This window comes from Methylophaga sp., from assembly GCF_030651745.1.
This window is the reverse complement of the sequence record NZ_JAUSCC010000061.1, coordinates 1-57671: the sequence shown is the minus strand read 5'-3', so window position 1 is coordinate 57671 and position 57671 is coordinate 1. Positions and strand designations below refer to the sequence as shown.

Below are 57671 nucleotides of genomic sequence, written 5' to 3'. Positions count from 1 at the left end.
CCTGACCAATCGCCGGAACGGGTTGGCCTCTAATCGTAATATCAAATAAGACTGGTGGACTGGCAACATCATAACCCCAGCTATCATGGGGTACCTGTTGATAATGCCAACGATAATGACCGCTACTGGCATCCAACGCTAACAAGGAACTGCTATAAAGATTATCGCCAGGTCGAGATGAGCCTTCCATCTGTGGTGACGGGTTGCCAGTTCCGAAATGCAGAATGCCCGTATGGGGGTCAATAACCGGAGTACTCCATGCTGAGGCACCGCCATAACGCCAGGCATCTTGATATTTTTTTAAAGCCGCTTTTTCTTTAGCAATATCGCGAGGCAGGGTAATACCATCAGCCGTTTTAGTAACAAAATCGCCTTCCCATCCCTCAGACTTAATCGTGTCAAATTGCCATGTCTGCTCACCAGTATGTATATCATAACCAGCCATAAAGCCACGGCGACCATATTCTCCTGCTATCCCCACTACCGTACCCAATGATGAGTCATTGTCTGTAGCATCCAGATGTAAGCCATAACCGACACCAGTGATACCGATAATAACCGTATCCTGATAGATCATCGGTGCCATATTAATGCCGGCACCGGAGGTACCCGACACGCTGCCCAACTCGGTATCATCCAGTTTGCTGACATCTTCACTGATACCAGTGTTCTCACCAATAACTCGATGATCCCAGCGTTTCTTTCCCGTTTTTGCGTCCAATGCAATCAATCGCGCATCAATCGTACCGGTGAAAACCATGCCATGGGCAACTGCCACCCCACGATTGGCCGGGCCACAGCAAATGGGATAATCCTTATCCAGATCATGTTGATAGCGCCATAACTGTTTGCCGCTCGCGGCATCCAAGGCAAGTACATCATTAAATGGCAGAGAAACATACATCACACCATCCTGTACTACCGGCGTAGCCTGAAAAGTGTCATTAACACCGGTATCAAATTCCCACGCTTCGACCAGTCCGCTGACATTGCTTTTATTGATTTGTGTCAACGTGCTATGTCGCTGATGCAAGTTATCACCACCATAAACCGGCCAATCATTTTCTGCAGCTGACAGTGGCTGCGATATGACAGCCAACAAGCCGCTTAACCAGATAAAGTCTTTTACATGCATTGTTTTCTCTCTCTCATTATTTTTTTAGTCATGATAGCAATTAATATCTGAGTGATATGCCTCATCATGCTGTTTGCATCTATTGATCCAGATCAATTACGTACCCGATAACACTACTGCAAACAATTACTCCACTTACAATCAACTCAACAACAATTTTGTTAAGCAGTTAATTTGAGGTGGAAAATGCATAAAACACTCCTGTTGGGTCTTGTTACCCTGTTGAATGTTTCCCCTGTCATGGCTAATCGTTTAGCAAATGAACCGATTAAACCTATTCAGCCGTTCATTATCACCGAACCGGATAAAGTTGAACTCGGGAAAAAACTGTTTTTCGATCCTCGCTTGTCACGTTCCGGTTTTATCTCCTGTAATTCCTGCCACAACCTTAGTATGGGGGGTAGCGATAACCTGCCGACCTCGATTGGTCATAACTGGCAACAGGGTCCTATCAACTCGCCAACCGTACTGAATTCCAGTATGAATCTGGCGCAATTCTGGGATGGTCGTGCTGCCGATTTGCAGGAACAGGCCGCCGGTCCAATTGCCAATCCAATGGAGATGGCTTTCAGCCATTCTTTAGCCATTGATGTACTGCGTTCGATTCCTCAGTACGTTGCTGAGTTCAATAAAATTTACGGCAGTGAAGAAATCACGCTGGATCAGGTCACCAATGCCATTGCTGCCTTTGAAGAAACGCTGGTCACCCCCAATTCCCGTTTTGATTTATGGTTGCAAGGCAATGACAATGCCCTGACCGACACTGAAATTGCCGGTTATCAGAAGTTCAAGCAAATCGGCTGTGTCGCCTGTCATAACGGTGAAGCCGTGGGTGGCAGCTCATTCCAAAGAATGGGTATTGTGGAGCCGTACCAAACTGATAATCCTGCTGAAGGTCGTATTGGCGTGACCGGTAAAGATGCCGATCGTTTCTCATTTAAAGTGCCAACTTTACGTAATGTTGAACTGACCTATCCTTACTTTCATGATGGTGCTTACTGGAAACTTGAAGATGCCGTGGATGTAATGGCAAGACTGCAATTGGGCCAACAACTTGAAGAAGATGACATCAAAAATATTACTGCATTTTTGAAAACGCTGACGGGTGATCAACCACAATTTGCCATTCCGCAGTTGCCACCTTCAACATCTAATACACCAATTCCTGTACCTTTCGAAAACTAATCCAATCAAAAAGCCCGGTGGAGCGAAATTTCCCCCGGGCTTTTTTCTTTAGCAGTTAATCAGGTAAATCTGCCACCCTATCCACCACTACAGCATATAAATCACGGGTAGAGGCAATTGCCGCATCCTGAACCTGTTGTGCCGTTACCAGTTTGCCCTTGCTCGCTTCCAGTGGTCGTGTCGCTGTCGCACTCGCCACCACTGTCGGTTTATATCCCAAATTAAATCCACCATGCGCAGTGGAGTTGACACACATATGGGTCATAAATCCTGCTAACACGATTTGCTCAATATTCAACGATCTCAGCCGTTCATCCAGTTCAGTTTGGATAAAAGAATTAGGAAAGTTTTTAGTGATTACAAATTCGCCATCCTGCGGTGCAACTTCACTGGAGATCTGTCCGATATCAGCCGTTAAATCATACGGCGAACCGGGGCCACCATCGTGCTGAATATGAAAGATAGGAATATTGGCAGCCCTTGCCCGTTTGAGTAATGCTTTTGCTTCAATAATCGCCTCTTCCACACCACTGAGCTGCATAACACCTCGACGGTAGGTATTCTGACAATCAATCAAAATCAAAGCCGAATCACTTAAATTTGCAGGTTGATGGCCTAAACCGACTATATCTCGCAATGTATTTGATGCTTGTGCCATAACAATCCTCATTGAATATGTTTACGCTATATAAATGTATTTTTTTAATGGAAGTGGTATTGAACTCACCTAATCCATACGATGTTGAAAACTTACCGCATAAGCTCCAGGTCTGGCCAATAAAATCGGATCCGCAGACGGCTCAATTCCTTCAGGCAAAGCCAATGGATTAAACATAGTAGCTTTTTCATAAGCTGCGGCATCCGCTTTCGCCGCATAAAGAACAATCGTTCCTAATTCGACAATTTGACGATCTTCAGGCCAAATAACAGTCGCGTCATTTACCTCATCATCTGGTGCGGCAACTTGTAAAGATAAGCGAAATTCAGCTGGTTTCTGGGGTAACCTTTCGCGAATTTCATTCATCAGATAATTTTCGTTTTGTGCTTCAGCATCAGCTTTTTCCAATGTTTTCACACCATCTAAAGGTGTCACAATATAGCGACCATAAACCGACTCACCATCAGCGTTGGTAAATTTAAATGCATTAATTCCGTGGTAAGACAGATTGGCAAAACTGGCTGGAAAGGGTTTGGGATATTCGACAAAGTGTTTGGCTTTAGGATTATCAGCTAAAAATTGTTGAATTGGTTTGGTTTCAGCTTCGGAAGTGGCAGAATCTCTTACTGCTGTGAGCATTTCTAAAAACCCTTCTGGAGTTGCCACAGGAAAACGCGGTACCGAGCTCAACACCATATCGGTATATTCCTCGTCGCCCAGATCAATACGCATAGCCATTCCTTTAGCCAATCCTCTGGGATCGTTGTCCGCTATGTCGGGAAACCCTGTTGCATTGGAAAAACGTACTACTATCGGAGAGGACTGCTGTTGCAAATGAGCAGCAGAAGTAATTTGCCGTGCCGAATCAGCAGGATGAAACTCGCCAGTTAGCACCACCCCTTTTGTATGATTAGAACGCAATCCCTCTCTTGGTCCTTTGAATAAATCGTGTTGCACATCAACAATCTTTTCGACCGTCGATTTTTCTCTTTCTTCAGCTAAAACCGGATTTATGCTGAAACCTAACAACAATGCCAGTGGCAGATAGTTTAGTGCTTTAGTGACCATTATCGATTTCCTTTTTCTGAACTCGCTGCCAGCTTTGGGCATGAAAATTTATGGTAAACCTTTATGAGCTTTTTAATGAAACTAAGTTCATGCTGAGGTAAACACCATCGCACAAAATTAATTTATCCTGAGTTGGCATAGCTTGAGTTTACTAGACGACTGGTCTAATATTAGACAACACAACTAGACGACCGGTCTAATATGACACGAAATGAAACCAGACAATTATTGATTCAAGTGGGCACTGAGGTGATTGGCAGCCATGGCTTTAATCCTACGGGATTAAATACCGTATTAAAAACCGCCGACGTACCCAAGGGGTCTTTCTATTATTATTTCGCCAGCAAAGAAGATTTTGGCCTTGCCATCATTGACGAATTCGCCATTGCCTATGCCGATAAAATCACACATTTCCTGACTAATGAAAATGTCAGTCCGCTGCAGCGGATCCGTGACTATCTGGACAATGGACTTGCCACTATCCGTGACAATAAATGTAAACGAGGTTGTTTAATCGGTACACTGGGACAAGAACTCTCCAGCCAGAATGAAACTTTCCGAGTCAGGCTGGATCAGGTCTTTGAGGGCTGGAAACAACAGTTCGGGCAATGTCTTCCAGCCGCAATCGATTGCGGTGAATTACCTGAAACATCGAACACCGAACAACTGTCCGAATTCTTATTGTCGGGATGGCAAGGTGCGATATTACGCGCCAAAATGCATTCCAGCATCACTCCCCTTCAGGCTTTTATTGATACCCTTTTTGACCGCGTATTAATTGCCCGCTAAATCTTATTATCATATTCCCGGAGGTACTTTATGAGCAAAGTCGCTCGTTTCCATCAAACAGGTGGACCAGAAGTTATTCAATTGGATGATATGGATCTGTCCGCCCCAAAAGCAGATGAAGTGCTTATCAAGGTGAACACCATTGGCCTCAATCGCGCCGAAGTCATGTTTCGCAGTGGTCAATATCTCGAAACACCCGAGCTTCCTGCCCGTTTGGGTTATGAGGCCTCAGGCGTCATTGAACAACTGGGCAGCAATGTCAGTCAGTTCAACATCGGTGACAAGGTCAATGCGATCCCGGCTTTTTCGATGAATCAATATGGCACTTATGCTGAACAAGCCGTTCTGCCGGTTCATGCCATCGTTAAACAGCCAGCTAACCTTTCAGATGTAGAAGCAGCCGCTATCTGGATGCAATATCTCACCGCCTGGGGTGCATTAATTGATATCGGTCATCTATCAGCCGGACAGACCTTGTTGATTCCTGCTGCCTCAAGCAGTGTCGGGCTTGCTGCTATTCAGATCGCCAATCTGGTTGGCGCCATTCCTGTCGCTATTACACGAACTGCCGCTAAAAAAGCATCATTAGAACAACATGGTGCAAAGCATGTCATTGTCAGTGAAACCGACAAAATAGCCAAACAGGTTCAGCTTATAACCGACGGCAAAGGTGCAGATATGGTGTTTGACCCGGTCGCCGGTCCGGCGTTAACTGAATTGGCAGATGCCTGCGGCCGCTTTGCTCAATTGTTTATCTATGGTGTACTGGATACTGAAATGACACCTTTCCCGCTACTGGCCGCTTTAAGCAAAGGCCTGACAGTTCGTGGCTACACACTGTTTGAAATAACTCAGGATGCCAAACGACTACAGCACGGAATTGAATTTATCGAACAAGGTATCGCTGCAGGTCAGCTGAAACCGGTTATCGCTAAAACCTTTACTCTGGATGACATAGTCGCTGCCCATCAGTACATGGAATCCAATCAACAAATCGGCAAAATCGTTGTTACCACGAAAAACGCCTAATCGTTTACCCAATGGAGAATTCTGACATGAAGTTTACCCTCAAAACTCTTAGCACTTTAACGCTTGCTTCATTAGGTTTAATCAGCGGTGCCAGCTTTGCCGGTGCTGCCGATGTTGAACAAAATCTGCATAAACTCAATGTACCGGAGGGCTTTAAAGTAGAAGTGTATGCCGAAGTGCCGGGCGCACGCCAAATGGCACTCGGACAATCCACCGGCACGGTATTTGTCGGTACCCGTGGTTCTAAAGTCTATGCAGTGGTAGATCGCAATAAAGACCGTAAAGCGGATGAAGTGGTCACCATTCTCGATGATCTTAAAGTCGGTAACGGCGTCGCCATGTATCAGGGTAATTTATATGTGGCCGAGCAAAACCGCATCGCCCGCTATGCTGCCCCCGGATTTGATCTGACACTGCCTTTTAAAGAAATGCGCGAAGTGATTTATGAAGATCTGCCCGACAAAGCCCATCACGGCTGGCGTTATATTGATTTCGGACCGGATGGCAAACTTTATGTCACCGTCGGTGCACCATGTAATATCTGTGACGTAGAAGGCATTGAGGCCACCATTATCAGAATGAATCCGGATGGTACTGATGCCGAAATTTATGCCGAAGGCATTCGTAACTCGGTCGGCATGGACTTCCAGCCGGAAACCGGTGTGCTGTATTTCACTGATAACGGTGGCGATATGCTGGGTGATGATATTCCACCTGAAGAGCTTAATGCAGCGCCGGAAAAAGGTTTGCATTTCGGCTTTCCTTATTACGTTGGTGGCGATACCCAACATGACGACTGGAAAGACAAAACACCACCTAAAGATGTCACCTTCCCGGTGGCAGAATTCCAGGCACACACCGCCGGACTTGGTATGAAGTTTTACACCGGCAACATGTTCCCGGAAGACTTTAAAGGCGATGTGATTATTGCCCAACATGGATCATGGAACCGCACGGAGCCTGTTGGCTACCAACTGGTTCGAGTCACATTTGATGACAATCATCAGGTCAGCGGCCAGGAAACCTTTATTGACGGTTGGCTTGTTGATGGTGAAGCCTGGGGTCGTCCAACTGATGTATTGCAGTTACCAGATGGCTCAGTTCTGGTCTCGGATGATTTTAATGGTGTGATTTACCGTGTCAGTTATGGTGAAGAAGCTGCTACAACCAAAACAGCGACGCATTCCACCAAAACAGTCGAAGGGCTGGTGATGCCAGAATCAGCAATTGCCCATCCGGATGGCAGAGTGTTTGTCACAGAAATCGGCGAATTTGGTAAACAAGGCGATGGCAAAGTGACTGTGGTAAACACCGATGGCAGCACTGAAACACTGGTCGATGGCCTTAATGATCCAAAAGGCATCGATATGTTTAACAACACATTGTATGTTGCCGATGTCGATCAGTTAGTTAAAATCAGCCTTGATGGCCAAAGCGAAGTGATGGTCAAAGCTGATGGTTTCCCCGGTAAACCCGTGTTTCTCAATGATGTTGAAATCGATGGTCACGGCAATATCTATGTATCTGACAGTGGTGACGATGACGGTAAACATGCTGGTATCTATCTAATCACTGCCGATGGCAAAGTCAGCGAAATCATCAATGCCAAATCAGGCATTAAACGCCCCAATGGTCTGTTGATGGATGGTTACAACAAAATGCTGGTGGCTGATTTTGGTACCGGTGATTTATTCCAGCTGGATATCGCCAAAGGCAAAGCCACTAAAGTAAACAGCGGCTTTGGCGGCGCTGATGGTCTGGTTCGAGATACTGATGGTTTCTTGTATATCAGTGACTGGGCTAACGGTAAGGTATGGCAATTGAATGAACCTAAAGCCACCCCGCAACTTATCACCGACGAATATGAATCCGCTGCCGATATTGCCTTATCTGCAGATGGTAAACATATTCTGATGCCCGATATGAAAGCCGGAAAACTGTATTTCCTGCCGATTAAATAAGTCTTATCCAAACTCTCAAAAGCCGGGATTCGTCCCGGCTTTTTTGTATTTCAAACAACGCCATCCTAGTTTTGTGAAACAGGAAAAAATCCTTCAGCTTGAATTAAGATTTTGCTGCTAAATTTGCCTCCACGCTGTTAAAGACTGCGTATTAACGTTTAACAATATGCTTGTTTATCGTGGGGTTCGATATGAGAAAGAAACGTCCTGTTAACCAATTTCTAAAACTGAGCTTTCATGGTTTTTTAGCGATGGCGCTGCTGATCCAGATGGCCTTTCAATGGTTATTCCCATTTGGCAAACTGATGCGAAGCCTGCAACGCATAAAGCTCATTCCAAAGTTTTTTAATCACCATCAAAAAATAAAAATCTGATGGCATTAACCCAGCAGTTGATAGAGCAAAATAAGATTCAACACCACGCTCAAAATAGCAAACATTTGCCAGAATCGTAATGGGTGGCGCTCAATCAACGGGACATATTCATCCTGTAAAAATGCCGGGTTGGGTTTTGCCAGATCAGTTTGCAGCTCGGATAAGACCTCATAACGACGTTGTGGATTTAGCTGAACCGATTTCTGAATAGCCTTATCAACCCAGATCGGGATATCGGCTTGCAGTTGTATTAACGATTGATAGTTCAACCGACTCAAGTCCTGTCGATTGGTGGCTTTCTCAAATTGTTTGCCGTACGGCAAGTGGCCACTGAGCAGATTATAAATAATCGATCCCAAGGCGAACTGATCGGCCTGCACACCCGCCTGTTCACCCAGCAGATATTCCGGTGCTGTATATTCTCTGGTGCCCAGTAACGTCTTACGTTTTATCGGTGAAACTACATCAGCAATACCGGCGATGCGGGTGGAGCCAAAATCAATAATTTTTACCACGCCTTCATCACTAAGCATGATATTGCCGGGCTTGAGATCCTGGTGCAGCATATCCAACCGATGAAATGCCCGCAGTCCGGAGATAAGCTGCGGCACTATCTGCCGGACTTCACCCAGACTCAATGGTCCTTCATCATCCAGTTTCTGTTGCAGGGTTTTGCCCGCGACATATTCCATTACATAATACAAAAAGCGTCGTGGACGCTGCTGTTCGACAATCCTCACTACATGGGCATTATCAATTCGCCTGCCTATCCACTCTTCCAATTGGAAGCGTTCCAGATACGCCGGATCATCTTCAAAATTCACTGATGGTGTTTTTAATACAACTTTTTGACCGCTATCAGTATCAATGGCCAGATATAGCTGGCTGGTGGAGCTGGCATGCAATTCGCGCAATACCCGGTATCCATCGAGAATCACACCTTCATATAATTCCGGAGGGAACGGTAAAGCCGTTAACTTTGCATAGACTTCATCCGGTTTTGGCTCCGCTAACTGGTCGATACAAAACAGTTGGCAACTGACATTATCGCCACTGCCGTTTTGCAACGCTAAAGTGCACAGTGCTTTGGCACACTGTTCAGGGTCTCTATTTTCACTAACCAGTTTTTTAATGATGTTATCGGTGACAAATTCATAAACCCCATCGGTCATTAATATAAAAACGTCACCCTGCTCAACACTGAGGTTTTTGTAATCGATTTCCAGTGCGTAATCGACACCAAGTGCCCGGCCCAAATACTCCTTACCTTCATCAAGTTTGATACGGTGGTCTTGAGTGAGTTGCTCTAACGTATTGTTGCGAAACAAATAGATCCGGGCATCGCCGACATGAAATAAATGAGCCGTAATCGATTTGATAATCACCGCCGAAAAGGTGGTGGCAAAGCCGCGCGACATTTCCCGAAATTGATGGCTCTGCCCGCATAGCCAGACATTAATCGCGGTTAAGACTTTGCCACCTGATTGTTTAACAGACCAGGTATCAGGGGTACTGAAATAATCGGCAATAAAGCCAGTGATGGCAGCATGACTGGCTTCACGTGCCTGTTCGCTGCTGCTGATACCATCGGCAATGGCGCAGATGGCACCTTTACTCTCCAGCAGCAAGCTATTCTCAGGGGCATAAAAACCGATGGCATCCTGATTTTCAGCTTTGATGCCAGCCTGAGAATATTGTCCGCAACGGACTTTCAGCATGATCTTATCCCGTTATCAATGCACGTCGATCATTTGCACGGTGCCATCAGGCAACACTTCTGCCATCTGGCCGCGTGGCTCATCCATAAATTGCACGATAATCAAAGTTACTACCGCAGTTGCGGCAATCACCCAGAAAAATAATTGGGCAGAAACCACTGACAGAACAGTTAAAAATAACAATGCACCAACATTACCATACGCTCCCGCCATACCGGCAATTTGTCCGGTCAAACGACGTTGTACTAAAGGCACAACCGCAAATACCGCACCCTCACCGGCTTGTACGAAGAAAGAACAGCACATGGTGGCCAATACAGCTAATACAATAAACCATTCCGGGGTTATCAGCCCCATCACAAAATAGCCGACTGCCAGGCCTGCCAGACATATTGTTAACGTCAGTTTGCGGCCCAATTTATCACTGAAGTAACCACCGGTTGGCCGTGACACCAGATTCATAAAAGCAAAACCAGAGGCCAGTAAACCAGCCTGTACTACAGTGATATTAAAGGTTTCACTGAAAAACAATGGCAACATTGATACTACCGCCAACTCAGAACCAAACGTCGCCAGATAGGCCATATTTAACACTGCCACCTGCTTGAATTTATAGCGATGAATTTCCGGAACCGGGGTGTGGAATATGGATTTGTTAACCTGATAAATGTGATAAAGCTGGTACAAAAACAATACCACCAAACCAGCATAAATCATCACTGTGATCGATTCGGAGAGTAAGGCAACGCCATTGGGAGACAGTTTCCATGCCAGCAATCCCAAAGCGCCATACATTGGAATGGTCATCAAGATTAACAACAAAAAGTCACCTTTACTGGTCACTTCCATCGCACCGGATTTTTTCGGTTTGAAATAAGTCGACCCTTTAGGGGTATCAGAAACGCTGTTGTAATAGATAAACGCATAAATCAATGCGATAAAACCGGTCAAAGCCACCGCATAGCGCCAGCCTTCATCACCACCAAACATCAACGCAATAGTCGGCAGACTCATCGCTGCTGCTGCAGAACCGAAATTACCCCAGCCACCATAGATGCCTTCAGCAAGACCAACTTGTTTAGCGGGAAACCATTCCGAAATCATCCGGATACCGATAACAAAACCGGCACCGACAAAACCCAGTAAAAACCGAGCTAAGGCCATTTGCTCGAAGGTATCGGCCAACGCAAAAAAGAAACACAGCATGCTGGAAATGCCCAGCAGCAATGAATACATGATTTTGGGACCGTATTTATCGACCAGCATCCCAACAACAATACGAGCTGGAATAGTCAACGCGACATTGAGGATCAATAAGGTTTTGATTTGCTGATCAGTGAGACCAAGGGTTTCTTTAATGGAAACTAATAGCGGTGCATGGTTAAACCAGACCACAAAACTGATAAAAAAAGCCATCCAGCTGAGATGTAAGATGCGGCTGTTACCGCTGAAGGATAAAAACTTTAGAGTAGATGCAGACATGGAGTTCTCGCTTCAGAACGTTTGACCAACATTGGTCAACCTCTTAAGCGGGAAGCGTGCCAACTTATAAGCTATTGATTTAACTTATATTGAACACTTTAAACAAGTATCTAATGCACTTATTTAAATCAAACTGGCGCTTAGCGCACCATGGCTGTGCAATGTTCAGGTGACAAATGCCACGGCATTTTTACCGGATTGTTTCACCCGATACATCGCTTCATCAGCCGCTTTCAATAAAGCATCTATGTCTTCACCATCCTCAGGATAGCGGGCAATACCAATACTGGCACCCACCTGACACGGGCAGTCTTCAATCATCATCGGTTCGGACAGCGTGGCAATGATTTTCTCTCCCACTGCCTGTATATGTTGGTTTTGTGATACGTCACTGAGCAGCACCACAAACTCATCCCCACCAATCCGAAAGACAGTATCACACGCTCGCAGCCGTTGACTGATACGCTGCGCCACCTCAATCAGCAACGCATCACCGATATGATGCCCGTATAAATCATTCACTGATTTAAAGTCATCCAAGTCAATAAACATCATCGCCAGTGAACTGCCTTTCCGTTGTGCCTGCAAAATAGCCTGATGCGCCAATAGACTGAACTGTGCCCGATTGGCAAGACCGGTCAGGCTGTCTTTATGGGCCATATCGGTCAGCGCCAGTTCCAGCTGTTTACGTTCGGTGATATCACGAATATCAGCGCTGAGTTCAATAGTGCGACCATCTTCACTTCGATTCAGCTGCAGCAGCATTTCGGCATCAATTAACTCGTTATCCGCTCTGACCAGCTGTACTTCACACCGGCTATAAGGCAGAGGACGAAACCGCTTGGCCAGCAACAATAAATGTGAAATGCGCGAGGCGGACTCCTGACTGAATAATCGATGATAGGGCTGCCCCAGATAATACATTTCATCGTTTTGCAGCAATAATTTGACCGAGGCACTGATAAAGGTAATACGACTGGTGGCGGAATTAATACCAATAACAATATCCGAGCTTTTCTCCATTAACTTGCTGAAATATTGCTCACGCCGAATCAAACGGTTAATCGCCATGGCAAACGACAACAGGATCAGAATCACGATTATGGTCTGCAATCCACGTAACAGATAGGTCTGACGTTTGGCTGATGCTTCAAGTTGATTGGTCAATTTATTCATTAAAGCAAGCAGTTGCAGGTTATCTGCCACCATGGCATCAACCAGTTTGTCCAATGTGGAATCGCTAAGCTGCATCTGTTGGATCGAGCGATAGAGAGGTTCCCACAAGGCCAGTGATTGCATCAGCGTTTTCTGAATAACCGTCTCTTTAAGCTGCCCAACCTCGATCAAATGGCCATCAGCACTAAGCGTTTCTCCGCCAAAACTCATCGCTTTCAGGGTTTGATCAAACAGTGCCATGGCATCCATCACTTCATGATAGGCCGCTTGGGTATCTAAACCTTGTTCTTGCTGATAATGCATCAGCAATAGCGATTTCGTCATTTTCTGGGACAGCATGCGTTGCCGACCGGAAATATTGATATTAATGGACGAGGCTTCCAATTGAGCAGAAATACCATAGTTCATTGCCAGTAAGGTGATATCAAATATCACAACCAAACTGAGCGGCAATAGAAAATGCCGGTACTTTTTAATAACCTCGAACATGCTCCCCCCTGACGTAGCATTGCTCATTTTATGGTGTTAGTACTTTAAAGTATTAATCGTCCTGCCAGTCCAGATCACAACAAAACACATACAGCTTGTTATGCACTACTACTGTCTGAGAAACCGTAATGCACATTCTCGAGTCTGCAACGGATAGATACGGCCGACTGACCTGCATTTCACCTGGGTGTTCAATTGCCCGAAAGTGATAATGTTTATGGGACCAATTGGCATTATCTCCAGACAACAAGGGGGTAAAACGGGCGTCCATTTTTTGTTGATAATGTGGGGAATAAACATTGCGCGCCATCTGAAATCCGACTTCGTCCAGCAGATAGCAGCGCACAGCACGTTTTTCTATAAACAGAATATTGGTGCTGGTATCAAACGCATTGGTAATGGAGAACTCACTGACTGCCTGACGAAACAGGGATTCGATTTTTTTGAAATCCTGATTCATCTGGTGACTGTTTTTAAAGCGCTGTCGCTGTTGAATTTTCAGCAGATGGTCAATCATTTCAGCAAATTTCAGATTGTGGGTAATACGCGGTTGCGGTTTGGCGAAATAGAACCCCTGAACCATATCGGCGTTTGCGGCGATAGCAACTAAAGCTTCACGCTCAGTTTCAACCCCTTCAATGATGACCAGACTGCCCGCTTCATGAATCAACGACACCACACCGGTCAAAATTCGTTCCACACGACTTGAAGTCCCGGCACCATGAATCATACTGCGATCGATTTTGACGATATCCGGTTCCAGCTCCCAAATACGATCAAAATTCGAATGACCCGCTCCAAAATCATCAATGGCAATCAGGCAACCTAAATCCCGAAAGTGCCGAATCAAACTGCGAAGGTATTGCCTGTCATCAATCTCACTTTCCAGAATTTCTATCACAACTCTTTGCGGTGGAATACCAGTCTGCTCAAACAGGTTATTCATAAAACCGGCATCGGGTCGCTCAGAGACCAGACATTGTGAATTCAGATTTAAAAATAACCAGGCTTCCCCGTTCGGCTGCCGGGCAAAATTATGCATATGCAGACGGCGGCAAAGACGATCTAAAGACAGGTTTTCCACACCGGTCTGTGGAATAGCCAGTAACTCTACAGGTGAATGCGGATGTTTTTGCGGATCAACGGCGCGGATCAAACCTTCATAACCGACCGGACGACGATGCGAAATGCTGAAAATGGGCTGAAAATGGCTGCTTAACGTTAAATCATGATAATCAGCCGTCACATAGAGACTGGTGTGTTCAGCTTTTTGCATCTGCTGCATAGGCCTGCCTTTAATTTCAAAATTGGATACAACTGTGTTCAACATATATTACTTCTATTGTTATCGGCCCAATCACCGAGAAGTTTTGTTAAATATTAAACCTGCCCTATCGGGCAGGTTTAATTCACATTTGCATCCATGCCTACGCGTTATTAACGTATCTTGTTAACGCATCAGGCAACTTTCCTGGCATGCCTTTGATGCAAAAATTTAATTACTTCCGAGCGATAGTGGTTGTAATCGGGATTGTCCGCCAGTGCCAGACGTTGTCTTGGTCGTGGCAGATCCACCTGCAGAACTTCACCGATTGTAGCGGCCGGTCCGTTGGTCATCATGACAATTTTATCGGAAAGTAAAACTGCCTCATCCACATCATGGGTAATCATAATAACGGTGTTGTTCAGATCTGCCTGAATTTCCATCAATGAATCCTGCAAATGCGCACGAGTTAAGGCATCCAATGCACCAAATGGCTCATCCATTAACAATACTTTTGGCTCCATTGCCAAAGCCCGTGCAATGCCGATTCGTTGTTTCATACCACCGGAAATCTCGGCCGGCAGTTTGTCCTTGGCATGGGTCATATGCACCAACTCAAGGTTGTGCAAGGTCCAGTCACGAATTTGCTGACGATTCCGGGTTTTACCAAACACTGATTTCACCGCCAATTCGACATTTTGATAACAAGTAAGCCACGGAAACAAGGCATGATTCTGGAACACGATGGCCCGATCCGGACCTGGTTCATTGACTTCTTTACCCTGCAAAATAACGCCGCCCTCAGTTGCCTGATACAGACCGCCAACAATATTCATCACTGTGGATTTGCCACAACCCGAATGGCCAATAATACTGACAAATTCACCTTTGTTGATTTGTATATTCACCTTGTCCAACGCGCGGAACGGGCCATTGGCAGTAGGGAAATCAATGCTGACATGATCGATATTTAAATAACTTTCCATTTCGTATTCTCCTACCGAATATTTGCGGTTTTGTCATATGAGAAAAATTTCTGCAGCGTGAGCATGATGCGATCCAATACAAAGCCAATCAGACCGATTGCCAATACTGCCACCATGATGCGACTCAGAGAATTGGAACTGCCATTTTGGAACTCATCCCAGACAAACTTTCCGAGTCCCGGATTCTGTGCCAGCATTTCAGCTGCTATCAACACCATCCAGCCAATACCAAGGGAAATTCTCAAACCGGTAAAAATCATTGGAATCGATGAAGGAATCACAATTTTCCACACCGTGGTGAAATAGCTCAGCCGTAATACCTTGCCGACGTTAAGCAAATCCCGGTCGATGGATGACACCCCGACCGCTGTATTAATCAAGGTCGGCCACAATGAACACAACATCACGGTGATGGCTGATGTAATAAATGATTTGGAAAACATCGGATCAGCCGAGACATACACCGCACTGACCACCATTGTCACAATCGGTAACCAGGCTAATGGAGAAACCGGTTTAAAAATCTGAATCAACGGGTTGATTGCGTTATACAGATTTTGACTCAGACCGCTGACAATACCAATGGGGATCGCTATCAGACTGGCTAATAGAAAACCGACAAACACGGTAAACAGACTGGTCCAGATTTGATCGACAAATGTGGCCCTGCCGGTATAGTCGCGCACCCGAATTTCAGCATCCGGATTTTTTGCCAGCGTTTCAGCATTGCGTTCTGCCTGACGTTGATAAAAGTCGCTGGCCCTTTGACGTTCTGCCTGATGCTCAGCATTCAGAACTTTGACCTGTTCCCACACCTGAACCGGCCCTGGTAATTGGCCAAGGCTAGTATCGACCTTCGCAGCGCCTATGTGCCAGAACATCAAAAAGGCCAGCATTGCCAGCAGCGGTAAACCAATCATTTTGGTGAGTTGTTGAAACTGGAATCCTGCTGGCTCCCCACTGGCGATTTTCGCCAGTGGTACAAACCAGTTCAGTCCTGTCAGCTCAAGAAAGTAGATAACTTTATCTTTCATATGAATTCATCTTCGTCCGTTAATGAAAAGCAGGTGGTTAATCCACCTGCTCCTCGCCTTTCAGGCCAATAGCAAATTTTTCCAGGTAAGCATTTGGTGCTGTACCGTCATATTCAATGCCGTCGATAAACTCATTTTGTGGTGGTTTAAATCCTGTTTCAGTTGAAAAATCAGGAAAATCCGCTGCGCTTAATTTGCCCTCTTCAATCAACTCCATTGCTGCCATTTGATAAATGTCTGGACGATAAACCTTCTTGGCCATATCGGTGTACCAGCTATCAGGCTTGGCTTCGGATATTTGTCCCCAACGACGCATCTGTGTCAGATACCAGATAGCATCACTGTAAAAAGGATAGGTTGCGTGGTGACGGAAAAACACGTTGAAATCCGGGGTTTCACGTTTATCACCTTTTTCATATTCAAAGGTGCCGGTCATACTGTTGGCAATCACATCGTAATCCGCACCAACATAATAACTTTGTGAGAGGATTTTCACGGCTTCAGGGCGGTTGGCATTGTTCTCAGCATCCAGCCAATGTGCTGCACGAATCAAGGCTTTAACTAAAGCAATATGGGTGTTGGGATGTTTATCCGCCCATTGCTGACTGACACCGAAGACTTTTTCCGGATTGTTTTTCCAGATGTCATAGTTGGCAATAACTGGCACACCAATGCCCATAAATACGGCTTGCTGATTCCATGGTTCGCCAACGCAATAACCATCAATTGTTCCAGCTTCCATCGTAGAGGGCATTTGAGGTGGCGGTGTGACGGAAAGCATGGCTTCTGCTTGTAGCTGACCACTACTATCACCTTTGTGTGGCGCGTAATAGCCAGGATGAATACCACCAGCGGCCAGCCAATAACGTAATTCGTAGTTATGGGTAGACACCGGGAATACCATACCCATATTGAATGATTTGCCTTGCTGCTTAAACGAGTCAATGACCGGTTTAAGTGATTCAGCACTGATCGGATGTTGTGGTGTTCCATCTTCACGCGTCGGAATATGCGGTTTCATTTGCTCCCATACCCGATTGGAAACCGTGATGGCATTACCATTCAGATCCATACTGAAAGCAGTAATGATATCGGCCTGGGTACCATATCCAATGGTGGCACCAAGCGGTTGACCGGCCAACATATGCGCGCCATCCAGTGCACCGTTTATTACACCATCCAGCAGTACTTTCCAGTTGGCCTGAGCTTCCAGTGTGACGTACAAACCTTCATCTTCAAAAAAACCTTTTTCCTTGGCAATTGCCAGTGGCGCCATATCGGTAAGCTTAATAAAACCAAGGCGAAGGTCTTCTTTCTCCAGTTCGCCGGGAGCAGCGACTAAAGATGTTGAAAAGCTGATAACAGAGAGTAAGCCGATGGCAGACAGCCAACGACGCAAAGGATTTGAATTTACTTTGGGTAAAGACATGGTTAACTCCAACAGTTAGGACGGAAAACGGCGGCGTTGCCCGGTACCGGGGAAATTATTTCCTGAACGGTTTTCAATCCTGCGTTGGATTGGTTTGGAGACCAATCTGCAGTTAACATGCCAATTACATACCTATTTAAAACTATATGATTTTCAGTCACTTAAAATATCGCACAAACAAAAAGTCTTCTCAACTTGCGTCGCTTTGGGGCTGATTCAAGCGGCCGGCACTTTGTTGGTGCAGCAACCGACCGCTTGATTTTGATCAAGGATGAGAATGTGTTTCTAACAAGTTGGCAGTAGCAAGCACCTGTTTTGCCAACATTGCTAAACGCATATTCTGGTTCATTGCCGTGGTGCGTAACAGGCGATAAGCTTCGTCCTCACTGCATTGACGTTGTTGCATCAACACACCCTTGGCACGATCGATAATCTTGCGTTCGGCCAGTTTGGTTTCCAGTGATTGAACCTGTTCACGCATCGTTTGTTGTTGCAAAAAGCGATTGCGTGCCGTACTCAGTAACGGCAACACACGGTGTGGTTGCAAACCGTCGACCACGTATGCACTGACCCCAAGCTGAATCGCTTGTTTTTCGACCTGTGCGTCATAGGCATCGGTAAAAATCACCACCGGCATCGGTTGTTGCCTGAGTAACATATCGATAAGTGCCATCATGTCACTATCGCAGTTTCGCACTGCCAGAATGAACATTCCGGTAAATTCGAGTTGCTTCATAGCAAGTTTAGGAAGAGAAGCCGACTGATTGGTCACCTCAAACATGGTGCCGCTCAATTGTTCGACTAATTGCTGTGCAACATCAGAACGGTCGCACACCAATGTGGAATTAAAACTTTGTGTCATGATGTCAGTTGAGTTTCGCATGATTATCCGCAGCATAGTTAATGATAAGAGAAAATACGTTAAGTACCGTATCAATGGCACGGGTGGCCGTTTTAAAATAATCATCCGCTGATAAAGTGATGCCACCCTCAATCAGCACTTGTTGATCAATGGTCTGTAACAATAAATCGGTATCACGTTCAATTTGGTCATTCTGTCCAGCCAAAATCGCAATCAAATATTTATTGCGAATACCGCTAATTTCCCTGAGCAACTCAGCGATCCGGCCGTTAGCGGTTAAACGTTGAAATGACAGCATCATGGTTTCAGCACCACCACCATTACCACGAGCGCATAGGGTTGATCCCACAGCACGCATTTGCCCCAGGGTTTCAGCAGCACGAAGTGTGTCCAGGCAGAGTTCGGATAAGCGAGTGATGTTATCCAGCATAAAATGATGCAGATTGTATAAACGGCTGAGATCATCAAACAACGATAATTGACCTTCAATCATGGCATTGTGTTGACGAATAACCTGATGAGAAGTGAGTTTGCGATCCTGTACCTGTTTTTTCAGGCGAGGCCAGTGATCTACAAACGACAACCATTGCGGGAGTGTTTGCATATCGGTGTTTTCACTGGCGAGGATAAATCGGTCGATTTCCTGTTGCAGGAAAGTTAGTTTACCGATGAGAGATGCGTTACCAGCACAAACGGCACTGCTGGTACCACGATGTTGCTGGCTGAGGTCAATTAATTGCTTGAGACGAACCAGTTCTGAAATGGCATGTTTGATACGCCGTTTATCACGTGAATTCACCGTCCATTGTTTGGTAGCGGCGAAACATGCCGCTACCGTAAATGCACCTGCAATGGTGGGGTTGACTATCATAGCCTGGCTCTCAATTAGGTTTTTTTACCGTTATTCCCAGCTGAAAAGATAACCAGCCAGTAAGCCCAAGGGAGAGATCAACACCAAGAAAAGCAGCTTGAAAAACTCTTTCATTAAATAGAAAAAATCAATCAGATATCCCATGTTGTGGCCTCCTTCGTTGTATGGCAACGTCAAGGGTATTGCATAAGCCATGCCAGAGATTAAATCTTTATTTTTCAATTAGTTAAAATTTCATCTTGTCAAATCATGCATTAAAATGGGCTGTAAGAATCGGACTACCGCTTGTTTTTGGTGCGAAGATCCAAAATAACCTACAAAAAAGCCAGCCCTCATCGGGGCTGGCTTGATTAAACATAAGGACTGTTAGTCATGCATAGCCAGCACAGTTGGTGGCTATGAAAACTCAGCTGGTCCTAGTAGATATCAGAACTTAACCTGTCCATAGACCCAGAACTTCTCGGTATCAACCAAAGATGGGAATTCACTGTCAGCTTTATAATCAGCGTATTTCAGGCCCACTGTGTAATGCTGGTTAAAGGTTTTTTCCAGAGAGATATCCAATTCATTACCGGCATCAAGACTGTCCTTATCCGTTTTAAAATCATGATAGGAAACAATCAGTTTGGCATCCCAAAACACATTGCCCACCACGGTCAGATAAATATCTTTTATGCCCTGAGCAGGTGTATTGAGAAATTGGTCTGCCCACCCCTGGAAAGCATGATTGGTACCGAGTGGTGTTTTAAAGCTGTCAGTACCATCACCTTCCAATACTTCATAAGACAGTTTAGCCATCCAGCCTTTATGTTTGGTTCCCAGTTCTGCTAAATAGTAATTCTGGGCATCCATGGTTCCACCCTTGTAGTCGCTTTGACGCGCATATTCGGCGGTGTACACCAGGTTCCAGGCATCATTAATGGCTGGTGCACCACTGAGTCGCAGACCAAAGGTTTTAGAAGAAATAACGTCAGCATCTTCATATTCAAGCAGATAGCCATAACCTTCCAGTTTGCCAAACGGTAAGCCACTGTACTGAGCGTTAATTAAGTGGGCTTTCACATCAATCACACCATTTTTGATAACACCGGTCGAGATAAGATCGGAATCACGATCATCACCAAAAATGGTGTTGATTTTATTGACATAAGCGTAACTCAACTGCGTATCTGGCAATGAGGTGTTCTGCAAGGAAAATGCATCAAAGGTTTGATGATTCTGCCGCCATAAGACATTACCGATATAACGATGAAATGGTGCATCACGATAGGTAATTTGCTGACGACCGAATTTCGCCACGGTGTCAAAGCCCTGATAACTCAAATACGCCTGATTGACTTCGGTACCATCCGGATCAGCCACCACCGAATACTCGGTTTTACCATTGGTAGTACTGTTGTAATTATCACCACCTAAATCGGTAACATTCTCAAATTCAACAAAAGCACCAAAGCCGTTTAAACGCCCAGTTTCATAGCCTAGAGTTGAACGGACTGTGAATGCATCGGCATCTTTCAGGTCATTATCCTGTTTAACGGATTCGTATCGGGCACGGGCAGAAAAACTGACTTTACCGCCGGTAAGAGCTTCCATAAAGCTGTCTTTTTCAGCAGCGGTTGCCGTGATTGGTAATGTGCCAATCAAGCTCACCATCAACGTCGTTGCAGAATATGTATAAAATTTTGACATGATCCTTCCTTATTTACGGGTCGCAGAAATACGTTTCGGCGACCGAAATATCAAAAAATAGAGATTGATTTGCCACGACGTTGTGGCTGCATACGCGCTGGGCGGTTCGGAGGGAAATGCATCATCGTAAATGCACAGCACTCGTCAATTTGGTTGGGCAGAAATACTTCCTGCCAGAACAACTGTCAGGAGTTTGCTAACAGTTGTTTTAATTCGGGAATGCAGGAGCCACAGTTGGTTCCGGCTTTTAAACAACGGCCAATTTCATCAACTGATTTGGCTTCACCTTTACGGATTGCTTCTTTAATGGTCGTCTCCCCCACCGCAAAACAGGCACAAACCAATTTGCCTTTGTCTTGCTGTCCAGGGCCTGGACGACCTGCCAACAAACTTTGCCTGGCGGCTGCGTCCAGCGTTTGTTCCATAAATAATTGAGACAGCCAGCCACGTTCAGGTAAGTGATGATCGGCAGCCAGAAACATAACGGTTTGTAGCTGGTTATCGAGAATATTTGCCGCGCGATAGCGACCTGCTCGCTGATCACTGAATTCCAGCCATTCACCTTGTTGTTCAGTAAGATTCTGGACCCACTCAAGCGGCTGTTCCACCCAGTTTTCACCGGCCAGTTCATAACGCCAAAACTGTTGGCCTTTAACCTTGACCCAATAGGCCGTTTCAGTAAGGCTCAGTGGTTGACGCGATAAAATAAAACCGTGCCAGCGCGGTAAAAAAGGTCGAACGTTTACCGGCGTGTGCTTGGATTCGGGTTGACCGGAAATCGGATCGGTAATTGGTGCAACCAGAGTATCGACACGTGCCTGTGAAGCAAATTGACCATTCCAGTGAATGGGTACAAAGATACTGCCGGGCCGTTGATCCTGGGTTAAGTTGACCCGTCCGGTCAGTCGTCCCCATTTGCTTTCGACTTGTGCCAGTGCCTTGTTCTGGATCTGCCAATGGCCGGCATCCACCGGATGCATATCAATCATTGGTTCGCTGATATGGGCATTTAATCTGGGTGCCCGACCGGTACGGGTCATGGTGTGCCATTGGTCACGAATACGACCGGTATTAAGCACTAACGGATAGTCATCATCCACTTCGTTTTGCGGATAATGTGGCTCCACTGCAATCATTCTGGCTTTACCAGACGGTGTATAAAAATGATTGTCGGTAAACATCCGGGCAGTGCCTTGCGGGGCATTATCGGTCACCGGCCATTGAATTGGCTGCAACGCCGCATATTCCTGTTCGGTAATATTGGCCAACGCGCTGATATCAAAATCCCGCTGCCCCTGATTTTCAAAGGCTGATAAGGTCGCATGTTCGCGAAACACTTCCACTGCTGTTTCAAACTGAAATTGCTCAGCAAAGCCCATTCGTTTACCGACTTCTTTAAGCATCCACCAATCGGCTTTGGCTTCTCCGGGAGCAGGTAAAAAAGCTCGCTGATGACTGATACGACGTTCTGAATTGGTGACGGTGCCATCTTTTTCACCCCACCCCAAAGCCGGCAATAACACATCGGCATATTCGGTACAGTCGGTTTGTTTCTCAATCTCGGAGACAATAACCAGTTCGCATTGTTTTAATGCTCTTTTGATCTGATCGGCATCCGGTATGCTGACCACCGGGTTGGTTGCCACAATCCAGACCGCCTTGATATCACCTCGCTCGATCGCCTGAAACATATCAATGGTTTTATGACCAGCGGTTTTGGTGAGCCTATCGGTGTTCCAGAAACGTGAAAGGCGTTCATGATGTTCCGGCTTGTCGATTTCCATATGTGCCGCCAGCTGATTACTCAAGCCACCGACTTCACGTCCCCCCATTGCATTGGGTTGTCCAGTGATGGAAAACGGCCCCATGCCCACCTTGCCGATACGACCTGTCGCCAGATGACAGTTAATAATGGCATTACATTTGTCGGTACCACTGGTGGATTGATTGACTCCTTGCGAGAACAGCGTGATGGTTTTTTCGGTTGAGGCAAACAGTTGATAGAACTTTGCCACATCTTCTTCGGACAATTCTGTTTGACGTGCCACTTGCGGAATATTGGCTGCTGTTTTGGCAGCCGAATCGAGTGTAGAAGCAAAACCTTCGACATGCTGTTCAAGATAATGCCAGTCCACACAGTCATGCTGTTTCAGATAATTCAACAATCCATTAAACAGAAACGCATCAGCACCGGGACGCAATGGCAGATGCAAATCGGCAATATCACAAGTCGCTGTTTTACGTGGATCTATTACCACCACTTTCATATTAGGGCGATTTTGCTTAGCTTGAGTAATACGCTGAAACAGCACCGGATGACACCAGGCAGTATTTGAACCGATGATTACCAGCAGATCCGTTTGTTCAAGATCTTCGTAACTGCAAGGCACGGTATCACTGCCAAATGCACGTTTATGGGCGGCAACCGCCGAGGACATGCACAAACGTGAATTGGTCTCGATATTGCCACTACCAATAAAGCCTTTCATCAGCTTATTGGCCATGTAGTAATCTTCGGTCAGGATTTGCCCCGATACATAAAATGCCACCGCATCGGGTCCATGCTCAGCAATGATGTTTTTCAATCTATCGCTGACATGATCCAGTGCACTATCCCAGTCAACCCGCTTACCGTTTACCAGTGGATACAACAGACGATTGTCCAAACCGACAGTTTCACCTAATGCTGAACCTTTAGAACACAAACGCCCGAAATTCGCAGGATGTGCCGGATCACCTTTTATGGCGACCGACCCGTCAGCCAACGGCTCAGCTAAAACGCCGCAGCCAACGCCGCAATAGGGACAAGTTGTTTGTGTTGCATGTTGTGCCAACAGTCAATCCTCAGAGTGAGATGTAAATCAGGCCGTCTTCGACTTTGGTTTCAAATGAACGGGTACATCCTTCATCCGGCCCGGTCGCTTCGCCGCTGCTTAAATCAATCACCCAGTTATGTAATGGGCAAGCAACACGTTTATCGTAAACAATCCCTTGCGATAACGGGCCTTTTTTGTGCGGGCATTGGTCAAACAAGGCAAAGACCTCGTCTGAGCTGGTACGGAAAATGGCCACATCCCCATCTGGTGTGGTCATCACGCGTGAGCCTTTTTGCGGCACACTTTCTACGGGTCCTACTTCAGTCCAATTTTGCATTTGTTCAACCTACTTGCTTGATGGGAATATAGTTTTCGCGCTGTTTGGCAGCATGTTCTGCCCATGGATCATCCTGCGATTTTTCCTGTGATTCATAAAAACGTTGTGCCAGCACTTTGCGATTGTCATGATCGTCAACCACTTTAGCCTGCACACTTTTCAGACCTACCCGTTCAATCCACGGCGCGGTACGTTCCAGATAATGTGCGTCTTCACGGTAAAGCTGCATAAAGGCAGCGCAATATTCCATTGCTTCTTCTTCAGTGGCGACTTTACAGAGGAAATCGGTTGCCCGAACCTTGATACCACCGTTACCACCGACATGTAATTCGTAACCTGAATCCACGCAGACGATACCAAAGTCTTTGATGGTGGCTTCAGCACAGTTACGTGGGCAACCGGAGACCGCAATCTTGAATTTATGCGGGGTCCACGAACCCCAGGTCATTTTCTCGACCTTGATTCCTAAGCCCGTAGAATCCTGCGTACCAAAGCGGCACCATTCAGAACCAACACAGGTTTTGACGGTACGCAAAGATTTGCCGTAGGCATGACCTGAAACAAAACCGGCTTCACTTAGATCGGCCCACATTTTTGGCAGATCGTCTTTTTTCACACCCAACAAATCGATACGCTGACCACCAGTAATTTTGACGGTTGGCACGTTATATTTATCGGAGATATCCGCAATGGCACGTAATTCATTGGCGTTGGTTACTCCACCCCAAATCCGTGGCACGACGGAATAAGTACCATCTTTCTGAATATTGGCATGCACCCTTTCATTGATGAAACGTGATTGCGGGTCATCCTGATAATCCGGCCAGGTGCTGAGCAGATAGTAATTCAGCGCCGGACGACATGAATGACAACCGTCTGGTGTTTTCCAATCCAGTGCCACCATCAAGTCCGGGATAGTTTTCAAATTTTGTTCTTTAATGGCGTTTTTCACTTCGCCATGGCTCATGCTGGTACAGCTACACATGGCTTTTTTACTCGGCGTGTCATTGAAATCACTGCCCAGAGTAGACGCCAGAATTTGTTCTACCAGACCGGTACAGGAACCACACGATGCTGAAGCTTTGGTATGAGCTTTCACTTCGTCCAGTGTAAACAGACTGTGTTTGCTGATGGCTTTGACAATATCGCCTTTGCAGACACCATTACAGCCACAGATCTCAGCATCATCCGGCAGACCATCAACAGAATTGGTCGCACCATGACCGGAATCACCAATATGATGCTGACCAAACAACATGTTTTCCCGAATGCTCGACACATCGGTACCATCACGCATTAACTGGAAGTACCAGGCACCATCAACGGTGTCACCATACAACACCGCACCAATCAGTTTGTCATCCTGAATCACCAGCTTTTTATAGACATGACGGGCAGCATCTTTGAAAACTAAGTCTTCAGTGCTTTCATCACCAATGAAGTTACCTGCGGAAAACAAATCAATGCCGGTGACTTTGAGTTTGGTGGAAGTAATGGAGCTGACATAACGGGCAATACCCATTTGAGCCAGATGATTGGCACAGACTTTGGCCTGTTCAAATAATGGTGCAACTAAACCAAACGTTGCTCCACGATGCTGAACACATTCCCCAACCGCATAAACTTTAGGATCAAAGGTCTGCATGGTGTCATCCACCACGATGCCTCGTTCACAATGGATACCGGCTGATTGAGCTAATTCGATGTTTGGACGAATACCAACCGCCATCACCACTAAATCTGTGTCGATTTCAGTGCCATTTTTAAAGACAATTTTTTCAACACGTTTTTTACCTTCAATCGCTGCAGTTTCATGCGACATCAAGAAGTGCAGCCCTTTGGCCTGCAGTTCATTTAACATCAAATCTGATGCCGGTTTATCCAATTGCTGATTCATTAATACATCAGCGATATGTACCACGGTGACTTCCATACCCTGAATCATCAAACCATTGGCTGCTTCCAGACCCAGCAAACCACCACCGATGACTACAGCTTTCTTATAGGATTTGGCAGTTTCCAGCATGGTATCGACGTCAGCAATATCACGGAAACTGATCACCCCAGGTAGATCACGACCCGGTAACGGCAACATAAATGGACGTGAACCGGTTGCTAATAACAGGCGATCGTATTCAAATACTTCGCCTTCTGCGGTTTCCACTTGGCGTCTGACACGGTTGATATGGGTAATTTTTTTACCGGCATGCAAGGTGATGCCATTATCGATATACCACTGACGGTCATTGATCATGATTTGATCAATGGTTTTATCGCCCGCCAGTACAGGCGACAACATGATACGGTTGTAGTTACCGTAAGGCTCATCACCAAAAACAGTGATGTCGTATTTTTCAGGCGCTAACTTGAGTAATTCTTCCAGTGTGCGAACACCGGCCATACCATTACCAATCAGCACTAATTTTTCTTTCATGGATCGCTCCTGCATTTCGATTAAATATGCTTGAGCAAGCACTGTGCCAACAAGTAACCTATTAATTTAATTAGAAATTAATTTTAAACAGGTAAGTAACATGCGACTTTGTGGTGCAAAATGGTGCGTCACGCACAAAGATGGTGAATTAGGGTTTGCAGATCTGTTAGCCCTCAATAAACGGTAATACGATTTCGCCCTTTCTTCTTGGATTCATACATGGCGTGATCACAGCGTTCGATCAAATGCTCCATACTTTCATCCAGCTGATATTCGGCCACACCGGCACTGATGGTGACATTGACAGTATGGTCTTTGATACGGATCTGGTGCTGGCTGATACTTTCTCTAAGTGTCTCGGCAATTTTGGCAGCATGTTGCTGATCGCAGTTTTCCAACAGCAATAAAAACTCTTCACCACCCCAGCGACATAAAATATCCACATCCCGTACTTTTTGTTTGATGAGACGGCTGACAGATTTGAGTACCTGATCACCAAACTGGTGGCCATATTTATCGTTGACCGACTTAAAATGATCGATGTCGAGCACGATCATCGATAAAGGCCAATCCTTACGCAGCGCTGTTTTTTGTGCCTTATTAAAGACCCAATCAAACACCTGCCGGCTGGTGGCACCAGTTAATTTATCTTTGGTGGCCATTAATTCAAGTCGGCGCTGATAACCACGTAAAGTGAAATGAGCAACCAGTAATACACAAATACTGACCGCTAGGGAAACCGCAATATTGATCCACAAAGCCGTTTCAATTCGGTCAGTGGCCGGATCATTGATTTGTTCAATAATCAAAAACCAGTCGAACTCAGGTACCAGGCGACTATTTAAATAGATAGTATTACCATCCTTAGCCGCATAGCTCACTGAAGCACTCGGGTTACTGAGGATTTGGACAAATAGTTGATCTAAACCCGCTTTATTCTGCAGATAAATATCATCCTGAAACTGACTGCTACGCAGCGTGATTTCACCCTGTCGATCGACAAAATAGATTTCCCGACCATAACGGCGTTGATAGTTTTCAATTAACTGAGCCACAACCTCCATTGATAAGCCAACACCGGTCACACCAACCAAATCTCCTTGTTGATTGATAACCCGATAATTAACAAAAATACTCATCCGACTGGGGGCTGCAGTATCCCAATCAATATTAATATCGTAATCGGTGTTGAGCTGGCGGGCTTTGAAATACCAGCTGTCAGCTGGATCCGTTTCATCCACCTGTTTGATAATGCCTTTTGGATGATAATAATTGCGGGTTTTTTCCGAGACAAAAAACGCTGTGATGGTGTTGTATTTACGTTGGATTTGCGCCAGATATTCGGCTAAACGTTGCGGATCTTGTTCGCCTGTCTCAGCCCAGTTAATCAGGAATGTATCATTGGCCATCAATGACGAAATCAATAACGGCTGCAACAGATCACGCTGAATTTCGGAATAAATGTTGTCACTGGTCAGGGGCAGCATCTGTTTTTGCAGCTGTTCACTGGTGGAATCACGAGCGACAAAATAGCCAATCAGACTGGTAGCCATAAAACCAAGTAACACCAGCGAACTGATTGTCAGCGTAAAAATCCGTTTACTACTCTGCATTTAAAAGGCTCGTTTATAAAACAAAGCTTTCAATCATAAAGAATTTAAGGACAGGATCCTAGCGCCTTTAACGTTTCCCCAAACAGGAAGGTTAAACCAACTTTAATTTTTTGTTAGGGCCTGTGTTTCGTCGGTAGTTAATTCTGGAGGTTGCATATGCAGAACTTTCGATTGGATAAATTGATGCATATCCAGATAACGAGCATGCAGGGACTGAAGATTTTCCTGACCGTTTTGTTTTCTACCTGCTTGATAGAGTTTAATGGTCATGGTCATCAGGTGGTGAAAGCTACGATATTTCTCTCTTAAAATTTGCAGGCATTCCTTATCAATCAGTTGTAAATTTTCCGATCGTTCCAGCCAGACTCCGCAATGCGACTGTTTGAGCGAGATGATTGACCAAGAGGAGCTATCGGTATCGTCACCATCGACGGCAAAACGCCTTTCCAGGCTCTCGACACTTAATTCTAAATACAGACAGAACAGGTTCAATTGGGTCCATTTCACATGTTGACGGTGATAACGGTATTTGTGCCAGTCGACAGGCAAGCAAAAATGTTGATGCCAGAAAGGCAGCTCAGCGACCGGCATGGGTTTGGCAATCACATATCCCTGTGCAAACTCACAGCCCATGGAAAGCAATATTTGCCCGTGACGAAGAGATTCAACCCCTTCAGCAATTACCTCCAGATCAAACGATCTGGCCAGTGCAATAACCCCTTCAACGATTTTGCAATCATCCACATCCACCAGCATATTGCGCACAAATGTCTGATCAATTTTTACGGCAGATACCGGTAAAGTACGGATATGACTGAGTGATGAATAGCCTGTACCAAAATCATCCAATACCGTTTTGATATTAAATTCATTTTTGCAGCGACGCACCACATCGACTATCAAACTTAGATCATCTAAGGCATGACTTTCCAGGATTTCAAATTGAAAATGCTGTAAATCTACTTCGGGAAATTCAGCAATGATCTCTCCCAGCCGTTGTAAAAAGCCATTAAAACCCAGATGGTAGGCCGACAAGTTAATACTGATATGCCAATGGTGATTTTGATTCTGCCATTGCTGTAAGTGCATCAGGGCTTGCCGGATAACCCACTCACCTAACTGTATCTCCAGCATCGTGCCATTGATTAAAGGCAAAAACTGTTGTGGAAATAACATGCCCTGCTCGGGATGTTGCCAACGGATAAGCGCTTCGTATCCCACAACTTCACCAGTACACATACTGATTTTCGGTTGCATGAACAGCTGGAACTCATTTTCTGTCAGTGCACGTCGTATTGCATACAACTGTTCGGTTTTTTCATCGCGCCAACCTTCCTTGCCCATTTCATACATACGAAATGTTTTCTTGCCATCCAGCTTAGCTTTATAAAGGGTTTGATCGGCATGCTCTATCAAGGTCTGCATGGAACCCTGATCAAATGGATAAACCGTATAACCAATGGATGCACTGATGCGAATGAAGTGTTTTCCAATTTTATAAGGTCGGCTAAGCTCCTCAGTTAATCTGTGCAGTAATAATTCGCAATCCTGACGGTTCTGGATTTCGCCAAGCAAAATAACAAACTCATCCCCACCATAGCGGGAAACCGTATCATCCTGCCGCAATATGGTTTTTATACGCTGTGAGACTTCAATTAATAATTCATCACCGATGTTATGTCCCAACTCGTCATTTACCGGCTTGAAATTATCTAAATCAAGAAAACAGATTGCCAGCAAGCTTTGGGTCCGGTTGCTGTGAGCAATGGCCTGTTCAAACCGGTCCGCGAGTAGATTTCGATTGGGTAAAGCCGTTAACGCATCATAATGAGCAAGTCGTTCCAATTCAGCCTGATGCTGCTTAAGCATGGTAATGTCAGAGACCAATCCCAAATGAAACAACTCTCCAGTTTGCGGATCACTGGTGCGGTGAATCGTCAAAACCTCGGCATAAAATGAACCGTCTTTTTTGCGATTCCACACCTCTCCCCGCCAAAAATCATTTTGGATAAGGCTTTGCCACATTTCACTGTAAAATTCTTTGCTTTGCTTGCCGGAGCTTAAAATATTGGGGCGATTGCCAATCAATTCATCTCTGCTGTAGCCGGTGATTTCACATAATGTTTCGTTTACATCAACGATGATATTATCGGCATTGGTAATGATGATGCCTTCATGAACGCGATTAAACAGTAATTCCAATAGCGAGTGTCTTTGATACATTTGTAAGGCGCTCACAGGAAAAATCCCTTTTATAACCATTATTTTTTCATGGTTTTTAGCACAGCCACATCATGTTAAGCAAATTTTCGCTGATCAATTTCACAAAAACATAAAAAAAGCCGGTTAAATCAACCGGCTTTTTTGTTTGGAAATGCAGCTAACGTTATTCAGCCATGTTCCAGATGTGAGAAACCACTTCCCAGTCACCGGCATCGTTCTGCTGTAAAACAGTCATCAATACACCTTGGAAAGTCAGTGTCTGACCATCTTCAGCTTCCACATCTGCTGACCAGTTAGCCAGTTGGCTGATTTGTCCATCAGCTGAATATGTGGCGATAGTATCGATTTGATGGTTATGTAAGCCATTTTCGAAAAAGCCTTGAAACAATGCAGCGATGTCCTGTTGCCCATTCAATACATTGCCATCACCTGGTGATAATGTGGCCTGTGATGCATAAAGTCCGGCTAAGGCTTCAACATCACTATTATTAAAAGCAGTGTTCCATTGTTCATTGGCAGAGCTCACCACTTCCTGCACATCATAGTCTGCAGCAGGATTACTGCATGCACTGACAGCCAGCACAATAAGACCTAAGGGTAAAAAACGTTTTAATACTTTCATTACGAACTCCTTTGTTGATTCTTTATGGCGACAGTCTAATTTTCAAAAACATGCCGTTGTTGATAAATTTTTTGCAGTAGAGTCATTAAATGCACGGCTTCAGATTCTGTTAATGCCTGCATCAATTGATTGACTCGTTGATAATAACCAGGCATTACCTCATCAAGTTTAGCCTGGCCCAAAGCAGTCAAACGAATCTGGATCTGACGACGGTCGTGTTTCGCATGGACACGGCTGATAAGTTTTTCGCGTAATAAACCATCCAACAATCCAGTCATGGTGGCCCGTGAAACACCTGCTTTTTCAGCCAAAACAGAGGGTGTTGAACTCAGATTATCCTCACGCATCAGCAACAGTAAAACCCACCATCTTCCCTGTAACAAGTCATATTCAGCTAAATAACTGTTTAAACCGTGCGACAAATCTGTGCCCACACGTAACAGATTCAAAAATGTAATGACACTTTTGATATCGGTTTGTGGATAGCGAGCTGCAAATTTCTGCATGATCTCAGCGTTTGGAATATCTTTGACTTGTAACATAGCAGCCAGCTTATAGTTAGCTGCCTTACTATGTCAACTGTAATTAATAACGTCATTTTTTTAAATGGTGCTATATTTGAAGCAGAATTTAACAATCCTGTTTAACGAGACAACACCTTTGATTTTTATTGATAACCCACGGATTTTTTTAACTGAAATCACTCAGCAGAGGTCGTTACCTCTGGAAAACCTCTATTGCCGATAATATGGTGAGTCCTGTGGTTGAAAAATCCATTTTTAAAATACGCTGGCCTGTTAACAGCAAATTATGGCTATACACCTTATTGATCATCGTGTTGACGCTGCTGGTGATTTATCACAACTATCAACAGCAGTTATCCGCCTATTCTTCGCAAGTAAACCAACAAATTGCTCAGCGTAATCAACTACTTGCTTTAATGCAGGCCCAGTTACTTGAATCAAAACTGGAAGCAATAGACCAAACATTGAAGTTAATAAGTTCGCATCCGGATTTTGTAAGTGATCCTGAACCGCAAACCTATCTGCTCAGGCAATACTCCACCAATAATCCAGAAATGCAGGCTTTATTGCATATTAGTGCTGATGGACTGTTACGGTATCCGCAACACCTGCGCGGTCCACTGGATTTATCCGGGCGGGATTATTTTGTCGTGCATAAGACAACTAAAACTGACAAAGTCTACACCACTAAACCCATGTTACCTGGCCGCGGACATGATGATCCGGTGATGGTTATCAGTCGTGGTCTATATGATACGGAAGACAATTTTCAAGGTGTGATTGCAGCGGTTATCGATATCAAAACATTTTCGCTGGCATTGAGTGGAATCAGTGTAAATGCCCAGCTATTTTCATCAATCGTGCATGAAGAAGGTGAAATAGTTTTTCGGGTACCTTTTCAGAATTTCGAGCCCGGACAAACACTGGACTATGTTACCGAACGCATCAAAACAGACAGATTACCTCTCTCCGGGGAAGGGATTTATCAACGTTCTAATGGCGATTATTACCAGTTTGCTTATCAGACATTGCCCAAATGGCGGCTACACGTGTTTGTTGGAGAAAATCGAGCTGTAGTGGACGAATTGCTTGCTATATACAAATTTTCGCACTTGCGTAACAGCATTTTAACCTCGTTATCGTTGGTTCTGCTGATTCTGACGACAGCATGGTTAATTGGACGTCGTCTGGAAATAAACCAGCAGCTTATCGAAAGTAAAGCCGCCCTTCAGCAGAGTTATCAGCGTAATCAGGCCATTATTAAAGCAATTCCGGATCTGCTGTTTACCATTGATAGAAGTGGCAAAATTATTGACTTTGAACAAGGTGAGAGCGTGCCATTGCTGTTGCCTGAAGAAGAGTTTATCAATAAGCATGTCAGTCAGACATTACCTGACTTTCTGGCACAGCGGACTTTACAGGCATTACACAAAACCCTCGATGAAGGCGAAAGCGATTACTTTGAATACGAATTGAACCTGACAGGTAATCAGCATTTTTTCATGGCCAGAACCTCGCCCCTTAATCAAAACAGAATGCTGGTAGTGGTTATTGATATTACCGAGCGTAAAAAATCAGAAATTGCTTTGCAATGGCAAGCCACACATGACAGCCTGACCAAGTTGCCTAATCGGGTATTGTTTTATGATCGGCTGAATCAGGCTATTGCTGAATCCGCAAGATACAAGCAACCCTTCTGTCTGCTTTACATTGACCTGAATGACTTCAAAGCCGTCAACGATACCTATGGCCATTTAAATGGTGATTTGTTGCTGATCCTGGTCGCTCAGCGTATTCGTGAAGCCATCCGCGAATCCGATACGGCAGCCCGACTGGCCGGTGATGAATTTGCCATCATTATTAATCACAGCAACATTGATGAAGCCCAGCAAGTGACCGAAAAACTGCGTCAGCAATTAGCGATCGAATATGAACTCAATGATGGTGTGGTACTGAATATCAGTGCCAGTATTGGTATTGCCTGTTACCCCCATCATGGCAAAAATGTCGACGAACTGATTTCCTATGCAGATGACACGATGTATCACGACAAACGTTCATCAACTGCAGAGACTTCATGAGCGAGACACGGCTCTGAAAGATAAACGGCCCCCTATGGTAAGCTGACAGTTATGAATTCACAGATTGAAAAACTCGGCCGCCAACTGAATAAAACGCTTGAAGATATCGATCAACAAGCCAGTAAATGGGTTGCCCGCAGTCTTGATAAACATTTGAGTGTTGGTATTACCGGTTTCAGTGGCAGTGGTAAATCGACTTTTATCACCAGCCTGATTCATCAGCTCAAATATTCCAACCATGCCCATCTGGGTGGATTCCTGCCTGCCCGAGATGAACGTTTACTCGGTGTTGAAATACAGCCGCTGGATGACTTACCTATGTTTGACTATCAACAGGGAATCCAGGCCTTAGCAGATGAACCGCCACAATGGCCTCCTTCCACGACAAATATCAGTGGTTGCCGTTTAGTTATTGAATACAAGAAAAAATCGATGATGCCAACGTTTACCGGCGAAACCCGTCGCTTTACGCTGGAATTACGCGACTATCCGGGAGAATGGTTGCTGGATCTCGCTATGTTGCAACAGGATTACCGGCAATGGAGTATCGACACTGCGGCGCTTTGCTCCAAAGGCATACGTCATCAATTGGCTGAAGAACTGCTTGACGATCTGACTGCATTAGACCCACTGGCGGACTTTGATGAACAGCATATTGATGCGTTATATGTCCGTTATCGAAATTTTCTGCTGACCTGTAAAACCGCTGGTTTGACCTTTATTCAACCCGGCCGGGCTTTATTAGCTGACAGCGAAGACTTTCCGGTGTTTATTCCTTTATTTAATCTGCAAACGCTTTCGGAACATCAATTAAACAAAGCCTCTGATGATTCTTTATATAAGGTCATGCAGCAACGTTATAAAACGTATCTAAAAGCGTTTGTTCAACCGTTTTATAAAACCTTTTTCCGTGGCATTGATCGCCAGGTTGTTTTAATCGATGTATTAAAAGCGCTTAGCGGCGGCAAGGAAAAGTTTGATGACATGGTGATCGCGTTCAGCCGAATCATTGATTGCTATCGTGTTGGAAACAATGCGTTTCTGAACCGGCTATTCAGCCCTCAAGTAGAAAAGATCCTGTTTCTGGCATCCAAACCGGACCGTATTTTAATGAATCAGCATGAAGCCTTACGCCGCTTGTGTGATGAAATCATTAGCCACATTTGCCCGCAATCGGTGAGAAATCGGATCGAGATTGAAACCGAAATTGCCGCTGCTGTACGCAGCACAAATGATCATAATGATCACCTTACAGCCAGACTGTTAGATGGACAGTTTGGCGAGTTACGTCATCCGCCTATTCCCGATCAACTTCCTGACTCAGCTCAATGGCAGCAACTCTCGCAATGGAAACCACCGGTACTTCGAGCACCTGTAAACCCCGATTTACTGATAGGTGGACGGCTGGCACATATCCGGATGGATAAAGTCTTACGGGATCTGATTGGAGATAAATTTTAATGAGTTCCAATGACGATTTTTTCAAAGCGAAACCGACGCAAACCAGCGACCCTGCGACACACAAAACTGAAACCTTTTTCAAAGCGGTTGCTGAAACAAACGAAGTCATTGTGCCCGACTCGATTGAGGCCGATCCGTTAACCGATTTTGATGAAGGTTTGCTGATTCCCCCCCGCCGTAATCGAGGACTGAAGTGGTTGATTGCCACCTTATTTGTCGTATTAGTGATTATGCTGGCATGGGATATTGCCGATTTAGCTCAAACGCTCTGGCAACAAAGTCGTGTGCTGGGAATAACGTTCAGTGCTTTTGCTTTGTTTCTGGCCGGATTAGTGATGCAACAATTGCTGGTATTTCGCCGTAATCAGAAACAACTGAAACAGGCAGATTCGATCCGTGAAGAGGCTGCAAGGTTAGTTCATGAACAACATATCGGTCATGCCAAAAAATGGCTGCATTCTCTTGAGCAATTCTATGAAGATCAACCTCAAGCCGAATTACTAACCCCGTGCATTCAACGGCTGCCTGATTATTTAAATGATGGTGAAGTCGTTCATCGTATTAGTGAAGACTTTTACAAACAGCTCGACAAACAAGCCATTAATGTCATCGAACGCACCAGCATAAGCAGTGCAGCAATGATTGCAGTCAGTCAATTGGCGGTAGTGGATTCGTTGTTGGTGGTTTGGAAAACGCTGAAGATGATCAATCAGATCAATATGATTTATGGGGTGAGATTAAATCGACTGGCGCAATGGCGTTTGAACTTGCGTGTCGCCAAAATTGCTTTGGGCAGTTATGCCAGTCAGGCCGGTATCAGTTTCTTTTCCGAACAGGTCGGTATTGGTTTAGGTGGGAAAATACTTGGCAGTGTGGCACAAGGATTTGGTGTCGGTTTATATCAGGCCCGAATTGGAATCAGCGCCATGCAACAAATCCGCCCTGTTGCATTCAGCCAGGATGAAAAGCCTAAAATTAATATGTTTGCCAATCTGTTAAGACGCGATTTAACCAAACTGACAGCAGACAACGATTAAGCTTTAGATTGTTTCGGCGATACTGGCTCCGCTTTAATGTGATTAGAGCCGAATATATGGACACCATTACGTCCGGCAGATTTGACTTCGTACAAGGCAAGATCCGCTTTTTTGGTCAATTCACTGACAGTTTCGGTTTCTAAATCACCTGAGAAAATCGCTACCCCAATACTCAAGGTAATTCGGAAATCATGGGTGTGCACATGTAACGGTTGTGACACAGTTTCCAGAATATGTTCAGCAACCACTTTGGCATCATCCGGCTTTTTAATCTCGGTCAGCAGAATCACAAATTCATCACCACCAACTCGGCTCAAGGTATCGGTCTGCCGTAAACAATGCGTCATCCTGTCTGCTACCGCTTTAAGGATTTCATCACCTACATCATGTCCATGTGTATCGTTGATTTGTTTGAAATGATCAACATCCACAAACATCAACGCTATCGGATACCCCACCCGTTTGGCATGCGCCAATGTATGGCCGATACGTTCATCAAATAAACGTCGATTCGGCAGGCCTGTCAAAGTATCGTGGTATGCCATTTGCCGAATGCGATCCGATTCCGACTTGCGTGCCGTCACATCTTCAATTTGCGAGATAAAGTGAATAACTTCACCTTTTTCATTACGCACCAAAGACACACTCAGCAATACAAATATGACATCACCTGTTTTATGGAAATAACGTTTCTCCATTTGATAATGCTCAAGATCACCATTGAGCAATTTCTGTATATATTCCAAATCCAGATCCAGATCATCCGGATGTGTGACATCAACAAATGTTCTTTCATTCAACTCGGCTTCACTGTAGCCAAGCATTCGACACAGCGCACCATTTACTTCTAACCAGCGGCCGTCCAATCCGACAATGGCCATGCCGATTGCTGCGGTATCAAATGCATTACGGAAGCGTTCTTCACTCTGCTGCAAAGCTAATTCAGCTTGTTTACGCCAGGAAATATCTGTCTTGGTTCCAATAACGCGAATCGCATTATTTTCAGCATCCCGCTCGCCCACCGTGGCACTGCCGAGCATCCACTTCCAGCTGCCATCTTTAGACTGAATACGATGTTCATTACGGTATTCAGGCTTTTCACCGCTGAGCATACGGTTGATATCAGCAGTAACCCGTTCAATATCCTGAGGATGAACCAGCTTGAGCCAGTGCTCCATCTTGCCCACTATGTCGCCCGGCTTATAACCCAACATTGCCAGTAATTTGTCTGAAAATATCACAACATTTTTAGGAACATTCCAGTCCCAAACGCCCGCGCCACTGCCTTCCAATGCATGTTTCCAGCGTTGTTCCGTTTCCAGAATAGTTTTTTGATGTTGCCAGTCTTCGGTAATGTCATAACTCACACCAACCAACGAGAGAATTTGTCCGGCTTCGTTGAAATATAGCTCGGCTGAAGTGTGAAGCATCCGGATTTCGCTACGATGACGGATCCTGAAGCGAATCTCCATGGTTTTATGTTGTTGCATGGATTGTTCTACGGCGATCCGAAATGCCAGCAAATCCGCCTCATGGATCAGTTTTTCAAATTCGGTATATTCCAACTTTTCAGTATCAGACTTTAAGCCAAAAACCTTGCTTGCCATTTTATCGAGCAGAATCTGATTACTCTCGACTTCCCATTCCCAAATCGCAATTTCAGCCGCTTCAGTGGCTAGTGCCAATCGCCGGGCATTTTGCCGGTAAGATTTGGTCATCTGAGTGGCTATCCGGATGGCATTTGCCCGACTATTGGCAATGGCTGCAATCACCAAAGCAAATAATAATGAAATAACAGTGCCAATAAGCCAGATTACAGATTCGTTACTGCGTGAAACATGATTGGCAAATTCAAGGTCCGGCTGTCCGATAAAAGACCAGGTACGTCCGCCAATGTCATAGCTTTTTTGTAAACTGAATTTTATCTTGGAGGCTGTGCCAGTTTGGGAGAACAACAATCCATCAGACTTTTCATCAGCATCATCGTAGATTTCTAATAACCCGACATTGGTATGGGTAGCTAATACATCCTTCAATACATCATCAATGCGAAACACGGCATACACCCAACCGGAGTGAAGAGTTCGCAACTCAACGGGTACATCGGATTCGCTGGGATCAATAAATACCGGCAGATACATCAATAAACCATTAATGGTAGCCGTCGAACCATCCTGTTTTAACAAAACTTTCTCAGTGAGTGTGGATTCACCAGTTAAGATGGCTCGATCCATCGCGTCCTTGCGAGTAGGGTCAGAATACATATCAAAACCTAATGCCCGTACGTTTTTGCTGGTCATGGGTTCGATATAAAGATTAGCGGAATACTGATCACGCTGACCTGACGGGAAAATATCGTAATCGGTCAATCCGGATTGTTTGACGGCATTGATATGTATTTGCTTATGTTCCGGTGCAATGGCAACAACGTAGCCAAGCCCCTGAATGCCATGATAATTCTCTTCGAGTTTTAAGCTCTGATAAAAGTTGGCAAAATCTTCACGTGATAAATCAGGAGAAACATAAAACAAGCCCTGAGTAGCCCGTAACATTTCACCATAGGCATTTACTTTACCGACAACGGCATCCACTGCCTGGTTAAACATTAATGTATAGGCAGCTTCCAGCCGGACGTACTCTGTCTCGGCAATTTTTCCTGCAACGAAAAATGTCACTACCAAACCTGATAGTAACGCCAATAATGACGTTACTAATGTAAAAGGCCTGAGCAATAAACTTTGATTAGTGCGAATAATCAGCTCCATTTAAAGCAGATAAATTTAATAACATGTAGCTCATTACTCAGAACTTTAACAATAGATTCGAACAGTTATTGACTAATAATTCGGCCACATCATTTTTGCTTAATTCTGCCACCAAGCAACTTATAAAGAAACTGTACTAGAAGCAAACACAAAACCGAAGGTATTTCATCACAATACATTCGATCCAGAGCCGCATTTCTGGCCGGGTATCGAATAACGTTATAGTGCTCATGTGAAACTCGTGATAAGCTCAATTCTGGTCAGTTCTGGCCAGGTATCAAACCAACGGAGGGATGTATGAAACAAAAATTATTCGCCTGGATAGCTTTACTGGGCTTTTTTGGCAGCGTCACCTTACCCGCTCAAGCGGCCATGATCAGCACGCCTGATGTCATTCAATCACAACAATCTCAATACGATCGTGAACAGTTGTTTTCAATGCTGGATCGTGATGATGTTCAAGAAAAATTAGTCTCCATGGGTGTTGCTCCAGAATTAGTACAAGAACGTATCAACAGCATGACTGACTTTGAAATAGCTCAGTTAAATCAACAAATTAATGATATGCCCGCTGGTGGTATTCTTGGTGTTATTGTGCTGATATTTGTAGTGTTTGTTATTACTGATGCTATCGGTGCAACTGATATCTTCCCATTTGTAAGACCGGTCAGATAATTCTTTATCAATTATGCATAAACATAATAGCTCCACACACACCCAGCTCCGGCTGGGTGTTTTATTATTACTAGGCTTTCTGCTGACTGCTTGTAGCCATACCCCTCAAACCAATCAACTACATCAACAAAACTTTGAGCCAAGACAGGTTGAGCTCGAAGATGTGCCCTTCTTTCCCCAGACCCAATACCAATGTGGCCCGGCAGCTCTAGCAACAGTTATGCAATATCGTGGCATAGACATCCTGCCTGAAGCATTGACTGATCAGGTTTACATCCCGGAAAAGCAAGGCAGCTTACAGATAGAGATGGTTGCAGCCACACGTAAACAAGGCTTGATGGCCTATCCTTTAGCCCCACAGATGGAAGATTTATTGACTGAAGTTGCTGCTGGCAACCCGGTATTAGTGATGCAGAATCTCGGATTTAACTGGAAACCTTTCTGGCATTACGCTGTAGTTGTGGGTTTTGATATTGATAAAAGAGAGTTGATCTTACGTTCCGGTGAAACAGAACGCTGGCAAACCACTTTACAAACCTTTGAACGCACCTGGGCCCGCAGCGAACATTGGGCTTTAGTGATTGTTAAACCAGAAAACATTCCTCCCACGGCACAACTTGCAGCCTGGTTACAGACAGCTTATGACGCTGAAAAAACCGGCCAACACCAGACCGCTGAAACAGCTTATCAAACCGCCATCGATCATTGGCCAGATAACAAACAGCCCGGGCTAGCGCTTGCAAACCTGTATTACCACCAGAAGAATTTTGCTCAAGCTGATGCGGTGTTTGCTGAATTAACCAACAAATTTCCAATGGAAGCATCATTGAGAAATAACCGGGCTTATACATTAAAAGAGTTGGGTTGCCATCAAACGGCTTTAGCCTCTGCAGCCTGTGCAAAAAAACTAGCACCTGAAGATCAGAATATTCTTTCCACATTTGAAGAAATGTTCGCTTTAGAGCCGCTGACCAATGAAAGTTGTCCGACAATTACCTGTTCAGATAAATAATTCGACTGAAAAATAACGGGTTATCTATTGATAGGATTCACGACACTAAGATAGCGGTTTAAGCTTGTCGACTTGCAGTCTCTGGCTTACACTGAACCGAGAAAACAGCAAAAGGATTTGCATCTAAATTGTATGACATGGTTATCCGGATGTATTGTTTTGACTAGAAGTTTATTAAGAATCCTATACAGCAGTAAAACCCATGCTCGCTTGTCAGAAACCGATTTAACAAAGTTGCTCTTGCAAAGTCGGGAAAATAATCAACGAGTCAACGTCAACGGTATCCTTTGTTACAACCATACGGATTTTATTCAGGTGCTTGAAGGTCCGGAAAATACGGTTATCAATCTGTATCAAAAAATCCTCAAGGATGATCGGCATCATGAATGTAAGCTGATAAATATCAGTCTCAGTAATAAATACATTTTTAAAAACTGGTCAATGGGGTACATTGATATAAGCCATGGCGATATGCGGTTGTTACGGGAAGAGTTACCCGAGAAGCTATCAAATGATAATGCAGATATATTTGCTTATCAGCTTAAAACCTATCTAAACAAATCACCCCAAAAAAGCACTGAACAAATCATTTATATTTAATAAACACCACCTTTACCACGACATAAAAAGTACCAAAAGAGAGAACACAAAATGACCAATCAAATGCCGGATTTCAAACCTTTAGGCTGTGACAAATGTTTAGAGGGTGGTGGACTGGATTTCAGTTTCTCAATGGCATTTCAGCCAATTATTGATGTGAGTGAAAAAGGAATTTTTGGTTATGAAGCGCTGGTCCGTGGGGTAAACAACGAACCTGCTTATACCGTTTTGGACCAATTGAATGACAGCAATCGTTATTCGTTCGACCAGACGATTCGTGTCAAAGCCATTCAGTTAGCAAAACAACTTGATCTGCAAGGTATGCTCAGCATCAACTTTTTCCCAAACGCGGTTTACCGTCCTGAAACCTGTATCAGAGCGACGCTTGAAGCAGCCGCAACAATGAATTTTCCGACCGAAAATTTAATGTTTGAAGTAACAGAAGTGGAAAAAGTAACCGACAATAACCATCTGAAAAACATCTTTGAAGAATATAAGCGGCATAATTTCACCACCGCCATTGATGATTTTGGTTCCGGTTACGCAGGTTTAAATCTGCTTGCTGATTGGCAGCCAGATATTATCAAGCTTGATATGGCCCTTATCCGCAATATCAATACTGATAAAGTCAGACAATCCATTGTTCGTTCAATCATCATGACCTGCAATGATTTAGAGATAAGAGTGATTGCTGAAGGTGTCGAAACGATAGAGGAATTTCAATTCATTCGGGATCAAGGCGTCGCGTTATTTCAGGGTTATTATTTTGCTAAACCGGCTTTTGAAGCATTGCCGGAAGTGGATGCTTCACTTTATAACCTATAAAAAGAAAAAACCCTCCCACCAACAACTTGGTGAGAGGGTTTAAACATTTATTTAACTTCAAAATTGCCTTTCATAATTCCGCTATGACCAGGGAATGAACAGAAAAAAGTCAACTTTTCACCCGCAAGACCTGCAGTAGAAAATTCAACTTCAGCCGTTTCACCGCCACCAATCACTTTCGTGGCAGCAATAACACGAGCATCGCCTTGTGGCAGGTAATCGTTATCCAGACCTGCAGCTGCACCTTCTCTCACAATGGCCTGCATATCATCTTTTTTGGTTAATACCCAGTTGTGTCCCATCATATCTTTCGCCATAGAACCAGTATGTTTCAATACAACTTTCACTGTTTCACAGCTGGCTGGAGCCGTCATTTTCTTTGCACTGAAACTCATTTGATCAGTGCCTTCAATGGTTAATTCACATTCATCGGCAAACGCGGCAAATGGAACCAAAGCAAACACTGCGGCAGCAGCTAACAAACGATTTTTCTTCATCTTGATCTCCTAATAATCCCGGCAACATTGCCTTCTTCACAAGATAAACGCATTAATATAATTCGCTCTTCATAAGGCGTTCATGCATGATTCATCATTAATAATTTTCCATTTCATCCGATTTCAAATTGCCAAATAATTTCAAAACAATAAACCTGTCATTCAGAACAGTTAACTGCTTTTAAATGTCCAGTTCGGATGGATCTTTCAAATTTAATAATAATCATTCTCAATTATAGTGAGAAGATTTTGACGGTCACAATAGTGCAACATTGATTGAGGAATTGTTCCTGTAGTTATTCAAGATTTACAGGTAACAAAGTCAATTCAGTCTATGGCCATCTGCTTAAAAATATCGTTACAAATAATCGTATCAGTCTGCTTTAACCTGGATGTCAAAGAAACTCTCTAATGCATTCGGTGACATTATGATCGACATAAATGCCAGCATGATTCCCGTGCCTTGTGGGTTTTTTGAATTAATATCCAATTCGACCTGAGGTGAATCACTGTCGATAAAACGAGTGCTGGCTTCGGTTAACTGACTTTTCAGGTTTGCTGAAACCGCTGGCATTGCTGAGAACTGTTGCAACATCTGCTGTTTTAGTTGCTCCTTGAAAACCGCTGGTGTCACCCCCTCTTTCTTAGCCCCCTCTTCCATGAGAGCCTGCCATGCCCCACGATCTTCAAAGTCAATCGAGGCTTTAATCAAACCTGTCTGCATCCACTCGGTTGAAGCGGTAGTCATATCTTCATTATTTCTAATGCGTTGCATCTGATTTTCCAGATCAGGAACCTGACTGAAATTGGTGTGCAGATTCATTGAAAACAATTGTGCCGCTGCTTTTTTGGTCAGCTCAGGATTGTAAAACTGATTCTGTAAACTGAGGCTTAATTGACGCTCAGCAGGCTTGTATCGATAAGCCAATTGTTGATCGTGACCAATCTTGTCATTGTTGATTCCCAGGCTTTTTAAGGTATCAGCCAATGACTGTTCCTGCTCAGCCGTACCATCGCCGCCTGTGACGGTAAATAAAGCATTCTGAGTCGAGATATTCATTGCATAAATAAAATCCTGACGCTCATTCAGTTCGATATCACTCAGTGTTAATAAACCGATTTGATGTTGACGGCCAGAATCATCGGTCACCAATACATCTTTCACCGAAATGTTTTTGTTATAGGGATTGGCAATCACCTCACCGACTGCAACTTGGCCACCATTTTCATTGATTTTGCTTACCAATTCTTCGACTAATTCCTGCGCTGCCTGATTAGCCTGATTATTCGCAACAGCATGGGCTCCGGCGAGTCCAATTAGCAGAATTGCGATTGGGATATAGATGATTTTCTTTACTTTAAACACTGTTGTCTCCAACAAAAAATGAATTAAAAACCGAATCGCAGTATGCCTGTATGACCATTAACAAACCAGTTTAGTTTGGTTTTTATCAGCTGCATTAGTAGCCAAGATCGGTAAATTCTCTAATAAAATTCCGTTGTTATCATAAGACGTTCAGGCATAAAAAAACCGGCCAAGGGCCGGTTTTTATTTGAACATTTCTGCTGGTGATGTCCGAGCGTTAAGATAAAAAGTCGGCTGTAACTTCAGTATCGATTCAAGCACTGCAAATCGGGCAAGTGCATTTCATCGGATGCCACAACCATCCCATTATTTCAGTATCTGTAAGGTTAAAAGAAGTCATGATGTTATCGATTACAGATGTACATAGTCACTTCAAAGCCAAAACGCATATCGTTATATTCTGGTTTAGTCCACATGGCGAACTCCTTGTTTAACTTGGTTGAATTAAGTCCTGCGATTCAGATATTACTCATTCAACAAGCATGGCAATACGGTGTTTTACCTGAACTACCTGAGAAAATTGCTTATGCGTTAAGAAGATAGCTTTTTTGCAACCGGCTGCTCTTTATAGACGCCGAACAAGTTAAACCCAATTTATCGGAATTCTCTGTACGAGCCATAGTCTCAACTACAACGTCGCTAAAGGTAATTACTATGAACAATAAACCCAACGATGAAAATGTTGATCCATTTAAAGAACGTCGTGATTTGATTCTGACTCACAAAGAAGCACAAGCAGCCAGCCCTGACGATATAGCCGCTTGTGGCGAAGAAGATATTGGTGCCGGGCTTGAGTTTTTAGTGACTAAAGATGAGCACCAGAAGTAATTACCGCCTAGATAAATCCCTCCCCTTTTTCCCAACTTTCTTTTTGCATGTCTAACTAATGCACAACTCAGAATCCACAAAAACAAAACCATTGATTCTGCCTTAGCTATACAGCTCACTTGCTAGGTTTGATCTGAACCAATAGAATGCTATTGATTCTCATTAACAATAAACCTTCAGGAGCCATTCGTGAACAGTGCCCAATCTGTCTGTTACTTTCATGTGCAGGTGCTGTATAGCGAACACCATAATTGGCTGAAAGCATGGCTATACCAAAGATTAGGTAACAGTGCTGAGGCCGCAGATCTGACTCAAGACACTTTCCTGCGCCTGCTGGGTTTGCCTGCATCGCGTCACTTTATAAGTGCTGATCAAGCACGAAGTTATCTGCGTGCTACCGCAAAAAATCTCTGTATTGACCTCTGGCGTCGAAAAGAAATTGAAAAAGCCTGGCACGACACCCTTTCCAGTTATCCCGAAGAAACTGCACCCTCAGCAGAACGCCAGGCGGCAGTTTTGGAGGCATTGGAAGAAATCAATCTGATGCTGAGTGAGTTACCAGCCAAAGCCGCCAAAGCATTTCTATTAGCCGTTGTTTGCCAGATGACCGATGCTGAAACAGCAATTCAATTGGGTGTCTCAGATCGTATGGTGCGTAAATATGTGGCAAAGGCCATGCTGGCCTGCTTGAAATTACAGGCATCCCAGACCACCCGCGAACTTATCTCCGAACCACTGTAACAATGGCAGAACCTTCACATCAGACGCTGGAAGAGGCTGCCGAATGGTTTGCACTGCTTCGTGATGGCCAAGCCAGTAATGAATATAAGTTAGCCTGGCATCAATGGCTTGATGCCAAACCCGAAAATAAAAAGGCCTGGCTTTACGTCGAAAAAATCAGCCACAGTTTTGAGACTTTGCAACAAACGCCAGATCCGCAAAGCACAGCAGATAATCTATTTACTGCTAATCAGCGATTACGCCAACGACGTCGACTTCTCAGCGGCATGGTGAGTATTGCCGCGATAGGTTTTGTAGGTCATTTCAGCTGGAATAAAAAATGGTTTCCTGACAGCGTGATGGCTCTGGCCGCTGACTATCACACCAGTGTCGGCCAACAGAGAAACATCACCTTGGCAGATGGCAGCCAAATCTGGTTGAACACGGCTACCGCCATCAATGTTGATTTCACTGCTCAGCAAAGACGCATTCAGTTACTCCATGGCGAAATCTATATTGAAACAGCAAAAGCTCCCGACCGATCCTTTGTAGTGGATACATCACAAGGTCGGTTAACAGCACTCGGCACACAATTTAATGTGATGAACCACCAGAAAGATATCGAACTCGCCGTCTATGAAGGCAGGGTAGCTGTTCAAACCAATAATGCTCAGCATGCTGAACTCCAGCAGGGTGAAACAGCCCGTTTCCGTGCAAATCAGATACAGCCAAAACAACCGTCTATCACAGCCCGGCAAGCCTGGCGACAAGGATTATTGGTGGCAGAAGATATGACGCTACAAGAGCTGATAGCCGAACTCAATCGTTATCAACATGGCTATATCAACATCACTGACGAGATTGCCCAGCTGAAAGTCTATGGCAGTTTCCCGCTCAGTGACACGAATCGAGCGCTGGTCATGCTGACCAGGGTTTTACCCATTCAGGTTCGTCAGGTTTTTCCGGGGTGGATCAAGGTGGAGCCAACTCGTAGTTAAATTATCAATTTAATCAATGCGTTGTAATTCTTTCGTTTTTTTATGCAAATAATGGTTCCGGGTTTCCCCCCCTCACCCGTTTATCTCTGTGTAACCACTAAAATTGATGAGGTAATACGATGGTGAAACAACACCGCCACAAGCAGCCGGCGAAAAACCGGTTCAAGCCCCTGGCGCTTTCAATACATATTGTTGCTGTTTCCAGCATGGGTACACTGGCATGGCTTCCTGCTGCACACGCAGAAACCAACCAGTCTGTAGCTCAGGCCACGCAACAATTTAATATCCCTGCCGGCTCGCTAAGTCAGGTATTGGCTCGCTTATCGGCACAAGCCGGTATCTATCTGGTTGGTGCATCAGAATTAGCCAGCGGCAAGAGCAGTGAGGGTTTGCAAGGCACTTATACTGTTGAAAATGCACTTAGCCAGATTCTCACTGGCAGCGGTCTGGTGGCTGTAGCTCAGGGTGACAATAGTTATGCTTTGCAGCAAATCAATGAACAAGGACAAAGCGTTACTTTATCGACGATGAAGGTTCAGGGTCTGGGGATGGATGGCTCTGCCGCCAATGCGTATCGTGTTGGCGATGTGTTTGCTGGTGCTCTGGGAAATATGTCAAAGCAGAATACACCGTTTACCATTGAAACCTACTCTGAAGATTACATTGCCAATTTACAGGCACGCTCACTGGGTGAGTTAACCAAATTTGATGCGGCAATCAGCCTCTCCGGCAATAATCTGATCACAGAAAATAATGCTTTTTCCATTCGCGGCATCAGTACGGATTTTGATACCGGGCAGAAACTCGACGGAATGAATTTCCGCAGCCGTGCCAAAGACTTGCCTCTGGAACATCTTGAACGGGTTGAGATCCTCAAAGGCGCAGGTGGCTTTCTTTATGGTTTCGCAGCTCCCGGCGGTATTATCAACTACGTCCTTAAACGGCCTACCGACGAATTCAAAGCCAGTGTTTCTACGCAGTTAATGGACAGCGGACTGTTAATGGCACACGGTGATGTCGGCGGCCGTGTGGGACCCGATGACATTTTTGGTTACCGCGTTAATGTGGTCAGCGAGGCGGGTGACACCTATGTTGATGACAGTGAAGCCTACCGTAAATCGGCTTCTGTCGCCGTCGATTTACGAATCACGCCGGATCTGACCTGGCAGGCAGATGCATTGGTTTCTGAGCGTAAAAGCTATGGCGGTTATTTTTCGATTAGCCCTAACTCGGATGGATCATTCACTGATCGCACAGTCAGCAAGATTGTCAGCCCGATTGATGGTGATAAGCGACTGGCACCGGACTGGACCCGTTATGAATCAGAGCACATCACTACGGGCACTGATTTGATCTGGCAGGTTAACGATAACTGGAACAATACACTCTCGTATCGTTATTCCACCAGCTATCGTAATCCGCTGATGCCCATTTTGTATGTCGATGGCGATGGCAACTATTCCGCTACCCTCTACAATTACAACAATCTGTTCAAAAGCTATCAGACACAGAATGTGCTGAGTGGCATCATCGAAACCGGTCCCGTCACTCATAACGTAGCGCTAGGCCTGTCGCATAGCCGCACCATTTCATCTAATAGTTCCGGTATCGGCACAATGGTAATTCCACTTGGCTCAGGTAATTTGTCGTCTCCCGTCGAATTCGACCGCCCAGTCAGCCATCTTGATAAAAGTGATGCCAGCTTTAATGAGTATTCCAGAATCACTCGCAAAGAAGCGTTTATCTCCGATACGCTGAATGTGGGCGATAGCTGGGATTTTATTCTCGGCGCACGTTACGGCAGTCTTGAGGATAAATATGGTGATTACAAAGAAAGTGAAATCACCCCATCCATCGCGGCTATTTATCGGCCACTTGAATGGATTTCGCTTTACGCCAGTTATGTAGAAGCCTTTGAACAAGGTGCCACAGCGCCGAATACCGCAGCCAATGCCGGTGAGGTATTTAAACCGTTGATCAGCAAACAATATGAAACCGGTATCAAGCTTAATTATGCCAACTGGTCGGCCAATATGGCGGTATTTCAGCTGCAAAAAGGCCTTACCTATACTGACAGTAATGATGTATTCAGCCAGGATGGTGAAGCTCGTTACGAAGGCATAGAGCTCTCAACCCAAGGCAAAATCAATGAACAATGGCTGGTTGGTGCCAGTGCAATGTGGCTGGATGCCACCAACAAAAAAACCACCAACCCGAGTCTGGAAGGCAAACCGATACAAGGTGTCGCTGACAAACAGTTCCGCCTGTACAGTGAGTATCAAGTGCCAAATACCCAGTTAACCCTCACTGGCGGCGCGCAATACACCAGCAGCATTCCATTGGATACTGCCAACCAATGGCATGTTGGATCGGTGACATTGTTTGATTTAGGCGCACGCTATGAAATTGACTTCAACAAACAGCTACTAACGCTGCGGCTGAATGTTGAAAACCTTGCGGATAAGGCTTATTGGCTGACCTCTGCAGGCAGTTCAAGCATTGCCCAAGGTGCTCCACGCACCATCAAACTGGGAGCCCAGCTGGACTTCTGATAGCTAAACACCCCCCGGCAGCCATCACTGCCGGGGTTTTCTACATAGAAGAAAAAGGGATAGATTTATTTAATTGACTAGCTTTAGTCCAAAAATAAATCTGTCCCTTTTTTTGTGATTTTTTGCTTTTTTAAACACGACCAACAAGCTGTTTGGTAACCTATTGGATAAGTGGTTGTTGAAAGTTAATTGTTGAGTTTTTCTCTGGATTGTCGTCGGCTGAAGATAATCCATCTAAATCAAGTTTGCTGTACCCTCCCTTGAATTTGTATTGAAAATAATAAGCACTAGAATGGTGCTTTGTTGTTCACCCGCAGCAAGATTTTTCGTTCCAGGAATCCGCATGTTTTTTAAAAGAGCCTTATTACCCATTTCATCGTTGTTCTTCTCGATTTCGCTACTGGCAACGGGTTATGGCTTATTGATGACATTCATCGGTGTATTTCTGAAACAGGAAGGTCTCAGTGAGGGCATCATCGGTTTAATCAATTCCGCGTTTTTCCTGGGCGCGATGTTAGCCGCAATTTTCAGCCAAAAACTGATTGTGACGGTAGGACATGCACGCAGTTTTTCGGCTTTTTCTGCAATTATGGTCATGGCATTTTTGGGACACGCCTTATGGTTTGATCCCTGGTTTTGGGCCGTATTGCGTTTGGTGTCAGGTTTTGCCTTTTATGCCATGTTGATTGTGTTAGAAAGCTGGCTTAATGAAAAAAGCTCAACTAAAGACCGCGGCAAAATTCTTGCGATATATACCATCGTCTTCTTCCTGGCGTTAGCACTTGGACAATTGCTATTAATTCTGGAGCTGTCAGCCACTACGATTTTCATTCTGGGTTCAATTCTGGTGCTGTGGTCACTGATTTTTGTCGCCATCACCCGTGTCTCACAACCGGTTTTAAAACCATTTGAACGTTACAGCATGCCAAAACTGTTATCGATCGCCCCATTGGCATTGGTTGGGAGTTTTATTGGAGGGGTGTTTATTGGCGCGTTTTACACCATGCTGCCGCTATACGTTTTAAATGTATTTGATCAGCCAAAGGTAGTCTCATTGTTTATGGCAATTACCATTCTGGGTGGGCTGATGGCGCAATTACCGGTTGGCATGCTATCTGATCGATTAGGACGGCGGAAAATGCTGGCTTGGTCTGGATTTTTCGGTGCAGGTGTTTTTCTGCTGATGCTGATTTTGCCTTTGATTTGGCGTGATAGCGTGGCGTTGCTTTATACGGTTGGCTTTTTATTGGGCATCAGCTTGTTCAGTATTTATCCGTTGAGTGTTGCGCGTGCCAATGATGTGTTTGATGAAAACACCGACTTGGTCGAGATTAGCCGAACCTTATTGTTTTCTTATGGCTTCGGTTCATTTATTGCACCGTTGTTTTTAGGTTTTGTACTGGGATTTTCAGCAATCGCATTTTTTATTGTGCTGGCATTGTTTGCCTTGGCTTTAGGTTATTACTCATTGCAGAGCGAGCGTATCCCAGAAGACCATATGAATGTCTATGTTGCCGTTCCGGCGGCATCCGGCAGCGTGCTCGCTGAAATGGATCCACGCATGGACGAACAATGGGTAGAAGATCACCGCCCTCATCCGGAGCCAACAACTTAATAGATTAGGCATCGCATATGAAATCAGTCAGCTTAAAACAATTCAGAAATAACTTTGAGGCTTTCGTAGACAAAGTTCTTACGGGACCAAAACCACTAAAAGTTAAATCGCAATCTGGCAAAGAAATTATATTGATCAGTTTCACGGAATGGAAACGTGAGCAAGAAACGCTTTACGTTCTGCAGAACAATAACCTGATGCGGCAAATTGCTGAGTCAAAGATCACTCACGGACAATGACTTAAACGATAACTAGGGTAACGCTCTGTTGATACTTGGTTTCATTGCCGAAGAATCTTCTCCATCGACTTACCTTTAGCAAGCTCATCAATCAGCTTGTCCAGATAACGAATTTTCTGCATCAATGGATCGTCGACCTCTTCAACCCGAACCCCACACACGACGCCTTTGATTAGTGAACTATTGGGATGAATGGCTGGAGCTTGAGCAAAGAAGGTTTCAAAATCATTTTCCAATTCGATTTGCTGCTTTAATCCTGCTTGGTCATAACCGGTCAGCCAGAAAATGATTTGATCTACTTCCTCTTTCGTTCGATTTTTTCGTTCAGCCTTTTGAATATACAGCGGATAAACTTTTGCAAATGGCATTGTGAAGATAGGATGCTTCGACATAGTCATCCTCCTTTATTAGCATGAGTAATCACTTTATTAATTATTTAATCGATATGAGTACATATTCAAATAATAATCTTTTTTTACACTGACTCTATTGATCCGAATTTTCTTTTCGCCTAACGCTAGCAGCAGGGGCGCATCCCTTGCCTGTATTTGTTAGACTCAGTCATTCGTGACCTTCCTGACGAATTAACGAATAAGATGCTTATCGTTAACATCAGCATATAATCGTTTTATTGTCTCATCATCAGGCTCCGAAAATTTCATAAATTTCTTGCCGTAAACGCCATATTCACAACCTTTTTGCTCATTCTCAAGGTCTCGTAGTATTAAACGCACTTTCTCCGATGCCTCAACATATCTGACTGCAATATTAGGCAGGTCACGGGTCTTTATGTCAGATATGATGTACCTGTGTATCACGCGATTTCTTAACTTATAAAGCGAATTTAGCTCTTTGTGGTCATCATCTTTAATGACGTTATATTTAAGAGCATCATCGTATATTTTTCGCTCCATCAAGCCTCGATCATCCTCTGTCTGAAAAAGGTATTTTAGTGGGACCTCGTCCGTCTGATTCTTAAGTTGGATGGCGATGACTATGCTTAACCTGAGAAAAGCATCGATCTGATTGGCAGAAACGGCAATTACTTCGATAAAGGAATCAGATTCTATCGCATTATCCAAAAGATCATATGACGCAGCCAAAGCCGCTTGGAATCGATCAAACTTTTCCATATCAGAAGCGAGCTTTCGGTCCCTCGGAGGGACAATCACCAAGGATTCTAAAATATTATCAACTAAGCGCAGTCCTTCATTTATTCGTTCATCGTTATCAAGATTCGCATCATAAATATATTTACCAATCAAAGCCTGATCTGCTAGCGCCCCAAAAAACATGTGAATACAGAATTCTGAATCATCCATCTTAGAAGGTCGCCATGTAAGCCTTGGCACGCCATTCGGATACTTGTCTGCAAGTTTAGGCGCTAGTTCCTCAAGTGGATAACAGCTGATCTGAAAACATCCGTTAGCGTTTTCATAGGGCTGAAAGCTGTATGGGGACTTTTCCTCTTCACCTTCCACAACAGGATTAAGGTATTGCCACCCTGTCGGAATTTGAATCAGGAATATCCCATTCGGCTCTGTCCAATGCTTCATTCAGCTTTCCTACGAAAACATCTAACCCACCTTGTTAGCACTGGACAATGGCCGCTGGCCTGTTGTATCTGGCAGCTTCATCTAGAGCCTCTAGTAGAGTTTCTATGAGATCACGACCTGTAGACGTTACAAAATAGTTGGCCAATGACGTGATATCCGGTGAAATGTCAGAACTCCACGGAGGTTGCTTTGACGGATCTTCGATATCCCAAACTACATGCTCCGGGGAGAATGCGGCCAACTCATCTTTAACCTGCTTTAACTCGGCTAGAGCTTTTGCAGCGAGCGCCGCTTCGAGTCCACCTTGATATAGGTTATTGAGGAGAACAGGGAAACGGCTTCCCCACTCCTTTTCGAGGTTGGAGTTCACAGTGCTGAAAAAGGCATGGAAAAAGTCCGGGGTGCCAATTTCATCTGTGATACTCCCAACCTTAATGCCCACAGCCATACTTGCTCCTTTGTAGTGCTAACAGTCTGTTAATAAGGTCTGCGATCTCATAATAATTATCAACATGAATGGATCATAATTATGCCGATCCAAATTAACGCCCAATAACGCATTGAAATATCTATTTTTTTCAGAAAAATTTAGGGTCAGTGCAAAAACTCAAAATTTGTTAGTTTTTTTACACTGACCCTAAATATCCTTTCCTTGTCTCCAAATCACACTGTTTTATTGTCAAAACTCAAGCTTCAGAACCCACATATCCTTGTACGCAGAGTTTTTATAGTAGGGCTTGAACTTTTATTATGCTTTTAATTGAATCAGTGATTGCAGCTTCCTTTGTGAGAATTCACCGGCCTCCCAGCATAATGAGTCATGCATTTAATAGCCGCAGAAGCGCTGTTGCTTGCTCTTATCACTTTACATCTTCCATCTTCTGAGTTGTGACAACAGTAATTTTTGCGTCCCTTTCGTTCTGCTTCCATTTTGTCATCGATGTCCTCTTCTTCAATATAATTTGTTAGTTCCTTAAACGTTTCTTCGCTCATTACGAGATTTCCTTCAGAATCAACATGAATCTCGCCAACAGGTATTTTCGACATAAAATGTTCTCCTCTTATAAGCTTGAATCTTGCTTTTTGATGATTTGAATTAATCGTGAATGATTAACGATTAATTTTCTGCCCGAACAGGCTTTGAATTTAGTTGGTGCAAGCTGAATATCCATAGCAACGACCAAAATGTGAGATACGTCACAATTTAAACCGTTTTTTTAAATAACACAACCCTATGATTTTACTCAGATAGTTAGTTATTTTCAAATGAGATTTTGTATTTCAGATGGCTCAAATATAGGTCAGATAACGATTCATAATTTATTCTCTGTGCCCTCTGTGTCTCTGTGGTTAATTTTTCAAAGCCAATGATTTATCAAATCACGAACAAAAAAATGGCCCAGTTTTAATTAAAAACTGAATTATTTAGGGTCAGTGATTTTTCCGCGAGAGTGTCAAAAGGGTCTTGGTCTTGATTCAATTGACTCGTCCCTTTTGATCTCCGAACCTTATGTTCCCCATTACCAGTTTGCTCCAATTTACTATCTAAGTGAAATGCATCGCAATGAAGCAGCACTTGCCTTCCTGTGCAAGTGATTACTAGAGCTTTTACATACCTTCTGGACGATTTACTCGATAAATCAAGCTTTTGTCGGTATGGTTTTCTACAAGAGCAACCCTAGTAATGGAATTTTTTGGTTCAGGCTGCCCATCAACCAAATCTATTTTCCTCCCAGATAGCAAAAGCCCTCTAATTTTCACCATTGAAGATGTATTAGGTATTCGTACTTCGAAGTTATTATCCCAATAGACTTTTACGTCAGTAACTTTTTCTATTTCATCAACAACTAACCACTGCATTATTTCTGCAGTTATGCGCCAAGTAGAAGGATGACTTCTACCTTGCCAACCGCACCTTGCTCTAGTGTTGTCCAAGTCTATGACTGAATGATTGTGCTCATCATAACCACACGTGCCGCTTATACAGTGACAGCTAGAAATATTGGTTATCTTTTGATCACCCGGAATCTGAGGAGTGCGAATACCACCCGACACAGTGACACTGACTTCGTAAGGATTACCTCTGTGCCCTCCACAACTTCTAGAACAGTGATTATTCCCGCCGGTTGCCGAGTTGGATTTAGATCCGATTGATTTCCACCCGTAAACTTTTTCTCTAGCAGTAACTTGTAGAGTACCAGCGTAGCTAGGATAAAGGGTAAGGTTTAAGGGAACAGTATAAGATTTTTCATCCCAAGACTTAAAAACCCACCACCCTTTTTTGAACTTCTGTTTAATAAAAACTTTTGCATCTACAAAAGCAATTTCTTCCTTCAAGAAATAGCTTTCTAGGCTCGCATTTGGAATTCTCAAAATTGCATGATGTAGGCCTGCTGGATTGACTTTAACCCCTTCCAACTTTTTATCATTGAGAATAATTTCTATATCAGTAGAGTGTTCTTCAGACGGAGTCCCGACATAAGAAGCCAGTATCTCCATCTGGTAGTCAGTTTTGTTAATTAGCTGAGTTAATCCTTGAATTCTTTGCACCAATAGCTTTTCATTAACCAGAGGAATTTCACCGAGAATTGAACGAATATCTAAGCTCGTAGTGTCTCTAATATCGTATATTTTTGTACCAAAACTTTTTGCTGAAAGTGTCGCGTTATATAGTGATACTAGTACTTTACTTGTTAACTTATCAACATCTTCAATCGTGCTGTCCATTTCTGATGAAGCAAGGCGTAGTACGTTGTCTGCCATCATATTCAATTCATCGCCAGCCCTAGTCATTAAAACATCTCCGCTATTTCGGCCGTCAGCAATAAGAGTTGTTGCTTCCTGCCTTGCATCATGAATTAGATCTTTAATTTTAACTCCAGCAATTATGGGAGCTGCAACTTCTGCAGATTTCCCTACTGAACTAAGGATCTGTGCTTCGACATAAATTGGCAATGAAAATGACAATAGAAAAAATACTCTTGAAAAATTTCTCTTCAGGAATATCAATTTATAGCCCTTTCATAGATTGATGATTTGAAGTAATCGGGAGTGATTTAGAATTAATTTTCTGCCCGGAAAGGCTTTGAATGTAGTTGGTGCAAGCTGGATATCCATATCGACCACCAAAATGTGAGATACGTCACAATTTAAACCGTTTTTTTAAATAACACAACCCCCTGATTTTCATCGGATAGTTAATGAAATACGGATGAGATTGAGTTCATCAGATGAGGCAAATACTGGTCAGATAAAAATTTAAAATTCTTCTCTGTGCCCTCTGTGTGTCTGTGGTTACTTTTTCAAAGCCGATGAGTTATCAAATCACAGGCAAAAAATAGCCCAGTTTTAGTTAAAAACCGAGCCATTGTTTATCGGGCCAAATATGATTAATGGCCCTATTTCAAATATCCACTTCCTCAAACAGTTCAGGCACTTCGGCATCCCAGCCGAATTTTTCAGTGATGTGTTTACGCATAGTATCGCTGGCGACGATTTCGCCGTGGGTGACGTAAACTTTATCGGGTTTGAGGTTGCCCTGCTCCAACCAGGTCAGAATTTCATTGTAGTCACCGTGGGCAGACATGGAATCCAGATTGTAAATTTCGGCTTTTACCGGCCAGTACGCACCGTGGATTTTGACCTTTTGGGCACCATTTACTAAAGCATCACCGCGGGTGCCAGAGGCTTGGAAGCCAGCAAATACAATGCTGTTTCGCGGGTTGGGTAACAAGGTTTTAAGATGATGCAAAACCCGACCGCCAGAAGCCATACCACTAGCCGAGACAATTACACACGGATAACGCATAGCATCCAACTCAATGGATTCATCTACTGTGTGGATATAAGTAGTATTGTCATCAATCATCTGGCACTGACTTTTGTCCAGCTTATGTTCTTTGTGGTGCTTGATAAAAGTCTCGGTGGCCTTGATAGCCATCGGGCTGTTCAGGTAGACCGGCATATCAGGAATCCGGCCTTCCTCTATCAGTTTGTGTACAACATAAAGCAGCATTTGGGCACGGCCAACGGCGAAGGCAGGCATAAGGGTAATACCACCACGACCAGCGGTTTTTGTAATGATCTCTGCAAGTTCAGCTTCAGGGTCAGATTCACCATGAGTACGGTCGCCGTAGGTAGATTCGCACACCAGTACATCAGCATGCTGAAGAGGTTCTGGCGGACGCATGATGATGTCATTTTGTCGCCCCACATCGCCAGTGAATACCACAGTGCGATCTGAACTTTTATGATGAACATGCACACACGACGAGCCCAGAATATGTCCTGCCGGAGTAAAGCTGACTTCAAAGCCTTTTACCGGCTCGAATGTCTCGTGGTAATGCAGGGATTCAAAATGTGTTAACGCTTGTCTGGCATCTTTTTCCGTAAACAGTGGCTCTGGCATTTCGTGTTTTGAAAACTTCTTGCGAAAAGCATATCTCGCATCCTCTTCCTGCAGATAACCCGCATCCGGTAACAACACATTACACAGCTCGTGTGTCGCCTTGGTGCAATAGATTTTGCCTTTGAAGCCGTTTTTCACCAACGCTGGAAGATAACCGGAATGGTCGATGTGAGCATGGGTCAGCACCACCGCATTGATAGTTGCAGGATCCACCGGAAACGTCGCCCAGTTACGCCGTCGCAGCGTTTTCACCCCCTGATACAAACCACAGTCAACCAGCAAACGATGGGTATCATCTGAAAGCAGATAACGTGAACCGGTCACAGTACTTGTGCCACCGAGAAAGCGAAGTTTCATAACCATATAAATCCATGCCTTGTAATTATTGTTTTCAGCTTAACGAAAAAGTCGATATATCTCTATCCGGAAACATCATTTGGAAATGCTTATGCTGTTCTCGCCATGTACTCTGAAGGTGCAAGTATGCACCGTTCTTCAAGATTACCTTGTAATGTAAAAAGCCGTGGTGGGTTTCCCACAATTTAACGGACACTTTTCATAAGCATGTTTTAACATGAAAGGAAAAGTAGAAGATGAATCAAATGGGAACACGCAGAAAATACACCGATGAATTTAAAGCAGAGGCCATCAGGCTTGCGAGTCAACAG

Annotated in this window: 49 protein-coding genes (1 of these 49 running past the window's edge); 18 read left to right on the top strand and 31 right to left on the bottom strand. The window is 44.3% G+C overall.

Annotated features, from left to right (window positions below):
* On the bottom strand, nucleotides 1-1135 hold the 5' portion of the coding sequence (locus Q7V21_RS07340) for a PQQ-binding-like beta-propeller repeat protein (protein WP_304916659.1). 617 nt of this gene lie to the left of the window's left edge; the window shows 1135 of its 1752 coding nt (coding positions 1-1135); it begins with the start codon at nucleotides 1133-1135; its stop codon lies beyond the left edge, outside the window.
* 186 nt (nucleotides 1136-1321) lie between these two features.
* Between Q7V21_RS07340 and Q7V21_RS07335 the strand changes: the two genes are divergently transcribed.
* On the top strand, nucleotides 1322-2320 hold the full coding sequence (locus Q7V21_RS07335; protein WP_304916658.1) for a cytochrome-c peroxidase: 999 nt from the start codon (nucleotides 1322-1324) through the stop codon (nucleotides 2318-2320).
* A gap of 55 nt (nucleotides 2321-2375) precedes the next feature.
* On the opposite strand, the gene Q7V21_RS07330 is transcribed toward Q7V21_RS07335, so the two are convergent.
* Both Q7V21_RS07330 and Q7V21_RS07325 read right to left on the bottom strand, forming a co-directional pair.
* On the bottom strand, nucleotides 2376-2978 hold the full coding sequence (locus Q7V21_RS07330) for a cysteine hydrolase family protein (RefSeq protein ID WP_304916657.1): 603 nt from the start codon (nucleotides 2976-2978) through the stop codon (nucleotides 2376-2378).
* A 69-nt stretch (nucleotides 2979-3047) separates the two neighbouring features.
* On the bottom strand, nucleotides 3048-4046 hold the full coding sequence (locus Q7V21_RS07325) for a catalase family peroxidase (protein WP_304916656.1): 999 nt from the start codon (nucleotides 4044-4046) through the stop codon (nucleotides 3048-3050).
* Between the two features lie 201 nt (nucleotides 4047-4247).
* Between Q7V21_RS07325 and Q7V21_RS07320 the strand changes: the two genes are divergently transcribed.
* The 3 genes from Q7V21_RS07320 to Q7V21_RS07310 are packed head-to-tail and all read left to right on the top strand — an operon-like array spanning nucleotide 4248 to nucleotide 7825.
* Entirely contained in the window at nucleotides 4248-4835 is a 588-nt protein-coding gene (locus Q7V21_RS07320) for a TetR/AcrR family transcriptional regulator (RefSeq protein ID WP_304916655.1), read from the top strand.
* Between the two features lie 30 nt (nucleotides 4836-4865).
* A complete protein-coding gene (locus Q7V21_RS07315) occupies nucleotides 4866-5864 on the top strand; it encodes a zinc-dependent alcohol dehydrogenase family protein (protein ID WP_304916654.1) in 999 nt (332 codons plus the stop codon).
* A 26-nt stretch (nucleotides 5865-5890) separates the two neighbouring features.
* Complete coding sequence (locus Q7V21_RS07310) at nucleotides 5891-7825, top strand: PQQ-dependent sugar dehydrogenase (protein ID WP_304916653.1); 1935 nt, start codon at nucleotides 5891-5893, stop codon at nucleotides 7823-7825.
* Nucleotides 7826-8204: 379 nt separating this feature from the next.
* Here Q7V21_RS07310 and Q7V21_RS07305 read toward each other — a convergent pair whose 3' ends face one another.
* From Q7V21_RS07305 to Q7V21_RS07220, 18 genes are all read right to left on the bottom strand, one after another.
* Nucleotides 8205-9917 carry a bifunctional protein-serine/threonine kinase/phosphatase gene (locus Q7V21_RS07305; RefSeq protein ID WP_304916652.1) on the bottom strand — a complete coding sequence of 571 codons (1713 nt, stop codon included), beginning with the start codon at nucleotides 9915-9917 and terminating at the stop codon, nucleotides 8205-8207.
* A 15-nt stretch (nucleotides 9918-9932) separates the two neighbouring features.
* The gene (locus Q7V21_RS07300) at nucleotides 9933-11399 is read right to left on the bottom strand and encodes a NarK family nitrate/nitrite MFS transporter (protein ID WP_304916651.1); all 1467 of its coding nucleotides are present in this window, start codon (nucleotides 11397-11399) and stop codon (nucleotides 9933-9935) included.
* 165 nt (nucleotides 11400-11564) lie between these two features.
* Nucleotides 11565-13064: a diguanylate cyclase domain-containing protein gene (locus Q7V21_RS07295; protein WP_304916650.1), complete on the bottom strand. Its 1500-nt coding sequence runs from the start codon at nucleotides 13062-13064 to the stop codon at nucleotides 11565-11567.
* A 52-nt stretch (nucleotides 13065-13116) separates the two neighbouring features.
* Nucleotides 13117-14349: an EAL domain-containing protein gene (locus Q7V21_RS07290; RefSeq protein WP_304916649.1), complete on the bottom strand. Its 1233-nt coding sequence runs from the start codon at nucleotides 14347-14349 to the stop codon at nucleotides 13117-13119.
* Nucleotides 14350-14522: 173 nt separating this feature from the next.
* On the bottom strand, nucleotides 14523-15314 hold the full coding sequence (locus Q7V21_RS07285; RefSeq protein WP_304916648.1) for an ABC transporter ATP-binding protein: 792 nt from the start codon (nucleotides 15312-15314) through the stop codon (nucleotides 14523-14525).
* An 11-nt stretch (nucleotides 15315-15325) separates the two neighbouring features.
* A complete protein-coding gene (locus Q7V21_RS07280; RefSeq protein WP_304916647.1) occupies nucleotides 15326-16348 on the bottom strand; it encodes an ABC transporter permease in 1023 nt (340 codons plus the stop codon).
* A 37-nt stretch (nucleotides 16349-16385) separates the two neighbouring features.
* Entirely contained in the window at nucleotides 16386-17777 is a 1392-nt protein-coding gene (locus Q7V21_RS07275; protein ID WP_304916646.1) for a CmpA/NrtA family ABC transporter substrate-binding protein, read from the bottom strand.
* Between the two features lie 265 nt (nucleotides 17778-18042).
* Complete coding sequence (locus tag Q7V21_RS07270) at nucleotides 18043-18660, bottom strand: ANTAR domain-containing response regulator (protein ID WP_304916645.1); 618 nt, start codon at nucleotides 18658-18660, stop codon at nucleotides 18043-18045.
* Complete coding sequence (locus tag Q7V21_RS07265; protein WP_304916644.1) at nucleotides 18644-19510, bottom strand: nitrate- and nitrite sensing domain-containing protein; 867 nt, start codon at nucleotides 19508-19510, stop codon at nucleotides 18644-18646. The genes Q7V21_RS07270 and Q7V21_RS07265 overlap by 17 nt, the downstream gene beginning before the upstream one ends.
* 30 nt (nucleotides 19511-19540) lie before the next feature.
* On the bottom strand, nucleotides 19541-19732 hold the full coding sequence (locus Q7V21_RS07260) for a hypothetical protein (protein ID WP_304916643.1): 192 nt from the start codon (nucleotides 19730-19732) through the stop codon (nucleotides 19541-19543).
* 204 nt (nucleotides 19733-19936) lie between these two features.
* Nucleotides 19937-21199 carry a hypothetical protein gene (locus tag Q7V21_RS07255; protein WP_304916642.1) on the bottom strand — a complete coding sequence of 421 codons (1263 nt, stop codon included), beginning with the start codon at nucleotides 21197-21199 and terminating at the stop codon, nucleotides 19937-19939.
* Nucleotides 21200-21384: 185 nt separating this feature from the next.
* Nucleotides 21385-24033 carry a nitrate reductase gene (locus tag Q7V21_RS07250; protein ID WP_304916641.1) on the bottom strand — a complete coding sequence of 883 codons (2649 nt, stop codon included), beginning with the start codon at nucleotides 24031-24033 and terminating at the stop codon, nucleotides 21385-21387.
* A 10-nt stretch (nucleotides 24034-24043) separates the two neighbouring features.
* Nucleotides 24044-24352, bottom strand: coding sequence for a nitrite reductase small subunit NirD (gene nirD, locus Q7V21_RS07245; RefSeq protein ID WP_304916640.1), 309 nt, complete (start codon nucleotides 24350-24352; stop codon nucleotides 24044-24046).
* A 4-nt stretch (nucleotides 24353-24356) separates the two neighbouring features.
* Nucleotides 24357-26786 carry a nitrite reductase large subunit NirB gene (nirB, locus tag Q7V21_RS07240; RefSeq protein WP_304916639.1) on the bottom strand — a complete coding sequence of 810 codons (2430 nt, stop codon included), beginning with the start codon at nucleotides 26784-26786 and terminating at the stop codon, nucleotides 24357-24359.
* 173 nt (nucleotides 26787-26959) lie between these two features.
* Nucleotides 26960-28399, bottom strand: coding sequence for a diguanylate cyclase (locus Q7V21_RS07235; RefSeq protein ID WP_304916638.1), 1440 nt, complete (start codon nucleotides 28397-28399; stop codon nucleotides 26960-26962).
* Nucleotides 28400-28501: 102 nt separating this feature from the next.
* A complete protein-coding gene (locus Q7V21_RS07230; protein WP_304916637.1) occupies nucleotides 28502-30637 on the bottom strand; it encodes a bifunctional diguanylate cyclase/phosphodiesterase in 2136 nt (711 codons plus the stop codon).
* 148 nt (nucleotides 30638-30785) lie between these two features.
* Nucleotides 30786-31244, bottom strand: coding sequence for an SgcJ/EcaC family oxidoreductase (locus Q7V21_RS07225; RefSeq protein WP_304916636.1), 459 nt, complete (start codon nucleotides 31242-31244; stop codon nucleotides 30786-30788).
* A gap of 35 nt (nucleotides 31245-31279) precedes the next feature.
* Entirely contained in the window at nucleotides 31280-31786 is a 507-nt protein-coding gene (locus tag Q7V21_RS07220; protein ID WP_304916635.1) for a MarR family winged helix-turn-helix transcriptional regulator, read from the bottom strand.
* Nucleotides 31787-32004: 218 nt separating this feature from the next.
* On the opposite strand from Q7V21_RS07220, the gene Q7V21_RS07215 reads away from it, so the two are divergent.
* The 3 genes from Q7V21_RS07215 to Q7V21_RS07205 are packed head-to-tail and all read left to right on the top strand — an operon-like array spanning nucleotide 32005 to nucleotide 36347.
* Nucleotides 32005-33849 carry a diguanylate cyclase domain-containing protein gene (locus Q7V21_RS07215; protein ID WP_304916634.1) on the top strand — a complete coding sequence of 615 codons (1845 nt, stop codon included), beginning with the start codon at nucleotides 32005-32007 and terminating at the stop codon, nucleotides 33847-33849.
* A 51-nt stretch (nucleotides 33850-33900) separates the two neighbouring features.
* Nucleotides 33901-35310 carry a YcjX family protein gene (locus Q7V21_RS07210; protein WP_304916633.1) on the top strand — a complete coding sequence of 470 codons (1410 nt, stop codon included), beginning with the start codon at nucleotides 33901-33903 and terminating at the stop codon, nucleotides 35308-35310.
* Nucleotides 35310-36347 carry a TIGR01620 family protein gene (locus Q7V21_RS07205; RefSeq protein ID WP_304916632.1) on the top strand — a complete coding sequence of 346 codons (1038 nt, stop codon included), beginning with the start codon at nucleotides 35310-35312 and terminating at the stop codon, nucleotides 36345-36347. The genes Q7V21_RS07210 and Q7V21_RS07205 overlap by 1 nt, the downstream gene beginning before the upstream one ends.
* On the opposite strand, the gene Q7V21_RS07200 is transcribed toward Q7V21_RS07205, so the two are convergent.
* On the bottom strand, nucleotides 36344-39112 hold the full coding sequence (locus Q7V21_RS07200) for a PAS domain S-box protein (RefSeq protein WP_304916631.1): 2769 nt from the start codon (nucleotides 39110-39112) through the stop codon (nucleotides 36344-36346). The genes Q7V21_RS07205 and Q7V21_RS07200 overlap by 4 nt on opposite strands.
* A 297-nt stretch (nucleotides 39113-39409) precedes the next feature.
* Here Q7V21_RS07200 and Q7V21_RS07195 point away from each other — a divergent pair, with 297 nt between their 5' ends.
* From Q7V21_RS07195 to Q7V21_RS07180, 4 genes are all read left to right on the top strand, one after another.
* Nucleotides 39410-39787, top strand: a complete 378-nt coding sequence (locus Q7V21_RS07195; protein ID WP_069296942.1) for a DUF6627 family protein — start codon at nucleotides 39410-39412, stop codon at nucleotides 39785-39787.
* Between the two features lie 13 nt (nucleotides 39788-39800).
* Nucleotides 39801-40799, top strand: coding sequence for a PA2778 family cysteine peptidase (locus Q7V21_RS07190; RefSeq protein ID WP_304916630.1), 999 nt, complete (start codon nucleotides 39801-39803; stop codon nucleotides 40797-40799).
* A 132-nt stretch (nucleotides 40800-40931) separates the two neighbouring features.
* The gene (locus Q7V21_RS07185; RefSeq protein WP_304916629.1) at nucleotides 40932-41399 is read left to right on the top strand and encodes a BLUF domain-containing protein; all 468 of its coding nucleotides are present in this window, start codon (nucleotides 40932-40934) and stop codon (nucleotides 41397-41399) included.
* A gap of 51 nt (nucleotides 41400-41450) precedes the next feature.
* Nucleotides 41451-42224 (top strand): EAL domain-containing protein, encoded by a 774-nt coding sequence (locus Q7V21_RS07180; RefSeq protein ID WP_304916628.1) that lies wholly within the window; start codon nucleotides 41451-41453, stop codon nucleotides 42222-42224.
* Nucleotides 42225-42271: 47 nt separating this feature from the next.
* Here Q7V21_RS07180 and azu read toward each other — a convergent pair whose 3' ends face one another.
* From azu to pqqA, 3 genes are all read right to left on the bottom strand, one after another.
* Entirely contained in the window at nucleotides 42272-42721 is a 450-nt protein-coding gene (azu, locus tag Q7V21_RS07175) for an azurin (RefSeq protein ID WP_304916627.1), read from the bottom strand.
* A 373-nt stretch (nucleotides 42722-43094) separates the two neighbouring features.
* On the bottom strand, nucleotides 43095-44087 hold the full coding sequence (locus Q7V21_RS07170) for a hypothetical protein (protein ID WP_304916626.1): 993 nt from the start codon (nucleotides 44085-44087) through the stop codon (nucleotides 43095-43097).
* A gap of 344 nt (nucleotides 44088-44431) precedes the next feature.
* Nucleotides 44432-44503: a pyrroloquinoline quinone precursor peptide PqqA gene (gene pqqA, locus Q7V21_RS07165; RefSeq protein WP_084003089.1), complete on the bottom strand. Its 72-nt coding sequence runs from the start codon at nucleotides 44501-44503 to the stop codon at nucleotides 44432-44434.
* Between pqqA and Q7V21_RS07160 the strand changes: the two genes are divergently transcribed.
* The 7 genes from Q7V21_RS07160 to Q7V21_RS07130 all read left to right on the top strand — a co-directional run bounded on the left by Q7V21_RS07160 (nucleotide 44502) and on the right by Q7V21_RS07130 (nucleotide 51039).
* Entirely contained in the window at nucleotides 44502-44630 is a 129-nt protein-coding gene (locus tag Q7V21_RS07160) for a hypothetical protein (protein ID WP_304916625.1), read from the top strand. The genes pqqA and Q7V21_RS07160 overlap by 2 nt on opposite strands.
* A 111-nt stretch (nucleotides 44631-44741) precedes the next feature.
* Entirely contained in the window at nucleotides 44742-44915 is a 174-nt protein-coding gene (locus Q7V21_RS07155) for a hypothetical protein (RefSeq protein WP_304916624.1), read from the top strand.
* Nucleotides 44916-45104: 189 nt separating this feature from the next.
* A complete protein-coding gene (locus Q7V21_RS07150) occupies nucleotides 45105-45656 on the top strand; it encodes a sigma-70 family RNA polymerase sigma factor (protein WP_304916623.1) in 552 nt (183 codons plus the stop codon).
* A 2-nt stretch (nucleotides 45657-45658) separates the two neighbouring features.
* The gene (locus tag Q7V21_RS07145) at nucleotides 45659-46633 is read left to right on the top strand and encodes a FecR family protein (protein WP_304916622.1); all 975 of its coding nucleotides are present in this window, start codon (nucleotides 45659-45661) and stop codon (nucleotides 46631-46633) included.
* Between the two features lie 119 nt (nucleotides 46634-46752).
* Nucleotides 46753-49185, top strand: coding sequence for a TonB-dependent receptor (locus Q7V21_RS07140; RefSeq protein WP_304916621.1), 2433 nt, complete (start codon nucleotides 46753-46755; stop codon nucleotides 49183-49185).
* A gap of 343 nt (nucleotides 49186-49528) precedes the next feature.
* Nucleotides 49529-50800 (top strand): MFS transporter, encoded by a 1272-nt coding sequence (locus Q7V21_RS07135; protein WP_304916620.1) that lies wholly within the window; start codon nucleotides 49529-49531, stop codon nucleotides 50798-50800.
* 17 nt (nucleotides 50801-50817) lie between these two features.
* Nucleotides 50818-51039: a type II toxin-antitoxin system Phd/YefM family antitoxin gene (locus tag Q7V21_RS07130; protein ID WP_304916619.1), complete on the top strand. Its 222-nt coding sequence runs from the start codon at nucleotides 50818-50820 to the stop codon at nucleotides 51037-51039.
* Nucleotides 51040-51080: 41 nt separating this feature from the next.
* On the opposite strand, the gene Q7V21_RS07125 is transcribed toward Q7V21_RS07130, so the two are convergent.
* The 6 genes from Q7V21_RS07125 to Q7V21_RS07100 all read right to left on the bottom strand — a co-directional run bounded on the left by Q7V21_RS07125 (nucleotide 51081) and on the right by Q7V21_RS07100 (nucleotide 57366).
* Nucleotides 51081-51431, bottom strand: coding sequence for a DUF2200 domain-containing protein (locus Q7V21_RS07125; RefSeq protein ID WP_304916618.1), 351 nt, complete (start codon nucleotides 51429-51431; stop codon nucleotides 51081-51083).
* Between the two features lie 192 nt (nucleotides 51432-51623).
* Complete coding sequence (locus tag Q7V21_RS07120; RefSeq protein ID WP_304916617.1) at nucleotides 51624-52595, bottom strand: hypothetical protein; 972 nt, start codon at nucleotides 52593-52595, stop codon at nucleotides 51624-51626.
* Nucleotides 52596-52629: 34 nt separating this feature from the next.
* Nucleotides 52630-53043, bottom strand: a complete 414-nt coding sequence (locus tag Q7V21_RS07115; protein ID WP_304916616.1) for an Imm70 family immunity protein — start codon at nucleotides 53041-53043, stop codon at nucleotides 52630-52632.
* Between the two features lie 317 nt (nucleotides 53044-53360).
* A complete protein-coding gene (locus tag Q7V21_RS07110; protein WP_304916615.1) occupies nucleotides 53361-53642 on the bottom strand; it encodes a hypothetical protein in 282 nt (93 codons plus the stop codon).
* A gap of 561 nt (nucleotides 53643-54203) precedes the next feature.
* On the bottom strand, nucleotides 54204-55562 hold the full coding sequence (locus Q7V21_RS07105; protein WP_304916614.1) for a hypothetical protein: 1359 nt from the start codon (nucleotides 55560-55562) through the stop codon (nucleotides 54204-54206).
* A 436-nt stretch (nucleotides 55563-55998) separates the two neighbouring features.
* Nucleotides 55999-57366: an MBL fold metallo-hydrolase gene (locus Q7V21_RS07100; protein WP_304916613.1), complete on the bottom strand. Its 1368-nt coding sequence runs from the start codon at nucleotides 57364-57366 to the stop codon at nucleotides 55999-56001.
* Nucleotides 57367-57671: the final 305 nt, after the last annotated feature.

Bases quoted from the DNA above. Each gene is read 5' to 3' on its own strand.
- Q7V21_RS07335 (WP_304916658.1), top strand. From the start codon at position 1,322: ATGCATAAAACACTCCTGTTGGGTCTTGTTACCCTGTTGAATGTTTCC.
- Q7V21_RS07330 (WP_304916657.1), bottom strand. From the start codon at position 2,978: ATGGCACAAGCATCAAATACATTGCGAGATATAGTCGGTTTAGGCCAT.
- Q7V21_RS07325 (WP_304916656.1), bottom strand. From the start codon at position 4,046: ATGGTCACTAAAGCACTAAACTATCTGCCACTGGCATTGTTGTTAGGT.
- Q7V21_RS07320 (WP_304916655.1), top strand. From the start codon at position 4,248: ATGACACGAAATGAAACCAGACAATTATTGATTCAAGTGGGCACTGAG.
- Q7V21_RS07315 (WP_304916654.1), top strand. From the start codon at position 4,866: ATGAGCAAAGTCGCTCGTTTCCATCAAACAGGTGGACCAGAAGTTATT.
- Q7V21_RS07310 (WP_304916653.1), top strand. From the start codon at position 5,891: ATGAAGTTTACCCTCAAAACTCTTAGCACTTTAACGCTTGCTTCATTA.
- Q7V21_RS07305 (WP_304916652.1), bottom strand. From the start codon at position 9,917: ATGCTGAAAGTCCGTTGCGGACAATATTCTCAGGCTGGCATCAAAGCT.
- Q7V21_RS07300 (WP_304916651.1), bottom strand. From the start codon at position 11,399: ATGTCTGCATCTACTCTAAAGTTTTTATCCTTCAGCGGTAACAGCCGC.
- Q7V21_RS07295 (WP_304916650.1), bottom strand. From the start codon at position 13,064: ATGTTCGAGGTTATTAAAAAGTACCGGCATTTTCTATTGCCGCTCAGT.
- Q7V21_RS07290 (WP_304916649.1), bottom strand. From the start codon at position 14,349: ATGCAGCAGATGCAAAAAGCTGAACACACCAGTCTCTATGTGACGGCT.
- Q7V21_RS07285 (WP_304916648.1), bottom strand. From the start codon at position 15,314: ATGGAAAGTTATTTAAATATCGATCATGTCAGCATTGATTTCCCTACT.
- Q7V21_RS07280 (WP_304916647.1), bottom strand. From the start codon at position 16,348: ATGAAAGATAAAGTTATCTACTTTCTTGAGCTGACAGGACTGAACTGG.
- Q7V21_RS07275 (WP_304916646.1), bottom strand. From the start codon at position 17,777: ATGTCTTTACCCAAAGTAAATTCAAATCCTTTGCGTCGTTGGCTGTCT.
- Q7V21_RS07270 (WP_304916645.1), bottom strand. From the start codon at position 18,660: ATGCGAAACTCAACTGACATCATGACACAAAGTTTTAATTCCACATTG.
- Q7V21_RS07265 (WP_304916644.1), bottom strand. From the start codon at position 19,510: ATGATAGTCAACCCCACCATTGCAGGTGCATTTACGGTAGCGGCATGT.
- Q7V21_RS07255 (WP_304916642.1), bottom strand. From the start codon at position 21,199: ATGTCAAAATTTTATACATATTCTGCAACGACGTTGATGGTGAGCTTG.
- nirD (WP_304916640.1), bottom strand. From the start codon at position 24,352: ATGCAAAATTGGACTGAAGTAGGACCCGTAGAAAGTGTGCCGCAAAAA.
- nirB (WP_304916639.1), bottom strand. From the start codon at position 26,786: ATGAAAGAAAAATTAGTGCTGATTGGTAATGGTATGGCCGGTGTTCGC.
- Q7V21_RS07235 (WP_304916638.1), bottom strand. From the start codon at position 28,399: ATGCAGAGTAGTAAACGGATTTTTACGCTGACAATCAGTTCGCTGGTG.
- Q7V21_RS07225 (WP_304916636.1), bottom strand. From the start codon at position 31,244: ATGAAAGTATTAAAACGTTTTTTACCCTTAGGTCTTATTGTGCTGGCT.
- Q7V21_RS07220 (WP_304916635.1), bottom strand. From the start codon at position 31,786: ATGTTACAAGTCAAAGATATTCCAAACGCTGAGATCATGCAGAAATTT.
- Q7V21_RS07210 (WP_304916633.1), top strand. From the start codon at position 33,901: ATGAATTCACAGATTGAAAAACTCGGCCGCCAACTGAATAAAACGCTT.
- Q7V21_RS07205 (WP_304916632.1), top strand. From the start codon at position 35,310: ATGAGTTCCAATGACGATTTTTTCAAAGCGAAACCGACGCAAACCAGC.
- Q7V21_RS07200 (WP_304916631.1), bottom strand. From the start codon at position 39,112: ATGGAGCTGATTATTCGCACTAATCAAAGTTTATTGCTCAGGCCTTTT.
- Q7V21_RS07195 (WP_069296942.1), top strand. From the start codon at position 39,410: ATGAAACAAAAATTATTCGCCTGGATAGCTTTACTGGGCTTTTTTGGC.
- Q7V21_RS07190 (WP_304916630.1), top strand. From the start codon at position 39,801: ATGCATAAACATAATAGCTCCACACACACCCAGCTCCGGCTGGGTGTT.
- Q7V21_RS07185 (WP_304916629.1), top strand. From the start codon at position 40,932: ATGACATGGTTATCCGGATGTATTGTTTTGACTAGAAGTTTATTAAGA.
- Q7V21_RS07180 (WP_304916628.1), top strand. From the start codon at position 41,451: ATGACCAATCAAATGCCGGATTTCAAACCTTTAGGCTGTGACAAATGT.
- azu (WP_304916627.1), bottom strand. From the start codon at position 42,721: ATGAAGAAAAATCGTTTGTTAGCTGCTGCCGCAGTGTTTGCTTTGGTT.
- Q7V21_RS07160 (WP_304916625.1), top strand. From the start codon at position 44,502: ATGGCGAACTCCTTGTTTAACTTGGTTGAATTAAGTCCTGCGATTCAG.
- Q7V21_RS07155 (WP_304916624.1), top strand. From the start codon at position 44,742: ATGAACAATAAACCCAACGATGAAAATGTTGATCCATTTAAAGAACGT.
- Q7V21_RS07145 (WP_304916622.1), top strand. From the start codon at position 45,659: ATGGCAGAACCTTCACATCAGACGCTGGAAGAGGCTGCCGAATGGTTT.
- Q7V21_RS07140 (WP_304916621.1), top strand. From the start codon at position 46,753: ATGGTGAAACAACACCGCCACAAGCAGCCGGCGAAAAACCGGTTCAAG.
- Q7V21_RS07135 (WP_304916620.1), top strand. From the start codon at position 49,529: ATGTTTTTTAAAAGAGCCTTATTACCCATTTCATCGTTGTTCTTCTCG.
- Q7V21_RS07130 (WP_304916619.1), top strand. From the start codon at position 50,818: ATGAAATCAGTCAGCTTAAAACAATTCAGAAATAACTTTGAGGCTTTC.
- Q7V21_RS07125 (WP_304916618.1), bottom strand. From the start codon at position 51,431: ATGTCGAAGCATCCTATCTTCACAATGCCATTTGCAAAAGTTTATCCG.
- Q7V21_RS07120 (WP_304916617.1), bottom strand. From the start codon at position 52,595: ATGAAGCATTGGACAGAGCCGAATGGGATATTCCTGATTCAAATTCCG.
- Q7V21_RS07115 (WP_304916616.1), bottom strand. From the start codon at position 53,043: ATGGCTGTGGGCATTAAGGTTGGGAGTATCACAGATGAAATTGGCACC.
- Q7V21_RS07110 (WP_304916615.1), bottom strand. From the start codon at position 53,642: ATGTCGAAAATACCTGTTGGCGAGATTCATGTTGATTCTGAAGGAAAT.
- Q7V21_RS07100 (WP_304916613.1), bottom strand. From the start codon at position 57,366: ATGGTTATGAAACTTCGCTTTCTCGGTGGCACAAGTACTGTGACCGGT.